The sequence below is a fragment of the Streptomyces sp. NPDC088817 genome (assembly GCF_044750345.1).
GTDB lineage: Bacteria > Actinomycetota > Actinomycetes > Streptomycetales > Streptomycetaceae > Streptomyces.
Genome location: NZ_JBIVJN010000027.1, coordinates 1 through 52836, shown reverse-complemented (window position 1 = coordinate 52836; position 52836 = coordinate 1). Strand labels below are relative to the sequence as shown.

11 protein-coding genes and 1 pseudogene are annotated in these 52836 nt (G+C 74.4%); 6 read left to right on the top strand and 6 right to left on the bottom strand.

The window, feature by feature from the left end:
* Nucleotides 1-1793, bottom strand: a 1793-nt coding sequence (locus ACIP4X_RS33885; RefSeq protein WP_401352132.1) for a type I polyketide synthase, incomplete at its 3' end; no start/stop codon positions are given.
* 45 nt (nucleotides 1794-1838) lie between these two features.
* Nucleotides 1839-6074 (bottom strand): annotated as a pseudogene (locus ACIP4X_RS33880) (type I polyketide synthase); the annotation flags it as partial.
* Between the two features lie 382 nt (nucleotides 6075-6456).
* Here ACIP4X_RS33880 and ACIP4X_RS33875 point away from each other — a divergent pair.
* The 6 genes from ACIP4X_RS33875 (at nucleotide 6457) to ACIP4X_RS33850 (ending at nucleotide 11832) form a co-directional block, all read left to right on the top strand.
* The gene (locus tag ACIP4X_RS33875) at nucleotides 6457-7848 is read left to right on the top strand and encodes a glycosyltransferase (protein WP_358738061.1); all 1392 of its coding nucleotides are present in this window, start codon (nucleotides 6457-6459) and stop codon (nucleotides 7846-7848) included.
* 15 nt (nucleotides 7849-7863) lie between these two features.
* On the top strand, nucleotides 7864-8925 hold the full coding sequence (locus ACIP4X_RS33870; protein ID WP_358738063.1) for a DegT/DnrJ/EryC1/StrS family aminotransferase: 1062 nt from the start codon (nucleotides 7864-7866) through the stop codon (nucleotides 8923-8925).
* Entirely contained in the window at nucleotides 8922-10121 is a 1200-nt protein-coding gene (locus tag ACIP4X_RS33865; protein WP_391460067.1) for a cytochrome P450, read from the top strand. The genes ACIP4X_RS33870 and ACIP4X_RS33865 overlap by 4 nt, the downstream gene beginning before the upstream one ends.
* Before the next feature lie 58 nt (nucleotides 10122-10179).
* Nucleotides 10180-10374, top strand: coding sequence for a ferredoxin (locus tag ACIP4X_RS33860; protein ID WP_358738076.1), 195 nt, complete (start codon nucleotides 10180-10182; stop codon nucleotides 10372-10374).
* A gap of 123 nt (nucleotides 10375-10497) precedes the next feature.
* Nucleotides 10498-10929 (top strand): GNAT family N-acetyltransferase, encoded by a 432-nt coding sequence (locus ACIP4X_RS33855; RefSeq protein WP_358738067.1) that lies wholly within the window; start codon nucleotides 10498-10500, stop codon nucleotides 10927-10929.
* 183 nt (nucleotides 10930-11112) lie between these two features.
* A complete protein-coding gene (locus ACIP4X_RS33850) occupies nucleotides 11113-11832 on the top strand; it encodes an alpha/beta hydrolase (protein ID WP_358738069.1) in 720 nt (239 codons plus the stop codon).
* 93 nt (nucleotides 11833-11925) lie between these two features.
* On the opposite strand, the gene ACIP4X_RS33845 is transcribed toward ACIP4X_RS33850, so the two are convergent.
* From ACIP4X_RS33845 to ACIP4X_RS33830, 4 genes are all read right to left on the bottom strand, one after another.
* Nucleotides 11926-13116 carry a cytochrome P450 gene (locus tag ACIP4X_RS33845; protein ID WP_391460064.1) on the bottom strand — a complete coding sequence of 397 codons (1191 nt, stop codon included), beginning with the start codon at nucleotides 13114-13116 and terminating at the stop codon, nucleotides 11926-11928.
* A 216-nt stretch (nucleotides 13117-13332) separates the two neighbouring features.
* Nucleotides 13333-19431 carry a type I polyketide synthase gene (locus ACIP4X_RS33840; protein ID WP_401352135.1) on the bottom strand — a complete coding sequence of 2033 codons (6099 nt, stop codon included), beginning with the start codon at nucleotides 19429-19431 and terminating at the stop codon, nucleotides 13333-13335.
* Between the two features lie 81 nt (nucleotides 19432-19512).
* Nucleotides 19513-36402 (bottom strand): SDR family NAD(P)-dependent oxidoreductase, encoded by a 16890-nt coding sequence (locus tag ACIP4X_RS33835; RefSeq protein WP_401352125.1) that lies wholly within the window; start codon nucleotides 36400-36402, stop codon nucleotides 19513-19515.
* Between the two features lie 20 nt (nucleotides 36403-36422).
* Nucleotides 36423-52829, bottom strand: coding sequence for a type I polyketide synthase (locus ACIP4X_RS33830; RefSeq protein WP_401352122.1), 16407 nt, complete (start codon nucleotides 52827-52829; stop codon nucleotides 36423-36425).
* Nucleotides 52830-52836 lie beyond the last annotated feature (7 nt).

Sequence of the window (52836 nt, the reverse complement as noted above, 5' to 3'; positions counted from 1 at the left end):
ATCCGCTCCGCGAACACCGGCGACTCGTCCAGCAGTTGGGCACCCATGCCCACCCACTGCGAGCCCTGGCCGGGGAACACGAAGACGGTACGGCCGTCGACGTCGGCGGTGCCCTCGACGAGACCGCTCCAGGACTGGCCCTCGGCCAGCGCGCGGCTGCCGGTGAGCAGGTCGTCGCGGCCGGCCGCGACGACGACGGCCCGGCGCTCCAGCAGGGCCCGGGAGGTGAGCAGGCTGTGGCCGACGTCCTGGGGGCGCGGCTCGGTGTCGGCGCCGAGGCGGGTGACGAGGGCGGCGGCCTGGTCGCGGAGCGCCTGCCCGGAGTGGGCGGAGAGCAGCCACGGCAGGGCGGCCGGCACGACGGCCGGCTGCGGCGGCACGTCCTCGGCCCCGGTGTCCTCGGCGGGTACGGGGGCCTGCTCCAGGACGGCGTGGGCGTTGGTGCCGCTGATGCCGAACGAGGACACGGCGGCCCGGCGCGGACGACCGGTCTCCGGCCAGGCGACGGCCTCGTCCAGGAGGCGGACGTGGCCCGACTCCCAGTCGACGTGGGTGGACGGCGAGGCGGCGTGCAGGGTCGGCGGCAGTACGCCGTGACGCAGCGCCATGACCATCTTGATGACGCCCGCGACACCGGCGGCGGCCTGGGTGTGGCCGATGTTGGACTTCAGGGAGCCCAGCCACAGGGGCTGTTCGGGGCGGTGCTCCTGGCCGTAGGTGGCGAGCAGGGCCTGCGCCTCGATGGGGTCGCCGAGGCGGGTGCCGGTGCCGTGCGCCTCGACGGCGTCGACGTCGGCGCCGGTGAGGCCGCAGTTGCCGAGGGCCTGGCGGATGACCTGTTCCTGGGCGCGGCCGCTCGGGGCGGTCAGGCCGTTGGAGGCGCCGTCCTGGTTGACGGCGGAGCCGCGCAGCACGGCGAGGACGGGGTGGCCGTTGCGGACGGCGTCGGAGAGCCGCTCGACGACGAGGACGCCGACGCCCTCGCCCCAGCCGGTGCCGTCGGCCTCGTCGGAGAACGCCTTGCAGCGGCCGTCGGGGGCCAGGCCGCCCTGGGCGCTGAACTCCACGAAGACGGACGGCTCGGCGAGGATGGTGACGCCGCCGACGACGGCGAGCGAGGACTCGCCCCGGCGCAGCGACTGGGCCGCCATGTGCAGGGCGACCAGGGAGGACGAGCAGGCGGTGTCGACGGTGACCGCCGGACCCTCCAGGCCGTAGACGTAGGAGAGACGTCCGGACAGCACGCTGGCGGCGGTGCCGGTCAGGGCGTGGCCGTGGAGTTCGGCGGCGGTGTCCGCGGAGGGGGCGCCCCAGTGGTAGGAGCCCACGAACACACCGGTCGAGCTGCCGCGCAGGGAGGTGGGGGCGATGCCGGACCGCTCCAGGGCCTCCCAGGAGACTTCGAGCAGCAGGCGCTGCTGCGGGTCCATGGCGGTGGCCTCGCGCGGCGATATGCCGAAGAAACCGGCGTCGAAGTCGGTGGCCTCGTAGAGGAATCCGCCCTGGTGCGTGGAGCTGCTTCCCTCGCCGTTTCCGGTGAGTGCCTCGATGTCCCAGCCGCGGTCGGCGGGAAATCCGGAAATGGCGTCCCCGCCGGATTCCACGAGTTCCCACAGGGATTCCGGCGAGCTCACTCCGCCGGGCAGCCGGCAGCTCATTCCGACGATCGCGACGGGCTCGTTGTCGCGGGATTCCAGCTCGCCTATACGGCGGCGGGCGCGCCGCAGATCGTTGGTGACCCGGCGAAGGTAGTCGACAACTTTTTCCTGCTGGTTCTGCTGGGGTTCCGGCATCGGGTCCGTCCTCGTCATCGGGTCGCGAACGAAAGCTGAGATCCGCTATGTGGTTTCGAACTCTTCATCGATGATGTCGAGCAGCCGGTCGACCGGCACCGAGTCGATGTCCTCGTCGGAGAAGTACTCCCGCGGGGCGGAGTTCCGGCGGAGCGAGGCGACGAGTGCGTCCAGGCGGTCGGCGACGGCCCGGCGTTCGGGGTCGTCGTCCGGCAGGGTCCGCACGACGGCCTCGAACCTGGTGAGTTCGTCGTCGCACGATCCCTGCGGCGGGGAGGCGGATGCGACGAGGAGTTCCCCGATGCGCCGGGCGGCGAGTTCGGGTGTGGGGAAGTTGAAGACGAGGGTGGCCGGCAGCCGTAGTCCGGTCAGCGCCGTGAGGCGGTCGCCGAGTTCCACGCCGGCCAGTGAGTCGAAGCCGAGTTCCTTGAAGACCGCGCGGGGTCCGACCGCGTCAGGGCCGGGATGGCCGAGGACCGCCGCCGCCTGGGCGCGCACCAGGGAGACGAGCCGGCGTTCGCGTTCGGCCGGGCCCAGGGCCGCCAGTTCGGTGACGAAGGTGTCGGGTGCCGGGGCCGGTTCGGCGGGGGCGGCGCCGGGTGCCGCGGCGACGGGCCGGGTGCGGCGGGGCGCGGCGGTGTCCTGGATCCTGGTGCGCGTGGGCGGCCGGGGGGCGGTGCGCTCCTGCTCGGTGAGCTGCCGTACGAGGACGGCTTCGGCGGTGAGCACCGGGGCGCCGGTGGCGTCGGCGGCGGTCAGGGTCAGGGTGCCGTCGTCGGCGGTGCGTATCCGCACCCGCAGGGCGGTGGCGCCGACGGCGTGCAGCCGGACTCCGTGCCAGGCGACGGGGAGGGTGCCGGTCGTGGTGAGGGCGGCGTGCCGGGCGGCGTCGAGGAGCGCGGGGTGCATTCCGTAGGCACCGGGGTCGTCGGTGGTGCCGGCGGGGAGTTCGGCCTCGGCGAGGACGGCGCCGTCGTGGCGCCAGGCCGCGCGCAGGCCGCGGAGGGCGGGGCCGAGGTCGAGGCCGTCGTCGGCGAGCCGCTCGTAGTGGTCGTCGAGGTCGAGGGGTTCGGCGCCCGGCGGGGGCCAGGCGGTCGCGTAGGAGGTGTCGGGGGCGGCGGTGGTGCCGGGCTCGGTGCCGAGGAAGCCGCCGGCCCGCAGGGTCCAGGGCTCGGTGGGGGTGGCGCCGGGCCGGGAGTGGACGGTGACGGTGCGCCGGCCGGTCTCGTCGGCGGGGCCGACCCGGACCTGGAGGTTCAGGGTGTCGCCGTCGTGCAGGACGGGCGCCTCGACGAGGGCGAGTTCGTGCAGGACGTCGCAGCCGGTGTCGTCGCCCGCGCGGACGGCGAGTTCCACGAGCACGGCGGCGGGCAGCAGGACGCGTCCGGCGACGGCGTGGTCGGCGAGCCAGGGGTGGGTGGCGACGGAGAGCGTCGCCCCCGACACGGTGCCGCCGTCGGCGAGTTCGACGGCCGGGCCGAGCAGCGGGTGTCCGCCGCCCCCGGGGGCGCCGGCGCCGGGCCTGGGCGGGGCGGGCCAGTGCCGGGCGCGCTGGAAGGCGTACGTCGGCAGGTCGGTGCGGCGGGCTCCGGTGCCGGTGTAGAGGGCGGACCAGTCGACGGGCACGCCGAGGACGTGGAGCCGGCCGAGCGCGGTGGTGAGGGACGTCTCCTCGGGCTGGTCCTTGCGGAGGGTGGGTACGGCCTCGACCGGGGTGTCCGGGCCGAGGACGGTGCGGGCGAGGGCGGTGAGGACGCTGCCGGGGCCGAGTTCGACCAGCAGGTCGGTGCCGTGCTCGCGCAGGGCCGTCACGCCGTCGGCGAAGCGGACGGTGCCGCGCACGTGCCGCACCCAGTAGTCGGGGGTGGCGATCTCGGCGCCGGCCGGTTCGCCGGTGAGGTTGGACACGACCGGCAGGGCCGGCTCGTGGAAGGTGAGCCCCTGGACGACGTCCCGGAAGGCGTCGAGCATCGGCTCCATCAGCGGCGAGTGGAAGGCGTGCGAGACGGCGAGGCGGCTGGTGCGGCGGCCCTGGGCGGCGAAGTGGGCGACGATCCGCTCCACGGCGTCCTCGGCGCCGGAGACGACGACCGCGGTGGGGCCGTTGACGGCGGCGAGCGAGACGTCGTCGCCGAGCAGCGGCAGGACCTCGTCCTCGGACGCCTCGACGGCGGACATGGCGCCGCCTGCGGGCAGCGCCTGCATCAACGTGGCGCGGGCGGCGACCAGTCGGGCGGCGTCCTCCAGCGAGAGCACTCCGGCGACGTGCGCGGCGGCGATCTCTCCGACGGAGTGGCCGCCGACGGCGCCGGGGCGCAGTCCGAAGGACTCGGCGAGCCGGTGGAGGGCGACCTCGAAGGCGAACAGCGCGGGCTGGGTCCACCCGGTGCGGTCGAGTTCGGCGGGGTCCTCGCCCCACATCACGGACCGCACCGGACGCTCCAGCTCGGCGTCCAGGGCGGCCAGTACGGCGTCCAGGGCCTCGGCGAACACCGGGAAGCGGGCGGCGAGTTCACGCCCCATGCCGAGCCGCTGGGAACCCTGCCCCGAGAACAGGACGGCGACGGAACGGGGCGCGGCCTCACCCCGGGCACGCTCCACGACACCGTCCCCGGACGGCGTCAGCACCGCACGGTGCCGCAACGCTGCCCGCCCGGTGGCCAGCGAATGACCGACGTCCAGCGGATCGACCCCGGGATGCGCACGGACGAATGAGATGAGCCGCTCGACCTGCGCGTCGAGCGCCTGCGGCGAGGCCCCGGACACGGGCCACACGACGGCGCCCGCGGCGGGCACGACGGCGGCGGCGAGTTGAGCGGCGGGCTCGGCGGCGGAGGTGTCGGCGGACTCCACTGCGGAGACAGCGGGCCGCCCGGCGGACCCGGCAGCCGGGGCAGCACGCCCCTCGCCGGACGCGGCGGCAGAGGCCGCGCCGCGATGGGCGGGCTCGGCGGCGGAGGCGGCGTGGCGGCTGCCGGGCCCGGCAGCGGCGGCGGTCGTCGGGGCCTCTTCCACGATGACGTGGGCGTTGGTGCCGCTGATGCCGAAGGAGGAGACCGCGGCCCGGCGGGGGCGGGTGGTGGCGGGCCAGGGCAGGGCCTCGGTGAGGAGTTCGACGGCGCCGGCCGACCAGTCGACGTGCCGGGTCGGGGCCGAGACGTTCAGGGTGCGCGGCATCAGGCCGTGTCGCATCGCCTGGACGGCCTTGATGAATCCGCCGATGCCGGCGGCGGCCTGCGCGTGCCCGATGTTCGACTTCAGGGAGCCCAGGCGCAGCGGCCGGCCGCCGTCGCGGTCCTGGCCGTAGGTGGCGAGCAGGGCCCGGGCCTCGATGGGGTCGCCGAGGCGGGTGCCGGTGCCGTGCGCCTCGACGAGGTCGACGTCGGCGGCACTGAGTCCGGCGTCGGCGAGGGCCTCGCGGACGACGCGTTCCTGGGCCCGCCCGCTGGGGGCGGTGAGGCCGTCGGAGGCGCCGTCCTGGTTGACGGCGGAGCCGCGCAGCACGGCCAGCACCCGGTGCCCGGCGGCGCGGGCGGTGGACAGCCGCTCCAGTACGACGATGCCGGCGCCCTCCGCCCAGGTGGTGCCGTCGGCGTCGTCGGAGAAGACCTTGCAGCGGCCGTCGGCGGCGAGGCCGCCCTGCCGGGTGTAGGCGACGAACCCGACCGGGGTGGACATCACGGTGACACCGCCGGCCAGGGCGGTGTCGCACTCCCCCGACCGCAGCGAGCGCAGCGCGTAGTGGAGGGCGACCAGGGACGAGGAGGACGCCGTGTCGAGCGTGACGGCGGGCCCTTCGAGGCCGAGGAAGTGGGCGAGCCGCCCGGAGGCGATGCTCGGCGACAGTCCGGTGAGGGCGTGTCCGGCGAGGTCCTCGGAGGAGGCGTTGGTGACGGCCGCGTAGTCCTGGCCGCCGGTGCCGACGAAGACGCCGGTGCGGGTGCCGCTCAGGGTGTGCGGGTCGATGCCGGCGTGTTCCAGGGCCTCCCAGGAGGTCTCCAGGACGAGCCGCTGCTGCGGGTCGGTGGAGACGGCCTCGCGGGGCGACATCCCGAAGAAGCCGGCGTCGAAGTCGGCGGCCGCGGCGAGGAATCCGCCCCGGTGGGTCACGCTGCGGCCGGGTCCGTCGCCGGCCAGCGCGGCCAGGTCCCAGCCGCGGTCGCCGGGGAACGGCCCGGTGGCGTCGCGGCCGTCGCGGACCAGCTCCCACAGGTCCTCGGGTCCCTCGACGCCTCCCGGGAAGCGGCAGGCCATTCCGACGACCACTACCGGGTCCTCGTCGGCTCCGATCGTCATGCCTCGCTCACCCCTGCGGAAAAAGTCGGTCCTGTGGACACCTCTGCCTGCCGGATCGTAGGGGCGCAAAGGCTGTACTTTTCCCTAAGGAATCTCGGCGTTCGGAGCCCGCCCGCGCCCGGACGGCACGAAAACACCCCGCTCGGGGGCGAAGACTAGGGATTCCCCGGACCGTGGCGTGAGAAGAAGTCAGCGGCACGCTTCTCCCGCGCGGCACAGCGCTCCGCGCGGCGGGGTCGGCGGTGTCCTGTGACGGCGTGCGCGACAGGCGGCGGCGTCGGCGAATGCGGTCATCCGGCGACATTCGGTGGGTGGACGCGAGGCGTGCGGGCCCGCGTGGCCCGCCACTTTCCGGAGGGTGTTGTCCATGGGCGCGCACAGGCGGCCGATCCTGTTCGTCAGTTATGCCGAAAGCGGCCTTCTCAATCCACTGCTCGTACTGGCCGAGGAATTGTCCCGGCGCGGGGTGGAGGATCTGTGGTTCGCCACGGACGAGAAGGCGCGGGACCAGATCGAGTCGTCCTCGGTGGACAGTCCGCTGCGGTTCGCCTCGCTCGGCGACACCGTGTCGCAGATGTCGGCGGTCACCTGGGACGACGAGACCTACGCCGAGGTGACGCAGCGCTCCCGCTTCAAGGCGCACCGCGCGGTGATCCGGCACTCCTTCGCGCCCCAGACCCGGGTGGAGAAGTACCGGGCGCTGGAGAAGGTCGTCGAGGAGGTCGAGCCCGCCCTGATGGTGATCGAGAGCATGTGCCAGTTCGGGTACGAGCTCGCGATCACCAAGGGAATCCCGTTCGTGCTCGGGGTGCCGTTCCTGCCGAGCAACGTGCTCACCTCGCACGTGCCGTTCGCCAAGTCGTACACGCCGTCCGGGTTCCCGGTGCCGCACTCGGGGCTGCCCGGGAGGATGACGATCGCCCAGCGGGTGGAGAACGAGCTGTTCCGGGTGCGCACGCTCGGGATGTTCATGACGAAGGAGATCCGCGAGGTCGTCGAGGAGGACAACCGGGTCCGCGGCGAGCTGGGCATCTCCCCCGAGGCGCGGCAGATGATGGCGCGCGTCGACCACGCCGAGCAGGTGCTGTGCTACTCGGTGCCCGAACTGGACTACCCGTTCCCGATGCACGAGAAGGTGCGGCTGGTGGGCACGCTGGTGCCGCCGCTGCCGCAGGCGCCGGACGACGACGGTCTGTCGGACTGGCTGAACGAGCAGAAGTCCGTGGTCTACATGGGCTTCGGCACCATCACCCGGCTCACCCGGGAGCAGGTCGCCTCGCTCGTGGAGGTGGCCCGCCGCCTTGACGGCGAGGGCCACCAGGTCCTGTGGAAGCTGCCGAGCGAGCAGCAGCACCTGCTGCCCCCGGCGGAGGAACTGCCCGCGAACCTGCGGATCGAGAACTGGGTGCCCTCGCAGCTCGACGTGCTGGCGCACCCGAACGTCAAGCTGTTCTTCACGCACGCCGGCGGCAACGGCTACCACGAGGGTCTGTACTTCGGAAAGCCGCTGGTGGTGCGGCCGTTGTGGGTGGACTGCGACGACCAGGCCGTGCGCGGCCAGGACTTCGGCGTGAGCCTGACCGTCGACCGCCCCGAGACCGTCGACACGGACGACGTCCTCGACAAGGTCACCCGCGTGCTGAACGAGCCGTCCTTCACCGAGCGCGCCGAGTACTACGCCGGGCTGCTGAAGGCCGCGGGCGGTCGTACCGCCGCCGCGGACCTGCTGCTCGGACTCCCCGTCCTGGCGAACGACTGACCTAGGAAGTCAAGGATGTCCTATACGTATCCGGTCTCCATGCCGTGGCTGAAGGGCCGCGAGCTCGAGTATGTGACGGAGGCCGTCGGCGGCGGCTGGATCTCGTCGCAGGGTCCCTACGTCCGGCGGTTCGAGGAGGCGTTCGCCGCCTACAACGACATGCCGCACGGGGTCGCCTGTTCCTCGGGCACCACCGCGCTGACGCTGGCGCTGCGCGCGCTGGGCGTCGGTCCCGGCGACGAGGTGATCGTCCCGGAGTTCACGATGATCGCCTCCGCGTGGGCGGTCACCTACACGGGGGCGACCCCGGTGTTCGTGGACTGCGGCGACGACCTGAACATCGACGTCTCCCGCATCGAGGAGAAGATCACCTCGCGCACCAAGGTGATCATGCCGGTGCACATCTACGGCCGGCAGTGCGACATGGACGCCATCATGAACCTGGCGTACGAGTACAACCTGCGGGTGGTCGAGGACTCGGCCGAGGCGCACGGGGTACGGCCGGTGGGCGACATCGCCTGCTTCTCGCTGTTCGCCAACAAGATCATCACGGCGGGCGAGGGCGGGGTGTGCCTGACCCGGGACGCCCATCTGGCCGAGCAGATGGCCCACTTGCGGGCGATGGCGTTCACCAGGGACCACAGCTTCCTGCACAAGAAGCTGGCCTACAACTACCGCATGACGAACATGCAGGCCGCGGTGGCGCTCGCGCAGACCGAGCAGCTCGACACGATCCTCGCGGCCCGCCGCGACATCGAGAAGCGCTACGACGACGCGCTGCGGGACGTGCCCGGCATCACGCTGATGCCGGCCCGCGACGTGCTGTGGATGTACGACCTGCGGGCCGAGCGGCGTGACGAGCTGTGCGCGTACCTGGCCGAACAGGGCATCGAGACGCGGGTGTTCTTCAAGCCGATGAGCCGTCAGCCGGGCTACTTCGACGCCGACTGGCCGTCGCTGAACGCCTCCCGGTTCAGCGAGGACGGGTTCTACCTGCCCACGCACACCGGACTCACCGCGCAGGACCAGGAGTTCATCACCGACCGGATCCGGGACTTCCACGGAGTCAAGCGATGACCGCCGACGCCGAGACGACGACGTACGCGCCGGGCTGCCCCGTCGCCTTCCCGCTGCGGCGGCCGGGGCGTCCGTTCCCGCCGCCGGAGTACGCCGACTACCGGGCGGGCGAGGGCCTGGTCCGCTCCGAACTGCCCGCGAGCGGCCCGGTGTGGCTGGTGACGCGGCACGAGGACGTGCGGGCCGTGCTGACGGACCCCCGGATCAGCGCGGACCCCTCCCGTCCCGGCTTCCCGAGGGCCAGGCGCACCGGCGGCGCCCCCTCGCAGTCGGAGGTACCGGGCTGGTTCGTGGCGCTGGATCCGCCGGAGCACGACCGGTTCCGCAAGACGCTGATCCCGGAGTTCACCGTGCGCAAGGTGCGGGAGCTGCGACCGGCGATCCAGCAGATCGTGGACGAGCGGATCGACGCGATGCTCGCCGCGGGCAATTCGGCCGACCTGATCGCGGACTTCGCCCTGTCCGTGCCGTCGCTGGTCATCTCCGACCTGCTCGGGGTGCCCAAGGCGGACCGGGACTTCTTCGAGGCGAAGACGAGGGTCCTGGTGACCCTCTCCTCCACCGACGACGAACGCGACGCGGCCTCCAAGGCGCTGCTGCGCTATCTGAACCGGCTCATCCAGATCAAGGGCCGCCGTCCCGGCGAGGACCTGATCAGCAGGCTGATCCAGGCCGGCACCATGTCCCGGCAGGAGCTGTCCGGGGTGGCGATGCTCCTGCTCATCGCGGGGCACGAGACCACGGCGAACAACATCGGCCTGGGCGTCGTCCAGTTGCTGACCAACCCGAAGTGGATCGGCGACGACCGCATCGTGGAGGAGATGCTGCGCTACTACTCGGTCGCCGACCTGGTGTCCTTCCGGGTGGCGGTCGAGGACGTGGAGATCGGCGGTCAGCTCGTCAAGGCCGGCGAGGGCATCGTGCCGCTGATCGCCGCGGCCAACCACGACGGTTCGGTCTTCGACCGGCCCGACGAGTTCGACCCGGAGCGTTCCGCGCGCTCGCACGTGGCGTTCGGATACGGCGTCCACCAGTGTCTCGGGCAGAACCTGGTGCGGGTCGAGATGGAGATCGCCTACCGGACCCTGTTCGAGCGTATCCCGACCCTCGAACTGGCCGTGCCGGTCGAGGAGTTGTCCCTGAAGTACGACGGCGTGCTGTTCGGACTGCACGAGCTGCCCGTCACCTGGAGCTGAGCGACGGGCCGGTCCGCCGCGGCGGCCGGCCCGATGGAACGACCCTGGAGGAATGATGGTGCGCGTCAATGTGGACATCGACCGCTGCGTCGGTGCCGGACAGTGCGTGCTGACCGTGTCGGACGTGTTCGACCAGGACGACGACGGCCTGGTGACCGTCCTCGGACAGCCGTCTGACCCGGACACGCTGGACGCGGTCCGCGAGGCCGCGGTGGTCTGCCCCTCGATGGCGATCACGGTCGTGGAGGACTGACGAGACGAGGGCCTCCTGGTCCCGGTACGGATCGCGAGATCCCCAACCGCCGGCCAGGAGGCCCTCGTCGTCCCACCGCGATCCCCCACCGACGGGGGACGTGCGAGTGCTGGCGTCGGCCGCATGCCTGAACTGATCGCGCCCACCGGCCGGCTGCACCCCTCATGGCTCGCGGCGCGTGACGAGTGGACTCCGGGCGGCCCCCAGGACGGGACACGAGAAGGGCGCGTCCATGCCACGCATTGGTGGATCGTCGAGGACGACACCTACCTGGGAGCCATCGATCTGCGGCACTACCTGAACGCCTTTCTGCTCGACGTCGGCGGGCACATCGGGTACAGCGTCCGGCCCTCCTTCCGGAGGCGCGGCCTGGCGACGTGGGCCCTCGGGGCGGTTCTGCCCGAGGCCCGTGCGCTCGGCCTGGACCGGGTCCTCGTCACGTGCGACGACGACAACATCGGGTCGGCACGCGGCATCGAACGCAACGGCGGCGTCCTGGAAGACGTCCGCACGACGGACGCGGGCGGCAAGCGCCGGTACTGGATCACTCTGTGAGCCCGCGCAAAAACCGTTTGGCGGACCGCGGTGAGCGCTGCTACGTTTTCGGTGGCCGTGCGAGAGAACGAGGAGGTGGTACCCGTGAACGCAGTTTCGACATGGGTGCTCCCCTCCGGGGTCACGGTCGGGCGATAGGTCGTCCGGGAGCGCCGTTCAAGAGCACTCCCGAAGGACACGACCATGCATTTCACTTCTGAACAGCGCCTCGACGACGGCGTCCTCGAGCGCGAGTTCACCCTCGGCGAGATCCCCGGCACCCTGTGGACGCCCGGATCCGCGCCGGCTCCGCTGATCCTGATGGCCCACAACAACGGCCTGCCCAAGGGGGAAGCCCGGCTGGTGGCCCGGGCCCGGCACGCCGCGGCGCACGGCTACGCGGTGGCCGCCATCGACGCCGCCGGGTGCGGTGAGCGGCCCCGTTCCGCCGCCGACGAGCAGGCCCGCGCCGAACTCCGCCGGGCGATGCGGGCCGGCGAGCCGGTCGACGAGATCTTCGAGTCCTTCGTCGGCCCGCTGGTCGAGAAGGCGGTCCCGGAATGGCGGACCACCCTGGACGCTCTTCTCGAACTGCCCGGGATCGGCGGTCCGGTCGGGTACTCGGGGTGGACCGCCGTCGGCATCCGGCTGGCGGTCCTGGAGCCGCGCATCGCGGCCGCCGGTCTCTTCGCCGGGGGTTACGTGCCCCGCGCCCAGCGCGAGGAGGCCCGGCAGGTCACCATTCCCCTGCTGTTCCTGCTGCAGTGGGACGACGACGGGAACCCCCGGCAGCGGGCCCTGGACCTGTTCGACGCCTTCGGCACCAAGGAGAAGACGCTGCACGCCAATCTCGGCGGGCACACCGGCACCCCGTGGTTCGAGGTGGAGGACGGAGCCCGGTTCTTCGCCCGGCACCTGAGGTGACGCCGGGCCGGCCCGGACCGGCTCCCTGAAACAAGGCGGCGGCCCCCGCCCGTCAGGCAGTGGGGGCCGCCGCTGGTCTCGGAGGGCGGTGTGTCACCAGGTGACGGGGAGTTCGGTGAGGCCGCCGTTGAGCTGGCCCGACGTCACCTGGAGCTCCTCCACCGGGCGGGCCAGCCTCAGGCCGGGCAGCCGGGTGAACAGCTGCGTGTAGGCGGTCTTCAGCATCATCCGGGCCAGCGGCGCGCCGATGCAGTGCCACATGCCGTGCCCGAACGTCAGGTGCTCGTTGGGCGAGCGGCGGATGTCGAAGACCTCCGGCTCGTCGAAGACCGCCTCGTCGAAGTTGACCAGCGTGAAGTCGAGCAGCACCAGGTCGCCGGTGTGCATGGTGACGTCGCCGATGGTGATGTCGTCGGTGGCGTAGCGCGGCAGCGCGGCACCCGAGCCGCCGGCCTTCGCGGCCCGCAGGATCTCCTCGACGCCGCTCTTCATCAGCTTCTCGTCGGCGAGCGCCTCGCGGAGCTGGTCCGGGTACTGCGTGAACAGCACGACGCCCAGGTCGACATGGGTGGCGACGCTGTCGAGGCCGGCGAAGAGCAGGCTCGCGGCGATGGGGCCGATGCGCTCGTCCTCCGGGACCGTCTGACACAGCCGGGAGATGACGTCGTCGCCGGGTTCGGCCCGCTTGCGGCCGGCCAGCTCGACCAGCAGCCCGAACAGCTCCGCCTGGCTCTTGGCCACGCTCTCCGCGTCGTTCAGCGTGGCCATCTCGCCCAGCACCGCGAGGAGCCGGCCCTGCTCCTGCATCGGGATGCCGATCAGGGCGCACAGCACGGTCAGCGAGTACGGCAGCGAGAAGTTGCCCCGCAGGTCGGCGGGGCGCTCCTGGGCGGCGAAACCGTCCAGGATCTGTCCCGCGATCGCCTCCACCATCGGCATCATGTTGAGCACCCGGCGGGCGGAGAACTGCGGGGTGAGCAGGGTGCGCAGCTCGGCGTGCGCGGCGCGGGCCGCCTCGACGTCGCCCATGATGAGCAGGTCCATCAACGGGTTCTTGACGTAGCGGGGCGCGTTGGCCGGGTCGGCGTGCGCGCGGGCCAGACGCTCGTCGTGCAGGAGCTGCTTCAGCTCGGCGTGCCGGGTCACCAGCCAGCCCTCGTCGCCGGCCGGGGTGGTGATCCTGGTGACGGGAGCGCGCATCTGGAGCTCGCGCAGCAGCGGGCTGAGGCGGAGCACCGAGGGCTCGGGGTCCTCGAGGGAGGGCGGCGGGGTGGGGTTGAGCATGGGACTGCTACTCCTTGGGGCAGTGATGGTGTGCGCGGGTCCCCGGCTGGGGTCTTTCGCTCGGATCGGGCCGGATCAGCCCGGCATGATCCGAACGAGAGGCCCCGGGGGCCGCTGTCGCACCCGGGGCGGCGCCGTGGAAGTGGGCGGCGCCCCGGATGCGGTGGGGGGACAGGGAGGACCCGGCCGGGGTGGCGTGCACCGGCCGGACCCGGCTCAGGCCTCGCCGTCCGGGAGTTCGGCGAGCCAGTTCTCGATGGCCTCGGCGGTCAGCGCCGAGTGCTCCATGGCCAGGGACAGATGGTCGGCGTCGATGTCGCGTACGGCGTCGGCCGGCACCGCGGAGGTGTCGAGCATGAAGCCGTTGTTGGCCTGCGTGGCGCGCAGGAGCAGCGTCGGGGCGGTCGTCGCGGGCGCGTCGATGTCCGTCATCAGCATGAACCAGTGCGCCATCGCGGACATCCGGGCGCTGTTGAGCGTCACGGACGGCGAGTCGATGTCGGCCAGGTAGAAGCGGGTCGTCTGGTCCAGGTTGTTGCCCTCCGAGGGGTCGTACCGGATGGACGCCGTGTCGAGCAGGACGACCGCCTCCGGCTTCACGCCCCAGGTCTCCTCCAGGACACCGGCCGCGAGGTAGGCGAGGGAACCACCGGTGGAGTGGCCGACCATCACGAACGGTTCGCCGTCGCTCGCCATCAGGACGCTCTCGGCGACGATCCGGGCCGCCGCGTCGCTGGTGGCGGGCAGCAGCTCGCCGGGGGCGAAGCCCATCAGCGGCAGCGCCGACACATGGCGGCTGCCGCGGAAGTGGGCGGCGATGCGGGCGTACTGGTGGACACCGCCGGTGGCGCCGGGCGCGCTGACGAAGATCAGCCGCGGTGAGCCGGGGCCGGTGGCCAGGGTGACGGGCTCGGACAGCTCCTCCAGGTCGGCGGGCGTGTCGAAGGTGGGCCGCGTGTTGGCGACCGCCTTCAGCATCCGCATCGCCTCGACGAGCTTGCCGCCGCGCACCGCGTTGTGGAACAGGCCGACCAGCGTGTCGTCGGGGTGCACCGTGGTGCCGGCGGCGGCGGTGCCGGACGCCTTGCCGGGAGCGGACAGGTCCCCCAGTTCCTCGTTGAGGTGGCGGGCCAGCTTCACCGGCGTCTTGCTGTCGAAGACCACCGACGTCGGCAGGCGCAGCCCGAGGAGTTCGCCGAGCTGGTTGCGCAGGCTGACCGAGACCAGCGAGTCGAAGCCCAGTTCCAGGAAGCCGCGCTCGGGGTCGACGGCGGCGGGGTCGGCGTGGCCGAGCAGGCCCGCGGTGAAGCCGACGACCAGCTCGGTGAGCAGCTTCTCCCGGCCGGCGGTGTCGAGCGTGCGCAGCCCGTCGAGCACGGTCTTGGGCGAGCGGTCCGCGGCGGCGGCGCGCCGGGGCCGCGGCACCAGGTCGCGCCAGAGGGCGGGCAGCGACTGCTGGACCTGGAGTCCGGCGACGTTGATCCGGGTGGGCACGAGCACCGGCTCGGGGCGGGCGAGGGCGGCGTCGAACAGGGCGAGGCCGTCCTCGACGCTCATCGGCGGGGTGCCGCCGCGGTCCATCCGTCCCAGGTCGGTGTCGCTGACCTGGCTGGTCATGCCGCTGCCGCGGCCCCAGGGGCCCCAGGCGAGGGACACACCGGGCAGACCGGCCGCCCTGCGCCGGTGGGCGAGCGCGTCGAGACAGGCGTTGGCGGCGGCGTAGTTGCCCTGTCCTGGGCCGCCGATGACGCCGGAGATCGAGGAGTACAGCACGAACGCGGCGAGGTCCTGGCCGAGGGTCGCCTCGTGCAGGTGGAGGGCCGCGTCGGCCTTGGGGCGGAGCACACCGGTCAGTCGTTCCGGGGTGAGCGAGCCGATCAGGGCGTCGTCCAGCACACCGGCGGTGTGGACCACGGCGGTCAGCGGGTGTTCGGCCGGCACCGACGCGACGAGCGCGTCGACGGCGTCGCGGTCGCCGACGTCGCAGGCGGAGACGGTCACCCGGGCTCCCAGGCCGGTCAGTTCGGCGACCAGTTCGGACGTGCCGGGTGCCTCGGGGCCGCGGCGGCTCGCCAGCAGCAGGTGCCGTGCGCCCCGCGCGGTGACCAGGTGGCGGGCGAGGGCGGCGCCGAGACCGCCGGTGCCGCCGGTGATCAGTACGGTGCCGTCGGGGTTCCAGTCGGCGGTCGCGGGGGCGTCGTCGGCCGTCTGCGACAGCCGGGCGAGGCGGGCGGCGCGCACCTGGTAGTCGCGGACCGCGAGCTGCTGCTCGTCGAGCGTCAGGATGTCGGGCAGCACGCCGGCGGACAGGAACGTGTCGTCCAGGTCGACGAGCAGCAGGCTGCCGGGGTTCTCGGTCTGCGCGGAGCGGACCAGTCCCCAGACGGCCGCGCCGGCCGGGTCGAGGACGTCCTCGTCGTCGAGGGCGACGGCGCGGCGGGTGACGAAGACGAGGCGGGTGCCCGCGAGCCGCGGTTCGGACAGCCACTCCTGGAGGTGGCCGAGGACGCGGGCGGTGAGGGCGTGCACGCCGTCCGCTCCGGCGTCCTTCTCCCCCGCGAGCGGGATGAGGAACACGTCGGGCGCGACACCGCTGTCGCCGATGGCGCCGCCCAGGGAGTCCGCGTAGGCGGTGACGGTCTCGTCGGCGCGGTGCATGGCGTAGCCGAGGTCGAGTTCGTCGGAGCCGACGACGGCCCAGCGGGTGCCGGTGGCGCGGCCGGAGGCCTTGACGGGCGCCCACTTCAGTCCGAACAGGTCGCCGCGGCCGGTGGCGGCCGGGGTTCCGGCGGCGCCGTCCGGGGTGCCGAGGCGCACGGTGTCGGCGGTCAGGACGAGGTTGCCCGCGGGGTCGGCGGCGGTGAGGGCGACCGTGTCGGGTCCGGTGGTGCTCAGCCGGACGCGCAGCGCGGTGGCGCCGGTGGCGTGCAGGGTGAGCCCGTCGAAGCCGGCCGGTTCGCCGGCCGTGGTGCCGTCGAGGGCGGCGGCGCGCAGGGCGGTGGACAGCAGCGCGGGGTGCAGTCCGAAGCCGCTGTCGGGTCCGGCGGGCAGTTCGACCTCGGCGAACACCTCGCCCTCGTGCCGCCACACGCCGGTCGCGCAGTTGAAGAGCGGACCGAGGGTGCGCCCGTCGGACTCCAGCTCGGTGAGCGGGACTTGGCGGGCGTCGGCGGGCGGCCACTCCACGAGGTCCGTGGCTGTGTCCTCGGTGTACTCGGCGCCCTCGTCGGGGGCGAGGACTCCACGGGCGTACGTGGTCCAGGGGGCGTCGTCCGCGTTCGCCGGGCGGGCGTGCACGGAGAGGGTCCGCTGCCCGGAGTCGTCCGCGGGGCCGACGCGCACCTGGAGCAGGACCGCGTCGCGGTCGCCGAGGGTCAGCGGGGCGAGCAGGTCGAGCCGGTCCAGGCGCGGGGTGCCGTTCTCGTCGCCCGCGCGGACCGCGATCTCCACGAAGGCGGTGCCGGGGACGGTGATCCGGCCGTCGACGCGGTGCTCGGCGAGCCAGGGGTGGGTCAGCGGCGAGAGGCGTCCGGTGAGGACGGACTCGTCGGCGTCGGCGAGGGCGACGGTGGCGCCGAGCAGCGGATGCGCGGCGGCGCCGAGGCCGAGGCCGGCGGGGTCGCCGGAGCGGGCGCGCACGTTCGGCCAGTACCGGTCGCGCTGGAAGGCGTACGTCGGCAGGTCCACGGGGGCCGGGCGGCCGGGGAGGGTGCCCTCGAACACGGCGTCCCAGTCGGTCCTGGCGCCGCGGGTCCACAGGGTGCCGAGCGCGCCGAGCGCGGAGGCCTCCTCCGGCTGGTCCTTGCGCAGCGCGGGCACGGCGGTGATGTCGGTGACCTCGATGGCCTGCGTGTTCTCGCCGACGAGGGCGGACAGCACGCCGCCGGGGCCGAGTTCGAGGAAGGTCCGCGCGCCCTCGTCGACGAGGGTGCGCACGGCGTCGGCGAAGCGGACGGCCTGCCGGGCGTGGCACACCCAGTAGTGCGGCGTGGCCAGTTCCTCGGCGGTGACGACGTCGCCGGTGAGGGTGGAGACGACGGGCACCGACGGCTCGCCGAAGGTGAGCTTCGCGACGACGTCCCGGAACGCGTCGAGCATCGGGTCGACGAGCGGCGAGTGGAAGGCGTGGCTCACGGACAGCCGCGTGGTGCGGCGGCCCTGCTCGCGGAAGTGCTCGGCGATGGCGAGGACGGCGTCCTCGGCGCCGGAGACCACCACGGACTCGGGGCCGTTGACCGCGGCGAGCGAGACCCGCTCGTCGAGGAGCGGCCGCACCTCGGCCTCGGTGGCGTGCAGCGCGACCATGGCTCCGCCGGCCGGCAGGTCCCGCATGAGGCCGGCGCGGGCGGCGACCAGCGTGCAGGCGTCCTCCAGCGACAGCGCGCCGGCCACGTGCACGGCGGCGATCTCGCCCACGGAGTGTCCGGCGAGGTGGTCGGGGCGCAGTCCCCAGGAGGCGAACAGGCGGTGGAGGGCGACCTCGACGGCGAACAGGGCGGGCTGGGTGTGGCCGGTGTCGTCGAGGGCCTCGGCGTCCTCGCCCCACATGACGTCGCGCAGCGAGTGGCCGAGGCGCTCGTCGAGCAGGGCGAGGGTCTCGTCCAGGGCGGCGGCGAACACCGGGAAGCGGGCGTGGAGTTCACGGCCCATGCCGAGGCGCTGGGCACCCTGGCCGGAGAACAGCACGGCGAGGGCGGGGCGGTCGCCGGAGGGGACGGTGCCGCGGGCGGCCTCGGTGAGGCCGCCGTCCGCGGCGACGAGCAGCGCCCGGTGTTCGAAGGGGGTGCGGGTGGCGGCCAGCGCGTGGCCGACGGCGACGGGGTCGGCGCCGGACGCGGTGAGCGGCCGTACCCGCTCCAGCTGGGCGTCGAGGGCCGCGGCGGTGCGGGCCGACACGGGCCACGGCACGGCGCGCGGGACGACCGGCTCGGGCCGCGGCTCGGCGTCGGTGTCGGTGTCCTCGTCGGCCGCGGGGGCCTCTTCGAGGATGACGTGGGCGTTGGTGCCGCTGATGCCGAAGGACGACACACCGGCCCGGCGCGTCTGCTCGCCCTCGGGCCAGGGGGTGGCCTCGGTGAGCAGGCTGACGTGGCCGGCGTCCCAGTCGACGTGCGTGGAGGGCGCGTCGACGTGCAGGGTGCGGGGCAGCAGCCCGTGGCGCAGCGCCAGGACCATCTTGATGACGCCCGCGGCGCCCGCGGCGGCCTGGGTGTGGCCGATGTTGGACTTCACCGTGCCGAGGCGCAGCGGACGGCTCGCGTCGCGGTCCTGGCCGTAGGTGGCGAGCAGGGCCTGTGCCTCGATGGGGTCGCCGAGGGTGGTTCCGGTGCCGTGCGCCTCGACGGCGTCGACGTCGGCGGGCGAGAGCCCGGCGGAGGCCAGCGCGTCGCGGATGACCCGCTGCTGGGCGGGCCCGTTGGGGGCGCTGAGGCCGTTGGAGGCGCCGTCCTGGTTCACGGCGGAGCCGCGCAGCACGGCGAGCACCGGGTGGCCCTTGCGCCGGGCCTCGGAGAGCCGTTCGACGAGGATCATGCCGACGCCCTCGGACCAGCCGGTGCCGTCGGCGGAGTCGGCGAACGCCTTGCAGCGGCCGTCCGTGGCGAGGCCGCCCTGGAGGCTGAAGCCGACGAAGCCGGCCGAGGTGGTCATGACGGTGACACCGCCGGCCAGCGCGAGGTCGGCCTCGCCGGAGCGCACGGACTGGGCGGCCAGGTGCAGGGCGACCAGGGCCGAGGAGCACGCGGTGTCGAGGGTGACGGCGGGTCCTTCGAAGCCGAGCGCGAAGGACAGCCGGCCGGACATCACGCTGGCGGCCAGGCCGTTGCCCGCGTAGCCGCCCATGTCGTCGTCGGAGGCGAGGACGAGGTGGGCGTAGTCCTGCGAGTTGGTACCGACGAAGACACCGGTACGGCTGCCGCGCAGGCTGCCGGGGGCGATCCCGGCGCGTTCCACGGCCTCCCAGGCGGTTTCGAGGAGCAGCCGCTGCTGCGGGTCCATGGCCAGGGCCTCGCGGGGCGAGATGTCGAAGAAGCCCGGGTCGAAGTCGGCGACGTCGTGCAGGAATCCTCCCTCCTGCGTGCTGCTGGCGCCCTCTCCGTCACCGGCGAGCGTCTCCAGGTCCCAGCCGCGGTCGGCCGGGAAGCCGCCGATGGCGTCGCGGCCGGCGGCCAGCATCTCCCAGAGGTCCTCCGGGGTTCGCACGCCGCCCGGGAAGCGGCACGCCATGCCGACGATCGCCACGGGCTCGTGGCGGCCCGCCTCGGCTTCCTGGAGGCGCCTGCGGGTCTGGTGGAGATCCGCCGTGACCCACTTCAGGTAATCGACGAGCTTTCTTTCGTCCGGCATCGTCCGTGAACCTTCCTCAGATGTTTCGCGCGTAGTTGCAGTGGGCCCTGGTCAGGAGTTCGACGACCGGCCGAGTTCGTTGTCGATGAAGGCGAAGATCTCCTCGGCGCTCGCCGCCTCGATCCGTTCGCCGACGGCCGGTCCGTCCCCTTCGGGGCCGGTGGCGTCCCAGGCGGCCAGCAGCCGCTGCAGTCGTCCCGCGACGCCGCGTCGGGTGGCCTCGTCCATGCCGTCGGCGGACAGTTCCGCCTCCAGCCGGTCGAGCGCCGCCAGCGGGGATGCGGCCGTGCCGCTCCGCTCCCCGCCCGGCAGGGAGCCGGCCAGGTGCCGGGCGACGGCGGCGGGCGTGGGGTGGTCGAAGACGAGCGTGGACGGCAGCCGCACTCCGGTGGCCGCGGAGAGCCGGGTGCGCAGTTCGACCGCCATCAGCGAGTCGAAGCCCAGCCTGCTGAAGTCCCGGTCGGCGGGGACCGCGTCGGCGCCGGAGTGGCCGAGCACCCCGGCCGTCTCCTGGCGGACCAGTGCGACGAGGGTTTCGTGCCGCTGCTCGGCGCCGAGGCCGGCCAGCGTGCGGGCGAGCCCGTCGGCACCGGCCGCGGCCGCCGCGCGGCGCCGGGCGCGGACCAGGGAGCGCAGCACCGCGGGGACGTCGCCGGTGTCGGGGACCGCGGCGGACCGGGAGACCCGGATCGCCACGGCGAGCGCCTGGTCCTGGCCGTTCGCCGCGTCGAACAGGGCGAGGCCCTGGCGTTCGGTGAGCGGCGGCATCCCGGAGCGCCCCATGCGCTCGATGTCGGCGTCGGTCAGCGTGCCGGTCATGCCGGCGCCCTGGCCCCACGGTCCCCAGGCGAGCGACAGGGCGGGCAGGCCCTGGGCCGTCCGGTGCGCGGCGAGCGCGTCGAGGAACGTGTTGGCGGCGGCGTAGTTGCCCTGTCCGGGGCCGCCGGTGACGCCGGCCACGGAGGAGTACAGGACGAACCCCGCGAGCGGCAGGGCCGAGGTCGCCTCGTGCAGGTGCCAGGCGGCGTCCGCCTTGGGCCGCAGCACGGTGTCGAGCCGGTCGGCGGTGAGCGAGCCGATCGTGGCGTCGTCGAGGACACCGGCGGTGTGCACGACCGCGGTCAGCGGGTGCTCGGGCGGCAGCGAGGCGATCAGCGCGTCGACGGCGGCCCGGTCGGAGACGTCGCAGGCCCGTACGGTGACCTCGGCGCCGAGCGCGGAGAGTTCCTCGCTCAGGGCGCGGGCGCCGGGTGCGTCGGGTCCGCGGCGGCCTGCCAGCAGCAGGTGCTTGATGCCGTGGCCGGTGACCAGGTGGCGGGCGAGGACGGCGCCGAGGCCGCCGGTGCCGCCGGTGATCAGTACGGTGCCGTCGCGGTCCCAGGCACGGACCTGGTCGGCGGCCGGGGCGGCGGCGGACTCGGTGCGGGTGAGGCGGGCGACGGTGAGCGCGCCGTCGCGGACGGCGGCCTGGGTCTCGCCCGCGTCGAACAGGGCGGGCAGCGAGGCCAGGACGGCGGCGTCGGTCGTGTCGGCGCCGGCGGCCGGGTCGAGGTCCAGGAGCAGGAAGCTGCCCGGGTTCTCGGACTGGGCGGAGCGGACCAGGCCCCAGACGGCTGCCGCCGCCAGGTCGGTCACGTCCTCCCGGCCGGCCGCGACGGCGCCTCGGGTGACGATCACGAGGCGGGAGTCCGCGGTGCGGGTGTCGGAGGTCCACTCGCGCAGCAGGTCGAGCACCGTCGCGGTCGCGGCGCGGACCGCGGCGGGCAGGTCGTCCCCGGCGGCGGGGCCGCCCTCGACCGGCAGGAGCGTCAGCGACGGCAGGGGTGCCCCGCTGTCCAGGAGCTCGGTGAGCGAGTGAGCGCGCGTGGCGAGGACGCCGTCCGCCGCGGCGAGCGCGGTGTCCAGTGCGGGCAGTCCGTCGCCGAGCACCGTCCAGAGGCCGCTGTCGTCAAGGCGCGGGGCCGGGGCGGGCGCGACCCAGTCGAGGGCGAGCAGTGCGGCGTCGTCCGCTGCGGCGGCGTCCGTGCCGTGTTCGGCGGCGGTGGCGCCCAGGGTGAGCGAGGCCACCGAGAGGACGGGGCCGCCCTGCGGGTCGGTCGCCTCCAGCGCCCAGGTGTCGTCGCCGGTGGCGGTGAGCCGTACCCGCAGCAGGGCGGGGTGCGCGGCGTGCAGGACGAGTCCGTCCCAGGCGACGGCGTCGAGGGTGCCGTCGCCGTCTCCGTCGAGGAGGGCGGCGGCGCGGACCGCGGTGTCCAGGAGCGCCGGGTGCAGGGCGAACGCCTGCTCGGCCGGGCTCTGTTCGGTGATCCCGACCTCGGCGAAGAGGTCCTGGCCGCGCCGCCAGGCGGCGCGCAGCACGGCCGCACCCGTGGGTTCGAGCAGGTCGTCGACCGGGGTGGCGTCGGCGGGCGGCCATACGGCGTCGGCCGGGGTAGGAGCAGCGGCGGGCGTGTCGGTGAGCGCCGCGGTGGCCCGCTCGATCCACGGGGCGCCGTCGCCGTCCGCGCGGGTGTGCACGGTGAGGGTGCGCCGGCCGGTCGCGTCGGGGGCGGCCACCAGTACCTGGAGGCGCTGGGGGCGCTTCTCGCTGAGCACCAGGGGCGCGCTGACGGTGAGGTTCTCGACGGTGGTGCGGTCGCAGGCGTCGGCGGCGTGCAGCGCGAGTTCGGCGAGGACCGCGGTGGGCAGGGTGGTGGCGCCGTCGCTCACGCGGCCGGTGAGCCAGGGCTGTGCGGCGGCGGACAGGCGTCCGCTGAGCAGCGTCTCGTCCGAGCCCGCGACCGCCGTGGCGGCGGTGAGCAGCGGGTGCCCTCCGGCGTCCAGGCCCAGTCCGCCCGCGTCGCCGGGGGCGGCGGTGGTGTCGGGCCAGAAGCGGGTGCCCTGGAAGGCGTAGGTGGGCAGTTCGACGGTGCGGGCGCCGGTTCCGGCGAAGACGGCGGTCCAGTCGGCGTCGAGGCCGGCGGTGTGCAGCCGGGCCAGGGCGGTGAGGACGGACACGGTCTCGTCGCGGTCCTTGCGCAGCACCGGCACGACGAGGGTGCCGGTGTCGGGCAGACAGGCGGCGGCGAGCGCGGAGAGCACGCCGTCGGGGCCGATCTCCAGAAAGGCGGTGACACCCCGGTCGGCGAGCGCGCGCACACCGTCGGCGAACCGCACGGCCTCACGGACGTGGCGCACCCAGTAGTCGGCCTGGGTGTGCGAGCCCGCGGGGGCGATCTCGCCGGTCAGGTTGGACACGACGGGGATGCGCGGCTCGTCGTAGGCGACGCTGTCGGCGACGGTGCGGAAGTCCTCCAGCATCGGGTCCATCAGCGGCGAGTGGAACGCGTGGCTGACGCGCAGGCGGGTGGTGCGGCGGCCGTCCGACTCCAGGAGGGCGACGAGCTGGTCGACGCCGTCCTCGGGGCCGGAGACGACGACGGAGGTGGGGCCGTTGACGGCGGCGACGGCGACGCCGTCGTCGAGCAGCGGAAGCATCTCGTCCTCGGTGGCCTCGACGGCGGCCATGGCGCCGCCCTCGGGCAGCGCGTCCATGAGCCGGGCGCGTGCGGCGACCAGCCGGCAGGCGTCCTCCAGCGAGAACACCCCGGCGACGTGCGCGGCCGCGATCTCACCGACCGAGTGACCGGCCACGAAGTCCGGCGTGATGCCCCAGGACTCCACCAGGCGGAACAGGGCGACCTCGACCGCGAACAGCGCGGGCTGGGTGCAGCGGGTGCGGTTGAGCTGTTCCGCGTCGTCGCCCCACATGATCTCCCGCAGCCGGAAGCCGAGTTCGGCGTCGAGCAGGTCCAGCGCGGTGTCCAGGGCCTCGGCGAACACCGGGAAGCGGGCGTGCAGTTCGCGGCCCATGCCGAGGCGCTGGGCGCCCTGCCCGGAGAACAGGAACGCCGGGGTACGGGCGGTGCCGGCCTCGGCGCGCGCGGCCTCGGTGACGCCGTCGGGGCCCGCCAGCAGGACGGCCCGGTGCTCGAAGGCGGACCGGCTCGTCACGAGGGACAGGCCGATGTCGGCGCCGGACGCCTCCGGGTGGGCGGCGGCATGGGCGCGCAGCCGCTCCACCTGGGCGTCGAGCGCCTGCTCGGAGCGGGCCGAGACGACCCACGGGGTGACGGCGGGGGTGACGGCGTCCTCGGCGGGACGCCCGGCCGCCGTGGGCTCGGGGGCCTCCTCCAGGATGACGTGGGCGTTGGTGCCGCTGATGCCGAACGACGAGACACCGGCCCGGCGGGCCCGGCCCGTCTCCGGCCACACCGTCTCCTCGGTGAGCAGCCGCACCTCGCCCACGGACCAGTCGACGTGCGTGGACGGCTCGGTGACGTGCAGGGTGCGCGGGAGCACGCCGTTGCGCATCGCCATGACCATCTTGACGAGCCCGGCGGCACCGGCCGCCGACTGGGTGTGGCCGATGTTCGACTTCACCGAGCCGAGCAGCAGCGGCTGCTGCGGGTCGCGGTCGGAGCCGTAGGTGGCGAGCAGCGCCTGCGCCTCGATCGGGTCGCCGAGCGGGGTGCCGGTGCCGTGCGCCTCGACGGCGTCGACGTCGCCGGGCCGCAGGCCCGCGTTGGCCAGCGCCTGCCGGATGACGCGCTGCTGGGAGGGCCCGTTGGGAGCGGTCAGGCCGTTGGAGGCGCCGTCCTGGTTGACGGCGGTGCCGCGCACGACCGCGAGCACACGGTGTCCGGCGCGGCGGGCGTCGGAGAGGCGCTCGAGGACGAGCACCGCCGCGCCCTCGGACCAGCCGGTGCCGTCGGCGGAGTCGGAGAAGGCCTTGCAGCGGCCGTCCTGGGCGAGACCGCCCATCTTGGAGAAGCCGGCGAAGTTGGCGGGCGTGGTCATGACGGTGACACCGCCGGCCAGCGCCATGGTGCACTCCCCCGCCCGGAGTGCCTGGGCGGCGAGGTGCAGGGACACCAGCGAGGAGGAGCAGGCCGTGTCGACCGACAGGGCGGGGCCCTCCAGGCCGAGCGTGTAGGCGAGGCGGCCCGAGACGACGCTGACGGCGAGGCCGGTGGTGGCGTGGCTGGCGATGTCGTCGCGGGAGCGCATGACCAGGCCGGAGTAGTCCTGGCCGCTGACGCCCATGAAGACACCGGTGCGGCTTCCGCGCAGGGCGGTCGGGTCGAGCCCGGCGCGCTCCACGGCCTCCCAGGTGACTTCGAGCAGGATGCGCTGCTGCGGGTCCATGGCGAGGGCCTCGCGCGGCGCGATGCCGAAGAAGTCGGCGTCGAACTCGGCGATGCCGCTCAGGAATCCGCCCTGCCCGGACAGGTCGCCCGGCTCACCGCCGATCATCGACGACTCCCACGCGCGGTCGGCGGGGAAACCGGCGATGGCGTCGGTGCCGGAGGCCACGAGGTCCCACAGGTCCTCGGGCGATCCGACACCGCCCGGGAAGCGGCAGCCCATCCCGACGATGACCACGGGGTCGTCGTCGGACGCGGCGGCAGCCGTCTGAGGGGCGGTGAAGGCCTCCGCGACGTCGGCGCCGAGCAGTTCGTCCAGGAGATGCTCGGCGAGCTGCTGGGGCGTCGGGTAGTCGAAGACCAGCGTGGCGGTCAGGGTGAGGCCGGAGGCCTTGCCGAGCCGGTTGCGCAGCTCGATCGCGGTGAGCGAGTCGAAGCCGAGACCGCGGAACTCCTTGCGGGCGTCCACGGCGTCGGCGGAACCGTGCCCGAGCACGGTGGCCGCCTCGGCACGCACCAGATCGACCACGAACGGCAGGCGCTGCTCCTCGGGCAGGACGGCGAGACGCTCGGCGAGTCCGGCGCGGGCCACCGCGGCGGCGCCGGCCTTGGCCCGGCGTCCGCCGGTGCGGACCAGTCCGCGCAGGATCGCGGGGACACTCATGCCGGGGGGCAGCGAGCCGCCACCGCCGAGGCCCAGCGGCACGACGAGAGGTTCGTCGGCGAGGGTGGCGGCGTCGTACAGGGCCAGGCCCCGCTCGACGGACAGCAGCGGCATCCCGCTGTTGTCGTTGATGCGGCGCATGTCCTCGTCGCTCAGTCCGCTCGTCATGCCGCTGCCCTGCTCCCAGGCGTTCCAGGCGAGGGAGGTGGCGGGCAGTGCGAGGGCCTGGCGGTGGGCGGCGAGGGCGTCCAGGAAGGTGTTGCCCGCCGCGTAGTTGGCCTGGCCGGGGCTGCCGAAGACGCCGGAGGTCGAGGAGTACAGGACGAAGGCGGCCAGGTCGAGGTCGCGGGTGAGGTCGTGCAGGTGCCAGGCGGCGTCGACCTTCGGCCGCATGACGGTGTCGAGGCGGTCGGGGGTGAGGGAGGCGAGGATGCCGTCGTCGAGGACACCCGCCGTGTGCACGACCGCGGTCAGGGGGTGCTGGGCCGGGACGGAGGCGAGCAGCGCGGCGAGCGCGTCACGGTCGGCGGCGTCGCAGGCGGCGACTGTCGCCTCGGCACCGAGGTCGGACAGCGCCTGAACGAGGTCGGCGGCACCGGGAGCGTCCGGTCCACGGCGGCTGGTCAGCAGCAGGTGCTTGACGCCGTGCTCGGCGACCAGGTGGCGGGCCAGCTCGGAGGCGAGACCACCGGTGCCGCCGGTGACCAGGACGGTGCCCTCGGGGTCCATGGACCGGGGCATGGTCAGCACGATCTTGCCGATGTGCTTGGCCATGCTCATGAAGCGGAAGGCCTCACGGGAGCGGCGGACGTCCCAGGCACGGACGGGCAGCGGGGACAGCACGTCCCGCTCGAAGAGGCCGACGAGGTCGAGCAGCATCCGCTGGATGCGGTCGGGATCGACCATGCCCAGGTCGAAGGACTGGTAGCTGATGCCGTCCGGCGCGGAACCGTTGTCCCGGATGTCGGTCTTGCCCATCTCCAGGAACCGGCCGCCCGCTCCGAGCAGCCGCATCGACGCGTCGACGAACTCCCCGGCCAGGGCGTTCAGGACGACGTCGAGCCCGCCCTCACCCGCGACCTCGGCGAACGCGGCCTCGAAGTCGAGGGTGCGCGAGGAGGCGATGTGGTCGTCGGCGACCCCGAGGGAGCGCAGCACGTCCCACTTGCCCTCACTGGCCGTCGCGAAGACCTCCGCGCCGAAGTGACGGGCGATCTGGATCGCCGCCATGCCGACACCGCCGGCACCGGCGTGGATCAGGACCTTCTCCCCCGCCTTCAGCCCGGCGAGATCCTTCAGCGCGTAGTAGGCGGTGAGGTACACCAGCGGCACGGACGACGCGGTCTCCCAGGACCAGTCGTCGGGGATCCGGGTCAGCAGACGCTCGTCGGCGGCACCCAGCGGACCGAACCCGCCGAACACCATGCCCATGACGCGGTCGCCGGGGGCCAGTTCGGTGACGTCCGGGCCCACCTCGGTCACGACACCCGCGGCTTCGGAGCCGAACAGGCCCGCCTCGCCCGGGTACATGCCGAGTGCGTTGAGCACATCGCGGAAGTTGAGGCCCGCGGCCCGGATCCCGATACGCACCTGCCGTCCGGCCAGCGGCTCCAGGGCCTCCGGATGCGGCAGCAGGGCGAGACCGTCGAGGCTGCCCTTGACGCGGCTGCCCAGCCGCCACGGCGTCCCGGCCGGCGGAACCAGGGAGACACCGGACTCCAGCCGGGCGAGCCGGCCCACACGAACGGTGCCCTTGCGGACCTGCGCCTGCGGCTCCTCCGCGTCGAACAGCCCCGTAAGCAGCGGCAGTCGGGCCAGGGACTCGGCCGTGTCGTCGACATCGGCGAGCAGCAGCCGGCCCGGGTTCTCGGACTGGGCGGAACGCACCAGACCCCACACGGGAGCGGCCACGAGATCGAGCGGCCCACGCTCGCCGTCCGCGACGGCGTTCCGGGTGACCACCACGAGCCGGGAGGAGGCGAAAGCGGGCTCGGCCAGCCACCCCTGCACCAGAGCAAGCACCTCACGAGCCAACTCATGAGCTGCTTCGGGTCGTTGATCGGCGTCGCCACGGACCGTGACGGCGACGACGTCCGGAACGGCCCCGCTGCGGGCGGCCAGTTCATCGAGCGTGGCAGCCGGAGCGTGGACGCCCGCGACCGCCTCGGAGTCCGCGGCGAGCACAGCGGTCAGGCCGAACGGGTCATCACCGAGCACCGCCCAGGTGGCGGGCGCAGCAGGCGCCGCGACCGAACGAGGCGTCCAGTCGACACGGAGCAGGGAGTTGGCGTCGTCACGGCGCGACTCGGCACCGGGTTCCGGGCCCGCGGCGCGCAGCGTCAGCGACTCCACGGAGACGACGGGCTGCCCACCCGGGTCGACCGCGGCGATCCGCACCGCGTCCTCACCGCAGGAGGCGATCCGCACCCGCAGGGTGCTCGCCCCGTCGGCGTGCAGGGACACGCCCTCCCAGGCGAACGGCAGCAGGCTGCGGTCGTCACCCTCGGCGGACAGGAAGACCGTGGAGTGCAGGGCGGCGTCGAAGAGCGCAGGGTGCAGGCCGAACGCGTCGGCGTCCTCGACCGATTCCGGCAGCGCGACCTCGGCGTAGACCGTGTCGTCCTGCCTCCACACGGCACGCAGTCCACGGAAGACCGGGCCGTACTCCAGGCCGTCGGCGGCGTAGCGCTCGAACATGCCGTCGATGTCGACGGCCTCCGCGTCACGCGGCGGCCACACGGTGGTGTCGAAGCCGATGACCTGCTCGCCGGAGCCGATACGGCCGGTGGCGTGCTGGGTCCACTCGGCGTCGAAGTCCTCGCCGGGCCGGGTGAAGAAGCGCAGCTCGCGCGAGCCCTCCTCGTCCGCCGCGCCGACGGAGATCTGCACCTGCACGGCGCCCGTGGCGGGCAGCACGAGCGGCGCGGCGATCATCAGTTCCTCGACCCGGTCGCAGCCGGCCTGGTCGGCGGCGCGCACGGCCAGCTCCAGGAATCCGGTACCGGGGAAGAAGATCATGCCGCCGACGACGTGGTCGGCGAGCCACGGGTGGGTGGCGGCCGACAGGGAGCCGGTCAGCAGGAGTTCGTCGGAGCCGGCCACCGACATGGCGGCGCCGAGCAGCGGGTGGTCGGCCGAGGCCAGACCGAGGCCGGAGGCGTCCAGGGCGGCGGGGGCGGTCTTGGGCCAGTAGCGCTCGTGCTGGAAGGCGTAGGTGGGCAGTTCCGCGATGCGGGCGCCGGTGCCGGCCAGGGGGGCCGACCAGTCGACGTCGACACCGGCGACATGCAGCCGGGCGATGCCGCCGAGGACGGAGACGGTCTCGTCGCGGTCCTTGCGCAGCGCCGGCACGATGACCGCGTCGGTGTCGGGCAGGGAGGCGGCGGCGAGCGCGGAGAGCACTCCGTCGGGGCCGATCTCCAGGAAGGCGGTGACACCCCGGTCGGCGAGCGCGCGGACACCGTCGGCGAACCGGACGGCCTCCCGCACGTGGCGCACCCAGTAGTCGGCCTGGGTGTGCGTGCCCGCGGGGGCGACCTCGCCGGTCAGGTTGGAGACGACCGGGATGCGGGGCTCGTCGTACGAGAGCGTCTCCGCGACCGCCCGGAACTCCTCCAGCATCGGGTCCATCAACGGCGAGTGGAACGCGTGGCTCACCCGCAGACGGCTGGTACGACGACCGCGCTCGGCAAGCCGCTCTGCCACCGCGAGGGTGGCCTCCTCCTCACCCGAAACCACCACGGACGTCGGACCGTTGACCGCCGCGACGGCGACACCCTCCGTGAGCAGCGGCAGCACCTCGTCCTCGGTCGCCTCCACCGCGACCATGGCACCACCACGCGGCAACGCCTGCATCAGACCCGCACGCGCCGCCACCAGCCGGCAGGCATCCTCAAGCGAGAACACCCCGGCGACGTGCGCGGCCGCGATCTCACCGACCGAGTGACCGGCCACGAAGTCCGGGGTGACACCCCAGGACTCCACCAGCCGGTAGAGGGCGACCTCGATCGCGAACAGCGCGGGCTGGGTGAACTCAGTGGCGTTCAGGGCCGTTTCGTCGGTGCCCCACATCACGTCACGGACGGACGTACTGTGCCCGGGCTCCAGGAGGGCGGCGACGGAGTCGAAGGCCTCGGCGAACACGGGGAAGTGGGCGTGGAGTTCACGGCCCATGCCGAGGCGCTGGGCGCCCTGACCGGAGAACAGGAAGGCGCTGCGGCGCGGTTCGGCGACGCCCCGGGCGACCTCGGTGAGGGTGCCGTCGGCGACGAGCAGGACGGCCCGGTGCTCGAAGGCGGCGCGGCCGGTGGCCAGGGTGTACGCGGTGTCGAGCGGGAGCAGCGCGTCGGCGGACTCCCGCAGCCGCTCCACCTGCTCGTCGAGCGCGGCCTCGGACTTCGCCGAGACGGGCCAGGCGAGCGCGCCGGGCACCGGCCGGTCGGCGGCCGGTGCGGGCACCGGCTCGTCGGGAGCGTCCTCAAGGATGACGTGGGCGTTGGTGCCGCTGATGCCGAACGACGACACACCGGCCCGGCGGGCCCGGCCCGTCTCCGGCCACACCGTCTCCTCGGTGAGCAGCCGCACCTCGCCCACGGACCAGTCGACGTGCGTGGACGGCTCGGTGACGTGCAGGGTCCGCGGGAGCATCCCCTTGCGCATCGCCATGACCATCTTGACGAGCCCGGCGGCACCCGCCGCGGCCTGGGTGTGGCCGATGTTCGACTTCACCGAGCCGAGCAGCAAGGGCTGCTGCGGGTCGCGGTCGGAGCCGTAGGTGGCCAGCAGCGCCTGCGCCTCGATCGGGTCGCCGAGCGGGGTGCCGGTGCCGTGCGCCTCGACCGCGTCGACGTCCCTCGTGTTCAGGCCCGCGTTGGCCAGTGCCTGCCGGATCACCCGCTGCTGGGAAGGACCGTTCGGGGCCGTGAGGCCGTTGGAGGCGCCGTCCTGGTTGACGGCGGAACCGCGTACGACGGCGAGCACGCGGTGTCCGGCGCGGCGGGCGTCGGACAGACGCTCCACCACGAACACCGCCGCGCCCTCGGACCAGCCCGTGCCGTCGGCGGAGTCGGAGAAGGCCTTGCAGCGGCCGTCCTGGGCGAGACCGCCCATGCGGGAGAAACCGGCGAAGTTGGCGGGCGTGGTCATCACGGTGACACCGCCGACCAGAGCCATGGTGCACTCCCCCGCACGCAACGCCTGCGCGGCGAGGTGCAGGGAGACCAGCGAGGAGGAGCAGGCCGTGTCAACTGACAGGGCGGGGCCCTCCAGGCCGAGCGCGTAGGAGAGACGTCCGGAGACCACACTGACCGCGAGGCCGGCGGTCGCGTGACCCGCGACATCGTCGCGGGAGCTCATGACCAGGCTGGAGTAGTCCTGGCCGTTGACGCCCATGAAGACGCCCGTGCGGGAGCCACGCAGGGTGGCCGGATCGACACCGGCGCGCTCCACGGCCTCCCAGGCCACTTCGAGGAGGATGCGCTGCTGCGGGTCCATGGCCAGGGCCTCGCGCGGCGAGATGCCGAAGAACCCGGCGTCGAAGCCGGCGATGTCGCGCAGGAATCCGCCCTGCCCGGACACGGCACCGGTCTCACCGCCGAGGAGCGCCGACGACTCCCACTCACGGTCGGCGGGGAAGCCGGTGATGGCGTCGGTGCCGGACGCCAGGAGGTCCCACAGTTCCTCGGGCGACCCGACACCGCCCGGGAAGCGGCAGCCCATCCCGACGATGACGACAGGATCGTCGGTCACCTTGCCGTCAGTCCGGGGAGCGGCGAAGACCTCGACGGCGTCGGAGCCGAGCAGTTCGTCCAGGAGATGGTCGGCGAGCTGCTGGGGCGTCGGGTAGTCGAAGACGAGGGTGGCGGGCAGGGTCAGGCCGGTCGCCTTGCCGAGCCGGTTGCGCAGCTCGATCGCGGTGAGCGAGTCGAAGCCGAGACCACGGAACTCGCGGCGGGCGTCCACGGCATCCGCGGAACCGTGCCCGAGGACCGTCGCGGCCTCGGCACGCACCAGGTCGACGACGAACGGCCGGCGCTGCTCCTCGGGCAGGACGGCGAGCCGCTCGGCGAGTCCGGCGCGGGCGACCGCGGCGGTGGCCGCCCGGGCCCGACGCCCACCAGTACGGACCAGTCCGCGCAGGATCGCGGGAACGCCGGCACCGGCGGGCAACGGGCCGCCACCGCCCAGGCCGAGCGGCACCACGAGCGGCTCGTCGGCGAGCAGGGCGGCGTCGTACAGGGCCAGGCCCCGCTCGACGGAGAGCAGCGGCATCCCACCGGCGTCACTGATCCGGCGCGCGTCCTGGCCACTCAACTGGCCGGTCATGCCGACGCCTTGCTCCCAGGCGCCCCAGGCGAGCGAGGTGGCGGGCAGTCCGAGGGCGTGACGGTGGGCGGCGAGGGCGTCCAGGAAGGCGTTGCCCGCCGCGTAGTTGGCCTGACCGGGGCTGCCCATGACACCGGCCGTCGAGGAGTACACGACGAAGGCGGCCAGGTCGAGGTCGCGGGTGAGGTCGTGCAGGTGCCAGGCGGCGTCGACCTTCGGCCGCATGACGGTGTCGAGGCGGTCGGGGGTGAGGGAGGCGAGGATGCCGTCGTCGAGGACACCCGCCGTGTGCACGACCGCGGTCAGGGGGTGCTGGGCCGGGACGGAGGCGAGCAGCGCGGCGAGCGCGTCACGGTCGGCGACGTCACAGGCGGCGACTGTCGCCTCGGCACCGAGGTCGGACAGCGCCTGAACGAGATCGGCGGCACCCGGGGCATCCGGTCCACGGCGGCTGGTCAACAGCAGGTGCTTGACGCCGTGCTCGGCGACCAGGTGGCGGGCCAGCTCGGAAGCGAGACCGCCGGTGCCGCCGGTGACCAGGACGGTGCCCTCGGGGTCCAGGGGGCGAACGGGAGAGCCGGAGGACTCCAGCCGGGCGAGCCGGCCCACACGAACGGTGCCCTTGCGGACCTGCGCCTGCGGCTCCTCCGCGTCGAACAGCCCCGTAAGCAGCGGCAGTCGGGCCAGGGACTCGGCCGTGTCGTCGACATCGGCGAGCAGCAGCCGGCCCGGGTTCTCGGACTGGGCGGAACGCACCAGACCCCACACGGGAGCGGCCACAAGATCGAGCGGCCCACGCTCGCCGTCCGCGACGGCGTTCCGGGTGACCACCACGAGCCGGGAGGAGGCGAAAGCGGGCTCGGCCAGCCACCCCTGCACCAGAGCAAGCACCTCACGCGTCAGCTCGTGAGCGGCTTCGGGCCCCCGGTCGCTGTCGCCGCGGACCGTCACCGCGACCATGTCCGGAAGGGCACCGGTCCGGGCAGCCAGCTCATCGAGCGTCGCAGCCGGAGCCTGCACGCCCGCGACCGCCTCGGAGTCCGCGGCGAGGACAGCGGTCAGGCCGAACGGGTCATCACCCAGTACCGCCCAGGTGGCGGGCGCGGCCGGGGCCGCGACCGAACGAGGCGTCCAGTCCACGCGGAACAGCGAGTTGGCGTCGGAACGGCGCGACTCGGCACCGGCTCCCGCGTCCGCGGCGCGCAGCGTCAGCGACTCCACGGAGAGGACCGGCTGACCCGCCGGGTCGACCGCGGCGATCCGCACCGCGTCCTCACCGCAAGAGGCGATCCGCACCCGCAGGGTGCTCGCCCCGTCGGCGTGCAGGGACACGCCCTCCCAGGCGAACGGCAGCAGGCTGCGGTCGTCGGACAGGAAGGCGGTGCCGTGCAGGGCGGCGTGCAGAAGGGCCGGGTGCAGGCCGAACGCGTCGGCGTCCTCGACCGACTCGGGCAGCGCGACCTCGGCGTAGACCGTGTCGTCCTCGCGCCACACGGCAGTCAGCCCGCGGAAGACCGGGCCGTAGTCCAGGCTGTCCGAGGCAAATCGGTCGAACAGTTCGTCGATGTCGACGGCCTCGGCGTCACGCGGCGGCCACACGGTGGTGTCGAAGCCGATGAGGTGCTCGCCGGAGCCGACGCGGCCGGTGGCGTGCTGGGTCCACTCGGCGTCGAAGTCCTCGCCGGGCCGGGTGAAGAAGCGCAGCTCGCGGTGGCCGTTCTCGTCGGCGGCGCCGACGGAGATCTGCATCTGCACGGCGCCCGTGTCGGGCAGCGCGAGCGGGGTGGCGACGGTCAGTTCCTCGACCCGGTCGCAGCCGGCCTGGTCGGCTGCGCGCACGGCCAGCTCCAGGAATCCGGTACCGGGGAAGAGGACCGTGCCGCCGACGCTGTGGTCGGCGAGCCACGGGTGGGTGGCGAGCGACAGGGTGCCGGTGAGCAGGAGTTCGTCGGAGCCGGCCACGGACATGGCCGCGCCGAGGAGCGGGTGGTCGGCCGAGGCGAGGCCGAGACCGGTCGCGTCGGCGGCGGTCGCGGTCGCCTTGGGCCAGTAGCGCTCGTGCTGGAAGGCGTAGGTGGGCAGTTCGGCGGTACGGGCGCCGGTGCCGTCGTGGAACGCCGCCCAGTCGACGGTGACGCCGGCCGTGTGCAGCCGGGCCAGCGCGGTGACGGCGCTGTGCTCCTCGGCGCGGTCCTTGCGCAGGAACGGGACGGTGACGGCGGTGGTGGACTGCTGGGCCAGGGCGGCGAGCACACCGTCGGGGCCGAGTTCGAGCAGGACGTCGGCGCCGGCCTCGGCGAGCGCGCGGACGCCGTCGGCGAACCGGACGGCCTCGCGGACGTGGCGCACCCAGTACTCCGGGTCGGTCAACTGCCCGTCCACGGCGACGGCGCCGGTGAGGTTGGAGACGACCGGGATGCGGGGCTCGTCGTACGAGAGCGTCTCCGCGACCGCCCGGAACTCCTCCAGCATCGGGTCCATCAACGGCGAGTGGAAGGCGTGACTCACCCGCAGACGGCTGGTACGACGACCCCGCTCGGCAAGCCGCTCGGCCACCGCGAGAGTGGCCTCCTCCTCACCCGAAACCACCACAGAAGTAGGACCGTTGACCGCCGCGACGGCCACGCCCTCCGTGAGCAGCGGCAGCACCTCGTCCTCGGTCGCCTCCACCGCGACCATGGCACCACCACGCGGCAACGCCTGCATCAGACCCGCACGCGCCGCCACCAGCCGGCAGGCGTCCTCAAGCGAGAACACCCCGGCGACGTGCGCGGCCGCGATCTCGCCGATGGAGTGGCCGGCGACGAAGTCCGGAGTGACGCCCCAGGACTCCACGAGCCGGTGGAGGGCGACCTCGATCGCGAACAGCGCGGGCTGGGTGAAGCCCGTCTCGTTCAGCGGGGCTTCCTCGTCGCCCCAGATGATGTCGCCGAGGCTCGCGCCGAGTTCCTCGTCGAGCAGGTCGAGGACGCGGTCCAAGGCCTCGGCGAACACGGGGAAGCGGGCGTGGAGTTCACGGCCCATGCCGAGGCGCTGGGCGCCCTGACCGGAGAACAGGAAGGCGCTGCGGGTGCGGCCGAGAGCCTGGCCCTCGTGGGCGTCCGGGGCGGGGTCGCCCGCCAGCCAGGAGGTGAGCGCCTCGCGGCCTGCGGTGCCGTCCGCGTCGGTGACGACGGCGAGCCGGTGCTCCAGGGCCGCGCGGGTGGTGGCCAGCGAGTACGCGGTGTCCAGGGCGCCGGGGGCACCGGGGTCGTCCAGGTGGGAGACGAGGGCGGCGACCTGCTCGCGCAGGGCGGCGGCGGAGCGCGCCGAGAGCACCCAGGGCAGGACGCCGGCGGTGCGGGGCGCGGCCGGTGCCTCCTCCGGCTGGGCGGCGGGGGTGTCGGGCGCCTGCTCGACGATGACGTGCGCGTTGGTGCCGCTGACGCCGAAGGAGGAGACGCCGGAGCGGCGGGGGCGGTCGGCCGCGGTGGGCCAGGGACGGTTCTCGGTGAGCAGCTCGACCTTGCCCGCCGTCCAGTCGACGTGGGTGGAGGGCCGGTCGACATGCAGGGTCCTCGGCAGCACCCCGTTGCGCATCGCCATGACCATCTTCATGATCCCGGCGACGCCTGACGCGGCCTGAGTGTGGCCCATGTTCGACTTGATCGAGCCGAGCAGCAGGGGCTGTTCACGGTCCTGGCCGTAGGTGGCAAGGATGCTCTGGGCCTCGATGGGGTCGCCGAGCGGGGTGCCGGTGCCGTGCGCCTCGACCGCGTCGACGTCGGCGGCGTTCAGGCCCGCGTTGGCCAGTGCCTGCCGGATCACCCGCTGCTGGGAAGGACCGTTCGGGGCGGTGAAGCCGTTGGAGGCGCCGTCCTGGTTGACGGCGGAGCCGCGGATGACGGCGAGCACGGGGTGCCCGTTGCGCTGGGCGTCGGACAGCCGCTCCAGGACGAGCACGGCCGCGCCCTCCGACCAGCCGGTGCCGTCGGCGGAGTCGGCGAACGCCTTGCAGCGGCCGTCGCCGGCGAGGCCGCCCTGCCGGCTGAACTCGACCAGGGAGCCCGGCGTGGACATCACGTTGACGCCGCCGGCGAGCGCCAGGGTGCACTCGCCGTTGCGCAGCGACTGCACGGCGAGGTGCAGCGCCACCAGCGAGGAGGAGCAGGCGGTGTCGACGGTGATCGCCGGCCCCTCCAGGCCGAAGGTGTACGACAGCCGGCCGGAGACGGCGCTGGCGGCGATGCCGGTGCCGACGTCTCCGGTGGCGTCGTCGAGGGACCGCACCAGCAGATAGGCGTAGTCCTGCCCGTTGGTGCCGATGAACGTGCCGGTGCGGGTGCCGCGCAGCCCGGTGGCGTCGATGCGGGCGCGCTCGATCGCCTCCCAGGACGTCTCCAGGAGCAGCCGCTGCTGCGGGTCCATGGTGACGGCCTCGCGCGGCGAGATCCCGAAGAAGCCGGGGTCGAACGCGGCGATGGAGTCGAGGAACCCGCCGCGCTGGCTGACCGAGGTGTCCCGGTCGTCGATGCCGCTGCCGCGCAGCGCCTCCAGGTCCCAGCCGCGGTCGTCCGGGAACTCGGAGATCACGTCGGTGCCGTCGGCGACCATCTCCCACAGGGCCTGTGGGGAGTCGACGCCACCGGGGAAGCGGCAGCCCATGCCGACCACGGCGATCGGCTCCCGGGCGGCGGCCACGATCGTCCGGTTGCGGCGCCGCAGCCGCTCGGTCTCCTTGACCGCGGCGCGCAGTGCCTCGACTACGTTCTCAGCAGGGGCGTTCATCTCTGCTCCATCACTTCGCGCTACAGGTCGGACTGGCCGTTGAGCGCGGCCCGCACCAGGTCTGCCACTGTCATCGAGTCGACGGACTCGTCGTCTTCGTCGTCGCCGGTCGCACCGCCGCGTCCGGCGAGCTGGAGCAGGGGCTCCAGGACGCCGATCTCACGCAGCCGGTCGAGCGGCACGGAGGCCAGTACGGCCCTGATCTCGGTCTCCTCGTCGGACACGGCCGGCTCGTCGGGGACGAGCCGGGCGAGGACGAACTCACCCAGTGCCAGCGGCGTCGGGTGGTCGAAGACCAGCGTCGCGGGCAGGCTCAGACCGGTCGCGGCGCCGAGCTGGTTGCGCAGCTCGACCGCGCCGAGTGAGTCCACCCCGAGGTCCCGGAAGGACCGTTCGGCACCGACGGCGCCGGTGTCCGGGTAGCCGAGGACCTGCGCGGCACGGGTGCGCACCAGGTCCACGACGGTGTCGAGACGGCGGGCCGGCGCCATGCCCGCCAGCCGGTCGGCGAGGGTGCCCTCCGGGGACTCGGGCGCCGCGGCGGCGACGGTCTCCCGGTAGCCGGGGAACTCCCGCAGCAGGGCGCTCGGCCGGGTGCCGCCGAAGGCGGAGGCGAACCGGTCGAGGGCGACCTCGGCGACCACCGCGGTCGGCTCCTTGCCGTTGACCAGCCGCAGCAGCGACTCCACGGCGAGGTCCGGGTCCATGGCGACGACACCGGCCCGGCGGGCCGCGTCGTCGGCGCCGTGGCCGTCGGCCATGCCGCCGCCGCCCCAGGCGCCCCAGGACACGGAGGTCGCGGGCAGGTTCAGCGCCCTGCGGGTCTCGGCGAGGGCGTCCAGGACCGCGTTGGCGGCCGCGTAGTTGGCCTGGCCGGGGTTGCCGACCGCGGAGGAGGCGGACGAGAACAGGACGAACGCGGCCAGGTCGAGGTCGCGGGTCAGCTCGTCGAGCAGCAGCGCCGAGGTCACCTTCGCGCGGAACACCTGCTGGTACCGCTCCGGGGTGAGCCGGTCGATGACGCCATCGTCGAGCACGCCCGCCGCGTGGATCACCGCGGTCAGCGGCCGGTCGGCCGGGATCGCGTCGAGCACGGCGGTGAGCCCGTCCCGGTCGGAGGCGTCGCAGGCGGCGAGGGTGACGCCGGTGCCGAGTGCCTGGAGTTCGTCGCGCAGGGCGGTGGCGCCGGGCGCCTCGGGTCCGCGGCGGCCGAGCAGCACCAGGTGCTGTACGCCGTCCTTGGCCAGTCGGCGGGCCACATGGGCGCCGAGGGCGCCGGTGCCGCCGGTGATCAGTACGGTGCCGGTCGGGTCCCAGGCTCCGCTCTGCCCGCGGTCCGGGGCCGGTACGAGGCGGCGGGCGAGGACGGCGGAGCCGCGCACGACGACCTGGTCCTCCCCGTCGAGTCCGGCGAGGACGGCGGCGAGTCCTGCGGCGGCCCGCTCGTCGGCGCGTTCCGGCAGGTCCACGAGGCCGCCCCAGCGGTGCGGGTACTCCAGCGCGGCCACCCGGCCCAGGCCCCACACGGCGGCCTGGAGCGGCCGGCGCGGGCGGTCGGTGCGGTTGGCGGACATGGCGCTGCGGGTGACGCACCACAGCGGGGCCTCGATCCCGGCGTCGCCGAGGGCCTGGAGCAGCGTGCCGGTGAGGGCGACGCCCTCCGGCACGTCGCCGTGCACGGTGTCGCGCAGGGCGAGCAGGGAGACGACGCCGGCGAAGCCGGTGCCCTCCCCGGCGGCCTCGCGCAGGGTGGCGGCCATGGTCTCCCGGTCGGCGTCGCCGGCCTCGGCGCGCACCACCCGGGTGCCCAGGGCGTCCAGCGCGGTCCTCACCCACGGGTCCTCGCCGAGTCCCTCGGGGACGACGGCCAGCCAGGTGCCGGTGAGCGGCTTGCGGTGGGCCATCGCCGCGCCGGTCAGACGCTTCCAGACGACGCGGTGGCGCCAGCTGTCGAGCCGTGTCTCCTCGGACGTGCGGCGGCGCCAGTCGAGCAGCGCGGGCAGCACCTTGGAGAGGGCGTCGCCCTCGACGTCGAGGACGGACTCCAGCGAGCCGAAGTCCTCCTGCGCGACGGCGTCCCAGAAGGCGGTGTCGGTGCCGTCGGCCTCCGCGCCGGATCCGCCGCCCTGCGGGGTGGCGGGCAGGGTGTCGGGCCAGAAGCGGCCGCGCTGGAAGGCGTAGGTCGGCAGGTCGAGCCAGGCGCCGGGGGCGGCGTCGAAGAAGGCGTCCCAGCGGGGTCCGGCGGCGTGCACGTGCAGCCGGCCTAGGGCGGCGACCAGGGTCTCCGCCTCGTCGCGGTTGCGGCGCTGCGCGGGGATGCTGACGCTGTCCGGGGCGCTCTGCTCGGCGAGCGCGGACAGCACCGCGTCGGGGCCGAGTTCGAGGAAGACGCGCACGCCCCGGGCGGCCAGCGCGGTGACGCCGTCGGCGAACCGGACGGTGCCGCGCACGTGGCGCACCCAGTAGTCGGCGCCGCACAGTTCGTCGGCGCCCGCGACGTCGCCGGTCACGTTGGACACGACGGCGATGCGGGGCGTCTCGTAGCGCAGGCTCTCGGCGACCTTGCGGAACTCGGCGAGCATCGGGTCCATCAGCGCCGAGTGGAAGGCGTGGCTGACCTTGAGGCGGGTGGTGCGGCGGCCCCGTTCGGCGAGGACGGCGGCCAGGGCGAGCACCGCGTCCTCCTCACCGGCGAGCACCACGGAGGAGGGGCCGTTGACCGCGGCGATCGACACCGCGTCGGTGAGTTCGGCGGCGACCTCCTTCTCGGTGGCCTCGACCGCGACCATGGCGCCGCCGCGCGGCAGTTCCTGCATCAGGCGGGCCCGTGCGGCGACCAGCCGGCAGGCGTCGTCCAGGGAGAGGACGCCCGCGACGTGGGCGGCGGCGATCTCGCCGACGGAGTGGCCGGCGACGAAGTCCGGCGTCACGCCCCAGGACTCCACCAGGCGGTACAGGGCGACCTCGAAGGCGAACAGGGCGGGCTGGGTGTGCCCGGTCTCGTTCAGGGTCTCCTGGTCGCGGTGCCAGACGATGTCCCGCAGCGAGGCGCCGAGGTGACCGTCGAGCCGGGCGAGGACCGCGTCGAACGCCTCGGCGAACGCCGGGAACCGCTCGTACAGGTCCCGGCCCATGCCGAGTTGCTGGGAGCCCTGCCCCGAGAAGAGCACGGCGTGCTTGCCGGTGCGCTCCACGTGGTGCTCGACGACGTGCGCGGCGGTGGTGCCCTCCGCGACGGCGGTGAGTCCGGCGAGCAGCGCGTCCCGGTCGGCGGCGGTCACCGCGGCCCGGTACTCGAAGACGGCGCGGGTGGTGGCCAGGGTGCGGGCCAGGTCGGTGAGCGTCTCCCCGGGGTGTCCTGTCACGTGGGCCAGGAGCTTGCGGGCCTGGGCGCGCAGCGCGTTCTGCGAGCGGCCGGACAGCAGGACCGGGACGGGCGAGCCGTCGTCGTTGGGCCGCGCGGGCTGCCGGACGGGTTCCGGCTGCTCCAGGATCAGATGGGCGTTGGTGCCGCTGGCCCCGAAGGAGGAGACGGCGGCCCGGCGCACCCGCTCGGCCTCGGGCCACGGGGTGGCCTCGGTGAGCAGGCGGGCGTTGCCCGCGGTCCAGTCGACGTGCGAGGAGGGGTTCTCCGCGTACAGCGAGCGCGGCAGCAGTCCGTGCTGCATGGCGAGCACCATCTTGATGACGCCGCCGACACCGGAAGCGGCCTGCGTGTGGCCGATGTTGGCCTTGAGGGAGCCGACGAGCACGGGCCGTTCGCGGTCCTGGCCGTAGGTGGCCAGCAGGGCCTGGGCCTCGATCGGGTCGCCCAGCTTGGTGCCGGTGCCGTGCGCCTCGACGGCGTCGACGTCGGCGCTCTCCAGGCGGGCGTTGGCGAGGGCCTGGCGGATGACACGTTGCTGGGCGGGGCCGCTGGGCGCGGTCAGGCCGTTGGAGGCGCCGTCCTGGTTGATCGCGGAGCCGCGCAGCACGGCGAGCACGCGGTGGCCGTTGCGGCGGGCGTCGGAGAGTCGCTCGACGACGAGCATGCCGACGCCCTCCGCCCAGCCGGTGCCGTTGGCGTCCTCGGAGAAGGCGCGGCAGCGGCCGTCGGGCGACAGCGCGCCCTGGGCGCTGAACTCCACGAAGCCGACCGGGGTGGCCATCACGGTGACACCGCCGGCCAGGGCGATCGAGCACTCGCCCGAGCGCACGGCCTGGGCGGCCAGGTGCAGGGCGACCAGGGAGGACGAGCAGGCGGTGTCGACGGACACCGTGGGGCCCTGGATGCCGAAGGTGTAGGCGAGGCGGCCGGACAGGAGGCTGGCGGACTGGGCGGTCTGCCACTGGCCGTACTCGGCGGGCGGCCGGTAGTCGCCGGAGCCGCCGCCGACGAAGACGCCGGTGGTGCCGCTGCCCCGCAGGGCCGCAGGGTCGATGCCGGCCCGCTCCAGGGCCTCCCAGGACGCCTCGAGCAGGATCCGCTGCTGCGGGTCCATCACCATGGCCTCGCGCGGCGAGATGCCGAACAGACCGGGGTCGAAGTCGGTGGCGTCGTAGAGGAATCCGCCCTGGTCGGTGGCGCTGCGGCCGGGGCCGTCACCGGCGAGGGCGTCGAGGTCCCAGCCGCGGTCGGCCGGGAAGTCGCCCACGGCGTCGGCCTCGTCGACGAGGAGTTGCCACAGGTCCTCGGGCGAGTTGACGCCGCCGGGGTAGCGGCAGGCCATGCCGACGATGACGACCGGGTCGTCGCCGGTGGCGACAGGCGCGGCCACCGGGGCGGCGGTGTCCGTGGCGCCGCCGAGGAGTTCGGTGCGCAGGTAGGCGGCGAGCGCCGCGGGGTTGGGGTGGTCGAAGACCAGGGTCGCGGGCAGGGTGACGCCGGTGGCCGCGGTGAGCTGGTTGCGCAGGTCGACGGCGGTCAGCGAGTCGAAGCCGAGGTCCCGGAAGGGCAGGTCGGGTTCGACGAGCGCGGTGTCCGCGTGGCCGAGGACCAGGGCGGCCTTCTCACCGACGAGGGCGAGCAGGATGTCGTCCCGGTCGGCCGCGGGCTGCTCCAGGAGCCACTGGCCGTAGCCGCCGGAGGCGGCGGCCCCCTCGGCGCGGGCGCGGGCCGCGCCGGCGAGCGCGGTCCTGGCCTCGGGCAGTCCGTCGAACAGCGCGGTGGTCCTGGCCTCGTGGTGGGCCGGGGCGAAGGTGTCCCAGCGGACGTCGGCGACGGTGACCGCGGCGGAGCCGTCGGCGACGGCACCGGCGAGGGCGGTCAGGGCGGCGTCGGCGTCCATCACCGGCAGGCCGTTCATGCGCAGGTGGGCGGTGGTCGACGGGTCGGCCAGCTCGGCCCAGGCGCCCCAGTTGACGGCCAGCGCGGGCGTGCCGCCGGCGCGCAGGGCGCGGGCGAGGGCGTCGACGTAGGCGCCGCCCGCGGCCTCGTCGGACCGGCCGCGCACGCCCCAGACCCCGGCGATGGAGCCGAAGAGCACGAAGGCGTCCAGGGAGCGGCCGGCGACGGCCTCGGCGAGGGCGTCGACCGGGGCGAGCGCGGCGGCCAGGCCGTCCGTCGGGGCGTCGTCGGCGTACACGACCGCGGTGAGGTCGGTCAGACCGTCCAGGAGCGCGGTGGCCGCGTCCCGGTCGCCGGTGTCGTAGAGCGCGACGGTGACCTCGGCGCCGAGCCGGGCGAGTTCGGCCCGCAGTTCCTCGGTGTCGGTGCCGCCGTCGGCGAGCGGGGTGGTCAGCACCAGGCGGGCGGCGCCCTCGCGGGCGAGCCAGCGGGCGGCGCGGGCGCCCATGGTGCGGGTGCCGCCGACGACGAGGACGGTGCCGTGCGGGCGCCATCCGGCGTCGCCGGGGGCGACGGCCGTGCGCACGAGGCGGCGGCCGAAGAGACCGGAGGCGCGGACGGCGATCTGGTCCTCGGCGCCGGGACCGGTCAGGTGGGCGGCGAGCAGGGCCACGGCGTCCGCGTCGGCGTCGGGCGCGAGGTCGGCGAGGCCGCCGAAGCCCTCGGGGTGCTCCAGGGCGGCGACCCGGCCCATGCCCCACAGGGCGGCCTGGCCGACGGCGGCGGGTGCCTCCCCGGTGACGGAGACGGCGCCGCGGGTGACACACCACAGCGGGGCGTCGACACCGGCGGCCCGCAGGGCCTCCAGGACGGCGGCCGGTGCGGCGTCGGGCGCCGGCAGGGCGCCGGTGCCCGCGGCGAGCAGCGAGACCACCAGGGTCCAGCCGGCCGGGTCGAGATCGGCGAGTTCCCGGGCGAGGGAGCCGGAGGTCCCGTCGACGACGAGCGGGTCGGCGCCCAGGGCGGCGACGAGGGTCTCCGCCCAGTCGGCGCCGGCGTGTTCGGCGGGCACGAGGGCCAGGACTCGGCCGGTGGGCGCGGCGGGCGCCGGGGTGCCGAGCGCGGTCCAGCTCTCGTGGTAGCGCCAGTCACGGGCGGTGGAGTGGGCGTCGTTGCGGCGGCGCCAGGCCGACAGCGCGGGCACCATCGTGGTGACGGTGTCGCCGTCCAGGCCCAGGGAGGCCGTGAGGCTCTCCAGGTCCTCCCGCTCGACGGCGGCCCAGAAGGCGGCGTCGACGGGGTCCGGTGTGCTTCCGGCGCCGGGCGCGGCGGGCTCGGGCCAGTAGCGCTCGTGCTGGAAGGCGTACGTCGGCAGCTCGACGCGGTGTCCGCCGGTGGCGGCGAACCAGGCGGTCCAGTCGGGTCCGTTGCCCTGGGTGTGCAGGGTGGCGAGGCCCTCCAGGAGGGTGGTCTCCTCGGCGCGGTCGCGGCGCTGGAGCGGGACGACGGCGGCGGGTGCCCCGTCGGCGGACGCGTCGAGGGTCTGCTGGGCGGCGGCGGTGAGCTGGCCGTCCGGGCCGATCTCGACGAAGGCGGTGACGCCGGCCTCGCGCAGGGCGCGCACGCCGTCGGCGAACCGGACGGTGTCGCGGACGTGCCGCACCCAGTAGGCGGGGGTGAGGAGTTCGGCTCCGGCGGGGGCGCCGGTCACGGTGGAGACCAGCGGGATGCGGGGCTCGTGGTAGGTGAGGGACTCCGCGACCCGGGCGAAGGCGGTGAGCATCGGGTCCATGAGCGGCGAGTGGAAGGCGTGGCTGACCCGCAGGCGGGTGGTCTTGCGGTCCTGCGCCTCGAAGTGCGCGGCGATCGCGGCGACCTCGTCCTCGTCACCGGCGACGACCACCGACGAAGGACCGTTGACCGCGGCGATCGACACCCGCTCCGTCAGACGCGGGGCAACCTCCTCCTCGGTGGCGCGCACCGCGAGCATCGCACCGCCCCGCGGCAGCTCCTGCATCAGGGAGGCGCGAGCGGCCACCAGCCGGCAGGCGTCCTCCAGCGAGAACACCCCGGCGACATGGGCCGCCGCGATCTCACCGACGGAGTGACCGGCGACGTGGTCGGGGGTCAGGCCCCACGACTCCAGGAGGCGGTGGAGGGCGACCTCGACGGCGAACAGCGCGGGCTGGGTCCAGCCGGTCCGGTCGAGCAGCTCGGACTCGGGCGTGCCCGGCGCGGCGAACAGAACCTCCCGCAGCGAGAAGTCCAGCGCGGTGTCGAACTGCCCGAGGACCGTGTCCAGCGCGTCGGCGAACACCGGGAACCGCTCGTACAGGCCGTGGCCCATCATGGCGCGCTGGGCGCCCTGGCCGGAGAACAGGAAGGCGGTGCGGCCGGGGGTGCGGGACGCGACCGAACGGGCCGTCTCGCGCACCCCGTCGGGACCCGCGAGCAGCACGGCGCGGTGCGGGAAGAGGGTGCGGTCGGTGACCAGGGAGCGGCCGACGTCCAGCGGGGAGAGCTCCGGGTGGGCGGCGGCGTACGCGGTGAGCCGGTCGACCTGGTCCTGGAGGGCCTCGCGGCTGCGGCCGGAGACGATCCACGGGACGGTGGTGACGTCGGCGGCGGGGGCGGGCTCGTCGGCGGGCGCGGCCACGGGCTCGTCGGTGGGCGCCTGCTCCACGATGACGTGCGCGTTGGTGCCGCTGACGCCGAACGCGGAGACGCCCGCGCGCCTCGGCCGTCCGGTACCGGGCCACTCGCGTTCCTCGGTGAGCAGCGACACGGCGCCGCTGCTCCAGTCGACGTGGCTGGTGGGGCTGGTGACGTGCAGGGTGCGCGGCAGGGTGCCGTGCTGGATCGCCAGCAGCATCTTGATGACGCCGGCGACGCCCGCGGCGGCCTGGGTGTGGCCGATGTTCGACTTGACGGTGCCGAGGAGCAGCGGCCGCTCGGCGTCGCGGTCCCTGCCGTACGTGTTGAGCAGGGCCTGCGCCTCGATCGGGTCGCCGAGGGTGGTGCCGGTGCCGTGCGCCTCGACCGCGTCGATGTCGGACGGCGCGAGGCGGGCGTCCGCGAGGGCCTGGCGGATGACGCGCTGCTGGGAGGGGCCGTTGGGGGCGGTCAGGCCGTTGGAGGCGCCGTCCTGGTTGACGGCGGTGCCGCGGATGATGCCGCGGACCTCGTGGCCGTTGCGGATGGCGTCGGAGAGGCGCTCCAGGACCAGGATGCCGACGCCCTCGGACCAGGCGGTGCCGTCGGCGTCGTCGGAGAACGGCTTGCAGTGTCCGTCGGGGGCCAGGCCGCCCTGGGTGCTGAACTCGACGAAGGAGTCGGGGGTCGACATCACCGAGACGCCGCCCGCGACGACGAGGTCGCACTCGCCGGCGCTCAGCGCGCGGCCCGCCCAGTGCAGGGCGACCAGCGAGGAGGAGCAGGCGGTGTCGACGGTGACCGCGGGGCCCTCCAGGCCGAGGGCGTAGGAGAGGCGGCCGGACATCACGCTGGCGGTGTTGCCGGTGGCGACGTAGCCGGAGACGTCCGAGGTGGAGCGGCGCAGCAGGTTCGGGTAGTCCTGGCCGTTGGTGCCGACGAAGACACCGGTGGTGGAGCCGCGCAGCGCGGACGGGTCGATGCCGGCCCGCTCCAGGGCCTCCCAGGTGGTTTCGAGCAGCAGCCGCTGCTGCGGGTCCATGGCGAGCGCCTCGCGGGGCGAGATGCCGAAGAAGCGGGCGTCGAAGTCGGCGACCCCGGCGAGGAATCCGCCGTGCAGCGTGTCGGAGGCGCCGGCGCCGAGCGCCGCCATGTCCCAGTTGCGGTCGTCGGGGAAGCGGGTGATGCCGTCGCGGCCCTCGGTCAGCAGCCGCCACAGCTCCTCGGGCGTGGTGACGCCGCCGGGGAAGCGGCAGGCGAGGCCGACGACCGCGATCGGGTCGTCGTCGACGGCCCGGGTGGCGACGGTGTGGGCGGTGGACTCCGTGAGCGTGCCGAGGAGTTCGGCGAGCAGGAAGTCCGCCATCTCGCGCGGCGTGGGGTGGTCGTAGACGAGGGAGGCGGGCAGGCTCAGGCCGGTGATGGCGTTGAGCGCGTTGCGCAGCTCCAGGACGGTGAGCGAGTCGAAGCCGAGGTCGCGGAAGGCCAGGTCGTCGTCGACGGTGCGGGCGTCGGCGTGGCCGAGGACGGCCGCCACCTGGGTGCGCAGCAGGTCGAGGACGTGCGCGGCGCGCTCCTCGGCGGGCATCTGGGCGAGTTGCTGCCGCAGGCCCGACCCGGTGGTGCCGGACGCCGCCGGGGCGGTGGCGCCGGCGGTCTCCGGGAGGTCGGCGACGAGCGGCAGCGGGCGGGTGGCCGCGAAGGCGCGCAGGAAGCGTTCCCAGTCGATGTCGGCGATGGCGACGGTGGTGTCGCCGTTGTCGACGGCGCGCAGCAGCGCGGCGACTCCGGAGGCGGGGTCGAGCGGTTCGAACCCGCCGCGGCGGACGCGGGCGGCGATCTCGGCGGCGTCGGCGACCATGCCGGAGCCGGCCCAGGGGCCCCAGGCCACGGACAGGGCGGTCAGGCCCTGGGCGCGGCGCTGTTCGGCGAGGGCGTCGAGCTGGGCGTTGGCGGCGGCGTAGTTGCCCTGTCCGGCGGCGCCGATGAGGCCGGCGGTCGAGGAGAACAGGACGAACGCGGCGAGGTCGAGCCCGGCGGTGAGGTCGTGCAGATGGCGGGCGGCGACCGTCTTGGCGTGCAGGACGGTGGCGAAGCTCGCCGGGGTCAGCTCGTCCACCACGTGGTCGTCGACGACGCCCGCGGTGTGGAAGACGGCGGTGAGCGGCGCGTCCTCGGGCACGTCCGCGAGGAGCGCGGCGAGCGCGTCGCGGTCGGCGGCGTCGCACGCGGCGATGGTGACGCGGGCGCCCGACTCCTCCAGTTCGGCGCGGAGTTCGGCGGCGCCGGGGGCGTCGGGGCCGCGGCGGCTGGTGAGCAGCAGGTGGGCGGCGCCGTCGCGGGCGAGGCGGCGGGCGAGGTGTCCGCCGATGCCGCCGGTGCCGCCGGTGATCAGGACGGTGCCGGCCGCCGGGTCGAAGGCGGAGCCGACGGTGTCGGCGGCGGGGCTGTGGGCGAGCCGGCGCAGGAAGACGCCGCTGGCGCGGACGGCGACGGCGTCCTCGCCGTCGCCCGCGGCAAGGATGCCGCGCAGCCGTCGGGCGGCCTGCGTGTCGAGGTTCTCCGGGATGTCGACGCTGCCGCCGACGCGGCCGGGCAGTTCGAGGGCGGCGGCCCGGAACAGGCCCCACACGGCGGCCTGTTCGGGTGCCGTGACCTGCTCGGAGCGGCCGACGGCGACGGCTCCGCGGGTGACGTTCCACAGCGGGGCGTCGACTCCGGCGTCACCGAGCGCCTGGAGGGCGGTGGCGGTGAGGGTGAGCGCGGCCGGGGCACCGGGGTGTCCGGCGTCGCCGGGCGCGAGCGGCAGCAGCGACAGCACGCCCTGGAAGGTGTCGCCGTCGGCGGCCTCGGTGAGCCGGGCGGCGAGGGCGGCGCGGTCGGTGCCGGTGACCTCCACGCGGACGGTCGCGGTGGCGAGGGCGGCCTCGACATCGGCGGCCCAGGCGGCGGTGGTCTCGTCGCGGTGCTCCGCCGGTACGAGCACGAGCCAGCGTCCGGTGGGGGCCGCGGTGGGGGCGCCGCCGCGCGGCTTCCAGGTGACGCGGTAGCGCCAGGAGTCGAGCGCGGACTGTTCGCCGCGGCGCCGCCGCCAGGCGGTGAGCGCCGGGACCATCGCGGTGACGGTCGTGTCGTCCAGGCCGAGGGAGGCGGCGAGCGAGGCGACGTCGGCGTGTTCCACCGCGGCCCAGAACTCGGCGTCCAGCGCGGAGCCGGGGGCGGCGGTGGTGATGCCGGCGGCGGTGGTGTCGGGCCAGTAGCGCTCGCGCTGGAAGGCGTACGTGGGCAGGGCCACGCGGCGGGCGCCGCCGCCCTCGAACCAGGCGGCCCAGTCGACGTCGAAGCCGTGGGCGTGGGCCGCGGCGACGGCGGTGACGAGGGCCTGCTCCTCCGGGCGGTCGCCGCGCAGCGTGGGCAGCAGCGCCGTGCGGGAGGCGTCGGTGAGGCTCTCGCGGGCCATGCCGCTGAGCACGCCGTCGGGGCCGAGCTCCAGGAAGGTCTGGACGCCGCCCTGGGTGGACAGCCAGCCGATGCCGTCGGTGAAGCGCACGGCGGAGCGGACGTGGGAGACCCAGTAGTCGGCGCCGCACACCTGCTCGGGGGTGGCGAGGGTGCCGGTCACATTGGAGACGAACGGGATCGCCGGCGCGTGGTACGTGAGGGTACGCGCCACGGCGGCGAAGTCGTCCAGCATGGCGTCCATGAGCGGCGAGTGGAAGGCATGGCTCACCCGCAGCCGCTTGGTGCGGCGCCCCTGCTCGGCGAAGTGCGCGGCGACGGCGAGCACGGGCTCCTCCACGCCGGCGACGACGACGGACCGGGGCCCGTTGACGGCGGCCACGGAGACCTGGTCGGCGAGGCCTTCCAGGTGCGGCAGCACCTCGTCCTCGGCGGCCTCCAGGGCGACCATCGCGCCGCCCTCGGGCAGCGCCTGCATGAGCCGGCCGCGGGCGGCCACCAGGGCGCACGCGTCGTCGAGGTCGAGGACGCCGGCGACGTGCGCGGCGGCGATCTCGCCGACGGAGTGGCCGGCCAGGTAGTCGGGGGTGATCCCCCACGACTCCAGCAGCCGGAACAGCGCCACTTCGAGGGCGAACAGCGCGGGCTGCGCGTAGCCGGTGCGGTCGAGCAGGGCGGCGTCCTCGGAGCCCTCGGCGGCGAACAGCACGTCGCGCAGGGGGCGTTCGGTGGTGCCGTCGATCCGGGCGAGCACCGCGTCCAGGGCGTCGGCGAACACCGGGTGGCGCTCGTACAGTTCGCGGCCCATGCCGAGGCGCTGGCTGCCCTGTCCGGTGAACAGGAAGGCGGTGCGTCCGCGGCCGGTGCGGCCCTGGACGAGACCGGCGCCGGGGAGTCCGTCGCGCAGTGCGGTCAGGCCGCGCACCAGTGCGTCGTGGTCGTCGGCGACGACCGCGGCGCGGTGCTCGAGGGCGGCGCGCGAGGTGGCGAGGGAGAACGCCAGGTCGGTGAGGTGGATGCCGGGACGGTCCGCCAGCAGGTCGAGCAGGGCTCCGGCCTGGGCGCGCAGTGCAGCCTCGCCGCGTCCGGAGACGAGGACGGGCACGACGCCGTCCCGCGGCGCGGGCGCGTCCTCGGCGGCGGCCGGGGCGCTCTCGGCGGGGGCCTGCTCCAGGATGGTGTGGGCGTTGGTGCCGCTGAGGCCGAAGGACGACACGGCGGCGCGGCGCGGACGGCCGGTCTCGGGCCACTCGGTGCGCTCGGTGAGCAGCTGGATGGCGCCCGAGGACCAGTCGACGTGGGTGGACGGCTCGTCGATGTGCAGCGACCTGGGGACGACACCCTCGTTGAGGGCGTGGACCAGCTTGATGACGCTGGCGACACCGGAGGCCATCTGGGTGTGGCCGATGTTGGACTTCACCGAGCCGAGCAGTACGGGCCGCTCGGGGTCGCGGTCCCGGCCGTAGGTGGCGAACAGGGCCTGCGCCTCGATCGGGTCGCCGAGTGAGGTGCCGGTGCCGTGGCCCTCCAGGACGTCGATGTCGTCCGCCTCGACACCCGCGTTGGCGAGGGCCTGGCGGATGACGCGCTGCTGGGAGGGGCCGTTGGGGGCGGTGAGGCCGTTGGAGGCGCCGTCCTGGTTGATGGCGGAGCCGCGGATGACGGCGAGGACCTCGTGGCCGTTGCGGCGGGCGTCGGAGAGCCGCTCCAGCAGGATCAGGCCGACGCCCTCGGCGAGGGTCATGCCGTCGGCGCCCTCGGCGTACGCCTTGCAGCGGCCGTCCTCGGCCAGCGCCCGCTGGCGGCTGAAGCCGATGAACGACATGGGCGTGGACATGATGCTGGCACCGCCGGCGAGGGCGAGGGAGCTCTCGCCGTTGCGCAGCGACTGGCAGGCCAGGTGGATCGCGACCAGCGAGGACGAGCACGCGGTGTCGAGGGTGACGGCCGGGCCCTCGAAGCCGAACAGGTAGGAGACACGGCCGGACAGCACGCTGGGCAGCGAGCCGGTGATCATGTGGCCTTCGGAGCCCTCGCTGCCGGGCACGGCGGCGCCGTAGTCCTGGTAGCTGGCGCCGATGAAGGTGCCGGTGAGGCTGCCGCGCCGGCCGACCGGGTCGATGCCGGCGTTCTCGAAGACCTCCCAGGCCGTTTCGAGGAGGAGGCGCTGCTGCGGGTCCATCGACAGGGCCTCGCGGGGCGAGATGCCGAAGAAGCCGGGGTCGAAGTCGGCGACGTCGCGCAGGAAGCCGCCCTGCACCGAGTAGGTGCGGCCGGACGCGTCCGGGTCGGGGTCGTAGAGGGCCTCGGCGTCCCAGCCGCGATCGGCCGGGAAGACGGAGATCGCGTCGACCTCGTCCAGCGCGACCCGCCACAGCTCCTCGGCGGAGGTGACGCCACCGGGGTAGCGGCAGCTCATGCCGACGATGGCGATCGGGTCGTCGTCGACGGGCGCGTCCGCGGTGACGGCGACGGCGCCCGCGGAGTGGACGTCGGCGAGTTCGGAGTGGAGGAAGCCGGCCAGGGCGGCCGGGTTCGGGTAGTCGAAGACCATCGTGGACGGCAGCGTCAGCCCGGTGACGGACGCGAGCCGGTTGCGCAGCCCGACGGCGGTCAGCGAGTCGAAGCCGACGTCGCGGAAGGCACGCTGGTCGGTGAGGTCCTCGGCGGAGGCCAGGCCGAGCACGGAGGCGGCCTCGGTGCGGACGGTCTCCAGCAGCTTGCGGTGCTGCTCGGCGCCGGGCAGGGCCAGCAGCGCGGCGGCGAACTCGCCCTGCACCGCGGTCCCGGCGCTCTGCGCGGCGGCGGTGGTGAGCTGCCGCACCTCGGGGACCTCGTCGAACAGCGGGGTGGGCCGGGCCGAGGTGTAGACGGGGTGGTACGTGTCCCAGTCGACGTCGGCGACCGCGATGACGTGCTCGTCGTCGTCGAGGGCCCGCTTGAGGCCGCTCAGCGCGAGCTGCGGGTCCATGAACTCCAGGCCGCTGCGGCGGATCATCTGAGGGTCGACGCGGCCGAGTTGGAGGTCGTCGGCCCAGATGCCCCAGGACAGCGACAGGGCGGTCAGGCCGCGGGCGCGCCGGTGCTCGGCGAGGGCGGCCAGGTAGGCGTTGCCCGCGACGTACGCGGCGTGCGCGCCGCTGCCCCACATGCCGGCGGTGGAGGAGTACAGGACGAAGTCGTCCAGCTCCTCGTCGTCGAGGAGTTCGTCGAGGAGCTGCGCTCCGGTGACCTTGGCGGCCAGGACGCGGTCGAAGTCGTCGAGCGTGGTGGCGTCGAGGGTGTGCAGTTCGATGGTGGCCGCGGTGTGCACGACGGTGCGGACGGTGCGGCCCTCGGCCTTCAGGCCTTCGAGGAGGGCGGCGACCGCGTCGCGGTCGGTGATGTCGCAGGCGGCGAGGGTCGTCGCGGTGCCGCGTTCCTCCAGCTCGGCGCGGAGTTCGGCGGCGCCGGGCGCCTCGGGGCCGCGCCGGCTGACCAGGACCAGGTGCTCGGCGCCCTGCTCGGCGAGCCAGCGCGCCAGGTGCGGGGCGAGGGTGCCGGAGCCGCCGGTGACCAGGGTGGTGCCGCGGGGCTTCCAGTCGCGGGCGGAGCCGTCGGGGGCGGCGTCGGCGCGGACGATACGGCGGGTGAAGACGCCGGAGGAGCGCAGGGCGATCTGGTCGTCGTCGCCGAGCGCGCCGGCGAGGACGGCCGCGAGGCGCTGGCCGGCGCGGGCGTCGAGCGTCTCGGGCAGGTCGACGACACCGCCCCAGCGTCCCGGGCACTCCAGCGCGGCGGTCCAGCCGATGCCGGTGACCTGGGCCTGGACGGGCGCGGTGACCTTGTCGGATCGGCCGGTGGAGACGGCGCCGCGGGTCAGTGCCCACAGCGGCGTGTCGATGCCGGCGTCGCCGAGCGCCTGCACGAGGGCGACGGTGAGGGCGACGCCGAGGACGAGTCCGGTGCCGGGGACGGCGCCGGTCCGCTCGGCGCCCGCGAGGACGGAGACGATACCGGAGAGGCCGTCGGTGTCGGTGAGGCGCTCACGCAGGACGGCGCGGTCGACGCAGGTCTCGTCGAGGACGAGGCGCCGCACCTCGGCGCCGCCCGCCTCCAGCGCCTCGGCGACGTCGGTGTCGTCGACGCCGTCGGCGGACACCAGGAGCCAGGTGCCGTCGAGGGTGCGCTGCGGGAGCTTGGTGACGGGCTTCCAGGAGGGGCGGTAGCGCCAGGATTCGACGGTGGACCGCTCCTTGCGGGACCGGCGCCAGGAGGACAGCGCGGGCAGCACGGCGGCGACGGAGTCCTCGTCGGTGCCGAGGGCCGCGGTCAGGGCGGAGACGTCCCCGTCCTCGACGGCGGTCCAGAACGCGGCGTCCTCGGGGTCGGCCGCGGTGACGGCCTCCTGGACGGCCGGGACGACCCACAGGTTCTCGTGCTGGAAGGCGTAGGTGGGCAGGTCGACCCGGGACGCACCGGTCCCCTCGAACACGGCGGCCCAGTCGACGTGGACGCCGCGCACGAACACCTCGGCGGCGGACAGCAGGAAGCGGTCCAGGCCGCCGTTGTCGCGGCGCAGGGTGCCGGAGGCGACACCCGCCACTCCGGCGTCGTCGATCATGTCCTGCACGGACATCGACAGCACCGGGTGGGAGCTGACCTCGATGAAGGCACGGTGCTCGGCGGCGATCAGACCGCGCACGGCGTCCGCGAACAGCACGCGTCCGCGCAGGCTGCGGTACCAGTAGCCGGCGTCCATGACGGTGGTGTCGAGCCAGTCGCCGGTGACCGTGGAGAAGAACGGGATCCCGGACGCGGCCGGCTCGACCTCCGCCAGCAGCTCCAGGATCTCGTCGTGCAGGTCCTCGACGTGGTGGGAGTGCGAGGCGTAGTCCACGGCGATCCGGCGGGCCCGGATCTCCTCGGCGGTGAGCTGCGCGTGCAGTTCGTCCAGGGCCTCAGGCTCGCCCGCGACGACGGAGGAGCGGGGGCCGTTCTCGGCGGCGACGGACACCCGCCCGCCGAACGCCTCAAGACGGGCCTCCACATCGGCGACGGGCAGCGCCACCGACATC

Coding starts and splice junctions, on each gene's coding strand:
- ACIP4X_RS33875 (WP_358738061.1), top strand. CDS start 6,457: ATGGGCGCGCACAGGCGGCCGATCCTGTTCGTCAGTTATGCCGAAAGC.
- ACIP4X_RS33870 (WP_358738063.1), top strand. CDS start 7,864: ATGTCCTATACGTATCCGGTCTCCATGCCGTGGCTGAAGGGCCGCGAG.
- ACIP4X_RS33865 (WP_391460067.1), top strand. CDS start 8,922: ATGACCGCCGACGCCGAGACGACGACGTACGCGCCGGGCTGCCCCGTC.
- ACIP4X_RS33855 (WP_358738067.1), top strand. CDS start 10,498: ATGCCTGAACTGATCGCGCCCACCGGCCGGCTGCACCCCTCATGGCTC.
- ACIP4X_RS33850 (WP_358738069.1), top strand. CDS start 11,113: ATGCATTTCACTTCTGAACAGCGCCTCGACGACGGCGTCCTCGAGCGC.
- ACIP4X_RS33845 (WP_391460064.1), bottom strand. CDS start 13,116: ATGCTCAACCCCACCCCGCCGCCCTCCCTCGAGGACCCCGAGCCCTCG.
- ACIP4X_RS33835 (WP_401352125.1), bottom strand. CDS start 36,402: ATGAACGCCCCTGCTGAGAACGTAGTCGAGGCACTGCGCGCCGCGGTC.